This window comes from Streptomyces sp. NBC_01465, from assembly GCF_036227325.1.
GTDB lineage: Bacteria > Actinomycetota > Actinomycetes > Streptomycetales > Streptomycetaceae > Streptomyces.
Genome location: NZ_CP109467.1, coordinates 968,097 through 1,022,513, shown reverse-complemented (window position 1 = coordinate 1,022,513; position 54,417 = coordinate 968,097). Strand labels below are relative to the sequence as shown.

Genomic DNA, 54,417 nt, shown 5'->3' with positions numbered 1-54,417 from the left:
CGTTCCTCCGGGCACTGCCCGGCGTTCTCGACGCGGCCAACGGGGAAGAGCGATCTTGAGAATGAGGCGACGACGACGATGACCGAGGCGCAGGAGACCGAGCACAACGGCCCGTCCGTGCCCCAGACCCGCACGGCCCGCCACCGCCGGATCGTGGACATCCTCAACCGGCAGCCGGTCCGCTCCCAGAGCCAGCTCGCCAAGCTGCTCGCGGACGACGGGCTGAGCGTCACCCAGGCGACGCTCTCCCGCGACCTCGACGAGCTGGGCGCGGTCAAGATCCGCAACACGGGCGGCGAGCTGATCTACGCGGTGCCCAGCGAGGGCGGATACCGCACCCCGCAGGCGCCGCTCGGCGAGTCGGCGAAGGAGGAACGGATGCGCCGCCTCTCCTCGGAACTCCTGATCTCCGCCGAGGCCTCGGCCAATCTCGTCGTCCTGCGTACGCCGCCGGGCGCGGCCCAGTTCCTCGCCTCGGCGATCGACCAGGCCGAACTGCACGACATCCTCGGCACCATCGCCGGCGACGACACCCTGATGCTGATCAGCCGCGACCCGAGCGGCGGCCAGGCGCTCGCGGACCATCTGCTGCGCCTGGCCCAGAACGACCGCTAGGACCTACGCGAGACTCCCCGCCAGTCCGGGGTCGACGGCGTGCCGCAGCGGCACGCCGTCGACCAGGCGGCGGAGCTCGTCCAGGACCAGCTCGCCCATGCGTGCCCGCTCCCGCCCCATGGCCCCGGCCAGATGGGGCGTCAGGACGACGTTGGACAGCGTGAACCAGGGCGAGTTCGGGTCCGGCGGTTCGGGGTGCGTCACGTCGAGTACGGCGGTGAGGTCGGGGCGGCGGCGCAGGACACCGATCGCCGCCTCCTCGTCCACGAGCCCGCCGCGCGCGGTGTTGATCAGCGTCGCACCCTCCTTCAGCGCGGACAGCAGCTTCTCCCCGACCAGGCCTTCGGTCTCCGGCAGCAGAGGCGCGTGCAGGCTGACCACGTCGCACATCGCGAACAGCTCGTCCGTACCGACGAGTCGGAGCCCCAGGGCCTTCGCCGTGACGGCGTCCGTCATCGGGTCCGACGCCAGGACCTCGACGTCGAAACGGCGCAGATGCGACGCCACGAGCCGCCCGATGCTGCCGAGCCCCAACAGGCCGACCAGGGAGCCGTATCCGCCCGGGACCTGCGGATCGGCGGGGAAGCTCCGGTGCTCCCGGGCGTCGCGGCTGATGCGGTGGACCTGCTTCAGCCCGAGCAGGATCTGGCCCAGGGTGTACTCCGCGACCGGCACCGCGTTGGCCGCCGCGGCGGAGACGATGGGTATCTTCCTGGCCCAGAACTCCGGTGTGGTCAGCGGCCGTACGGAACCGCCCGCCACCAGCACCGCCCGCAGATCCGGTGCGTGCCCGAGCAGCCGCGCGTCGAGGCGCGGAGCGCCCCACCCGCTGAGCAGGACGTCCACGCCGGCCAACACCCCTGGATCCTTGGCCAGTTGAGTGCGCGTCAGGGGCGGCCCCTGCCACCGGGCGACACGCCCGATCTCCTCCAGCAGGGCGGCGGGATACACGTCGGCCCTGCGCTCCTCCTCCATCACGAGCAGTGCGGTCAGTGATGTTCGGTCAGTCGACATGGTCGGGACGATACGTCGGACCTGTTGAGGGCGTGGGGAGTTCGGTGAGAGCGGCGTACCGGACTTAGTCCCCAGATTTTACAAAGTCATCGGACTATTGACCCTCGTTTAACGCAGACGTTACCGTCCCCGGCAAGCGCTTTCCACAAGTGCGAACGCTGTTCATGCATCCGATCGGGAGTACGTCATGCAGAAGCAATGGTTGATCGGTGCCGGGATCCTCACGTCCGCCGTACTCCTGACGGGGTGTTCGTCAGGACCCGCCGGCACGCAGACGAAGCAGAACCCCGACGCACCGCTCGAGCTCTGGACCAGAACCACGCCGGGCGGACCCGGCGAGAAGGCAACGCTCAAGCTGGCGGCGGGATTCGAGAAGGCCACCGGCAAGAAGGTCAAGGTCACCGCGATCTTCGACGACTTCGAGACCAAGCTCCAGCAGCGTGCGGCCCAGAAGAACCTCCCCGACATCGTCCTCAACGACGTCTCCCAGCTCGGCACGCTGCACAGCCAGGGCCTGCTCCGCGAGATCGACCTCGACAAGATCAAGAACAGCAAGGACATAGCCGACAGCGGCCTCGCCTCCGGCAAGAGCGCCGACGGCAAGCAGTACGGACTGCCCTACTCCGCCCAGGCCAGCGCCCTGCTGATCCGCAAGGACTGGCGCGAGAAGCTCGGCCTGAAGGTCCCGCAGAACTGGGACGAATTCACCGCCATGGCCAAGGAGTTCACCACCAAGGACCCCGACGGCAACGGCAAGCAGGACACCGCCGGGCTCGCCGCCCCGCTCTCCACCAAGCGCGGCTACGCCTCCTGGTACTTCTCCAACTTCCTCTGGGCGGCGGGCGGCGACTTCATCACGGAGACCGGCGGCGGCAAGTACAAGCCGTCCATGGAGACCCCCGAGGCGACCAAGGCCGTCCAGTGGTTCCGCGACCTCGGCTGCAAGGACAAGGCCATCCAGCCCGGCGCCGTCACCATGGACACCCCGCCGACCAACGAGACGTTCGAGGCGGGCAAGGCCGGCATGTACGTGGTCGGCCCGTACCTCCTCCCGCGCTTCGACAAGTCGCTGGGCAAGGACAAGTACGAGGTCGTCCCCATGCCCAAGGGCCCCAAGGACGCCACCGTGCTCGCCGAGGGCGGATCGGTCTATCTGATGGCCGGCTCGGACAACCAGGCGGGCCAGGACGCCTTCGCCGACTACGCGGTCTCCGCCGAGGGCCAGAAGCTCGGCATGCAGGGCACCGAGGGCAACATCGTGCAGCTGCCGGTCAACAAGACCGTCGACATCACCAAGGAGCGCCCCGACGCGCGCTGGAAGACGTACGCCGACATCTACAGCACCTCGGGCCGCTACGCCCCGTCGATCCCCAACTGGACGCCCGTGCGCCAGGCGACGGCCGACACCGTCAACGCCCTGGTGGCCGACTGCGGGATCGACACCGCGTCCAAGCTGAAGGAGCTCGACTCCAAGCTCCAGGGCGTCCTCGAGGAGCAGGGGATCGCCGCGTCATGAGCGTCGACCAGGTACGGCCGTCCGCGAACGGTTCCGCCGTCGCGGGCGCCCGGCCCACCGCGGTGCCGGCGGCGAAGAGCCGGCCGCGGCGCAGCCGCAGGGCAGGACGCTGGTGGACGCCCTGGCTGTTCCTGGCCCCGGCGCTGCTCCTCTTCCTGTACTTCAAGTTCATCCCGATGTTCAACGCGATCACCATGTCGTTCCAGGAGGTTCAGCCCTACCTCGGCAACAAGTGGGTCGGCGCCGACAACTACAAGACGGTCCTGACCTCGGACGGCTTCCGCGAGGCCGCCTGGCACACCGTCGTGCTCGCCGTCGGACAGACCGCGGGCTGCCTCGTGCTCGGCCTCGCGCTCGCGCTGCTGATGGAGGGCCAGAGCCGCCGGCTCGGCTTCATCCGCTCGGCGGCCTTCCTCCCCGTCGTCGTACCGATCGCCGTCGTCGCCGAACTCTGGCGGATCATGTACCACCCCACCGGCGACGGAATGATCAACTCCCTGCTGGGGCTGTTCGGTTCGAGCCCCTCGGGGTTCATCAACGATCCGCACACCTCGATGGCCTCCATCATGGTCACCGGCATCTGGCGGGGCGCGCCCTACGACATGATGATCTTCCTCGCGGGTCTGGGGAGCGTCGACCGCGGTCTCTACGAGGCCGCCAAGGTCGACGGCGCGGGCCGCTTCCAGCGCATCCGCCACGTCACCGTGCCCGGACTGCGCTCCGTCTTCTCGATCCTCTTCATCCTCGCCGCCATCCGCGGACTGCGCGTCTTCACCGAGGTCTTCCTCCTCACCAACGGAGGCCCTGACGGCTCCACCGAAGTCGTCATGACGCTCATCTACAAGCTGGGTCTCGAACAGAACCGGCTCGGAGTCGGCGCGGCCGGCGCCGTCCTGCTGTTCCTCGCGACGCTCGTCCTGACCGTCTGCGTCCACCTGTTCCGACGGAGGGGTAACGAATGAGCGCGCCGACCGAGACCGCGCTGGGGCTCACCGAGAGCCGGAGCATCGGCGGCAGAGTGGTGAAGGCGGTCACGTACGCCCTCGTCCTGATCGTCTTCGCGGGCCCGCTGCTCGCCCTGCTCGTCAGCGCGTTCAACCACGTCAAGGACCCCACGCAGCTCAGCCTCATCCCCTCGGGTGCCACCCTGGACAACTTCAGGACCGCCTTCGACCAGGGCGTACTGAAGTACCTCCTCAACTCCTTCTTCGTCGTCGGCGGCGGGCTGCTCCTCCAGGTCGCCGTCTCGGTCCTCGCGGGCTACGCGCTGGCCAGGAAGAAGTTCCGCGGCATGACCGTCGTGATGGTCGCCATCCTCGCGACGCTGATGCTGCCCGAGGAGATCCTCGCCATCCCGCTCTCGCTGATCCTCGCCGACCTGCCGGTGGTCCACTTCAACCTCATCGGCACCCTCGCCGGGATGATCGTGCCGCTCGGCGCCTGGGCGTTCTCCATCCTCGTGATGACCGAGTTCATGAAGGACGTGCCGCGCGAACTCGAAGAGGCCGCCCGCATCGACGGCGCCGGTGACCTGCGGATCTTCGCCCAGATCATCCTTCCGATGTGCAAGCCGGCGCTCGGCGTCATCGGGGTCTTCGGCTTCACCATGATCTGGGACCAGTACCTGCTGCCCCTCCTGGTGGCCACCGACTCCTCCTCGTACACCCTGCCCCTCGCCCTGCGGACCCTGCGGATCGACCCCTCGGTCACCCCGGGCGTGGTGATGGCCGCATCGCTGCTCGCGCTGCTGCCCTCGGTGATCGTCTTCCTCTTCTTCCAGCGCTCGTTCGTCCAGGGCCTGACCTCCGGCGCGCTCAAGGGCTGACCGGCCTCCCACCAACACCCTTCAAGGAGCGGCACGTTGAGTGCGCGCAGCGACACCACCTGGTTCACCCACGACCGATTCGGCCTCTTCGTCCACTGGGGTCTGTACGCACTCCCGGCCCGCCACGAGTGGGTCAAGAACCGGGAGCGGCTGACCGACGAGCAGTACCAGGTCTACTTCGACCACTTCGACCCCGACCGCTACGACCCCGTCCAGTGGGCCAGGACCGCCAAGGCCACCGGAATGCGGTACGTCGTCCTCACCACCAAGCACCACGACGGCTTCTGCCTCTGGGACAGCGCCCTCACCGACTACAAGGTCACCAACACCCCGTACGGCCGCGATCTGCTCGGCCCGTTCGTCGACGCCTGCCGGGCCGAGGGCCTCAAGGTCGGCTTCTACTACTCGCTCATCGACTGGCACCACCCGTCCTTCCCCGTCGACGGCACGCACCCGCAGCGCGACGACGCCGCGTATCGCGAGGCGGCGGCGGACCGGGACATGGCCGAGTACCGGACGTATCTCCACGGCCAGGTAAGGGAGTTGCTCACCTCGTACGGGACGATCGACTACCTCTTCTTCGACTTCTCCTACACCGGCCACGAGGAGTACTGGGGCGGCAAGGGCGCCGACGACTGGGACGCACCCGGTCTGCTCGCCCTCGTACGGGAACTCCAGCCGGACATCCTGGTCAACGACCGGACCGGCATCCCCGGGGACTTCATCACCCCCGAGCAGTACCAGCCCTCGGGACCGATGACCGCGAACGGCCGCCCGGTGATCTGGGAGGCCTGCCAGACCCTGAACGGCAGTTGGGGCTACGACCGCGACAACGTCGACTTCAAGAGCGCCGACCTGCTGATCCGCATGCTCGTCGACGGCGTGTCCAAGGACGGCAACCTGCTCCTGAACGTGGGCCCCACCGGACGCGGCGACTTCGACCCGCGCGCCGTCGACACCCTCGCCGAGATCGGCCGGTGGATGGACCTGCACGAGAAGTCCGTACGCGGCTGCGGCCCCTCGGCGCACCAGCCGCCCGCCGACTGCCGCTACACCCAGCGCGGCGACCGCCTCTATCTGCACCTCTTCACCTGGCCGCTGCGCCACATCCACCTGCCCGGGCTCGCGGGGCGGGTGCGGTACGCGCAGCTCCTGGGCGACGCGTCGGAAATCGTACGCGTCGAGGTGGACCCGGATCAGCCCGCGCAGAACACCCGGATGGGCGGCCAGCCCGACGGCACGCTCACGCTCCAGCTGCCGGTACGCCGGCCCGAGACCCCTGTCCCCGTCATCGAGCTCTTCCTCAACTGACCCGTCCGCTCAGCACTGTGGAGGCATCATGCAACGACGTACGTTCCTCACCGCAAGCGCGCTCGGCATCACGGCCGTCGTCCTTCCCGTCGCCTCCGCGAGGGCGGCGACGACAGTCACCTCGCTGACCGCACTGCAGTCCGCGATCAACGCCGCGGTCCCCGGCACGGTGATCACCGTGGCCAACGGCACCTATGCCGTACCGGACGGCAAGCCCGTCACCATCACGGACAAGCACGGCACGGACGGCTCGGAGATCACGATCGTCGCGCAGTCGCGCGGCGGCGTCGTCCTCACCGGCAAGCAGAGCTTCGTCTTCAGCGGCTCCAGCTACGTCACCCTCTCCGGCTTCGCCTTCCGCCAGAGCACCACGCTCGACGTCCCGCCGGACTCCTCGCACATCCGCCTCACCCGCAACGACTTCCAGCTCGCCGACATCAGCGGACTCCACTGGGTCATGGTCCGGGGCGACTACAGCAAGATCGACCGCAACCACTTCCACAACAAGTCCCAGCTGGGGATCATGCTCGGGGTGGAGGGCGCGGACACGGACAAGATGGCCTACAAGGTCCTGATCTCCAAGAACTACTTCTCCGACCACTCCTTCACCGGCGACAACGGCGGCGAGCCGATCCGCCTCGGTGTGAGCCCGCGCGCGCTCTCGGACGCGGAGGCCACCGTCGAACTGAACCTCTTCGAGCGGTGCAACGGCGACCCGGAAGCCATCTCGGTCAAGTCCTCCGGCAACTTCGTCCGCCGCAACACGATCCGCGACAGCAAGGGCGGCATCGTCCTGCGCCACGGCAACGACACCACGGTCGACAGCAACTGGATCCTCGACGGCCAGGAGGGGATACGCATCTACGGAAACGACCACCTGATCGTCAACAACTACGTCTCCGGCCTCTCCGGTACGGCCCTGATCATCGGCAGCGGCACGGAGCGCGACCACTACGTCGGCGAGCCGTCGACGTCCCGTACCGGCAACGACGCCCCCGACCGCGTGACCGTGGTCCACAACACCCTGCTGGGCAACGCCAAGACCCTCGCGGGCGAGACCCAGCGCACCGAAGAGCCGCGCGACTGCACCATCGCCGACAACCTCCTCGTCGGCGACTCCGGCGATCTGGTGGCGATGGCGACGACGGTCCGCTTCACCTGGCAGAGCAACATGCTCTCCGGCGCGGCCGCCGACGGGAACATCCCCGCCGGCACCTACACCCGCACCGACCCGAAGCTGGTGACGGGCGCCGACGGCATCGCCCGGCTGTCGTCCGCCAGCCCGGCGATCGGCGCGGCCACGTTCGCGACGGACGCGGTCACGTACGACATCGAGGGCAACGCACGCGGCACGGCCAGGGACATCGGCTGCGACGAGTACACGACCGCGACCGCGCTCTACCGTCCGCTCACGACGGCGGACGTCGGCCCGAACGCGTCCTGACTCTCGCTCTTCCTGGCCCGGTACGACATGAAGGCGGCGACCAGCGCCCCCGACACGTTGTGCCAGACCGAGAAGATCGCCGCGGGCAGGGCGGCGAGCGGGCTGAAATGGGCGGTGGCGAGCGAGGCGGCCAGACCGGAGTTCTGCATCCCCACCTCGAACGCCATCGCCCGGCTCGCGGGCTTCCCGAGCCGGGCCGCCTTCCCGGCCCCGTAACCGAGCAGCAGGCCGAGGCCGTTGTGCAGGACGACGGCCAGCAGCACCATCGCCGCCGCCGACTTGATCGCCGCCGCGCTGCCCGCGACGACGATCACCACGATGACGGCGATGGCGACGGCCGACAGCCAGGGGAGCGCGCCGAGTACGCGGGCGATGTAGCGGCCCGCGAAGAACCGTACGGCCAGACCCGCCAGGACCGGCAGCAGCACGGTCTTGAGGATGTCGGTCACCATCGAGCCCGCGTCGACGGGGAGGTACTCGCCCGCCAGGAGCAGCGTCAGCGGGGGAGTGACCAGCGGGGCGAGGACGGTCGAGACGGTGGCCACCGAGACGGACAGGGCGACGTCGCCGCGCGCGAGATACGTGACGACATTGGACGCCGTGCCGCTGGGCGCGCAGCCCACCAGGATGACGCCGGCGGCCAGTTGGGGCGAGAGGTTCAGCGCGTGGGCGATGAGCCAGCCCAGGCCCGGCATGATCACGTAGTGGGCGACGAGGCCGAGGCCCACGGCCCAGGGGCGCTTCAGCACGCCCTGGAAATCGACCGCGGTCATGGTCAGTCCCATACAGAACATCACCACGCCGAGCAGGTAAGGAACGTTCGTCTTCCACCCCGCGAAAGCGTCGGGGAAAGCGAGACCCGCCGCGCCCGCGACGAGCACGAGGACCGGGAAGACGGTGACCGCGCGGCGGGCCGCGCGGTCGGTGGAAGCGGGGGCGGTACGGGGTATTGCCTGATCAGTCTGCACGGCGCGATGCAACGCCCTCACCGCACCGTGCCGCAACAGCGTCTCGTTATGTGGTCCCTACACCGACAGCTGGGCGGCCAGCGGATCGTCGCCGAGGAAGGCGATGAGCTGCGCCAGATCGGGTGCGGTGGCGGGGCCGCGCCGGGTCACCGCGTACGCCGCCGACGCATTGGCGCCGCGCGCCGCCGAGAGCGGGTCGAGACCCCGGCCGAGGAGCGCGAGGAACGCGCCGACGTGGGCGTCGCCCGCGCCGTTGCTGTCGACCGCGTCGACCGGGAACCCCGGGACGTGGACCGGGTCTTCGCCGGGGGCGGCCAGCCAGCAGCCGTCCTTGTCGGCGCGCAGCAGGATCCCCGCACCGGGGGACAGCCTCTCCCGCAGGGCGGCGACGGCCTGCGCGGGGTCGTCGCGCCCGGTCAGCAGCCGGCCCTCGCGGGCGTTGCAGCTCAGCCAGTCGGTACGGGCGAGGACCGGGTCCAGGAGCTCCGCGGGGATGTCGGCGACCAGCGGCGCGGGGTCGAAGCAGACCGTGAGGGAGGGCGGCAGCTGCGCGGCGAAGCGGGACAGGAGCGGGCCGTTGACCGGGGTGACCAGGCCGTAGCCGGAGAGCTGCACCATGTCGTCGGGCCTCAACTTGCCGGTCACCACGGCCAGTTCGGCCTCGGTGAGGTGGGCGTCGACTCCGAAGCTGGTCACGAAGGTCCGCTCGCCGCCCGCGTCCACCAGCGCCACGCAGAAGCTGGTGTCGCCGTCCTCGCGGACCGGCAGCATCGTCTCCACGCTCTCGGCCGCCAGGGAGGCGCGCACGAGATCGCCGTACGGACCGGTCCCGTGCAGCCCGGCGAAGACCGCCTCCGCGCCGAGCCTGCGCGCCGCGACGAGGGTGTTGAACCCGCCGCCCGCCGTGAGTTCGGTGCGGGTGCCGATGACGTCGCCGCCGCGCTCGGGGAGGGCCGGGACCTCGATGACGAGGTCGGCGATGACGTTTCCGGCGAGGACGAGTCGGGGGCTGGGGGAGTTGCTCATCGGACGGCTTCCTCGAGAGGGGCGGGGGAGGACGGGACGTCGGTGACGGAGGCACGGCGGCCGAGGACCGCGTACAGCAGCGCGCCGACGACGATGGCGATCGCCCAGCCGAGGCCGTTCTCGCCGAGCCAGGTGTCGGTGAGCGGGCCCTTGAACCAGACGTCGTCGGCGCTGGTCGCGGCGGAGGTGAAGAGCAGTCCGCAGACGATCGCGGCGACCCAGGCGGTGACCGCCGGGAGGTTGAAGCCGCCGGAGTACCAGTAACGACTGGTGCGGGTGGTGTCCATGAGGCCGGCCGGGTCGTACTCGCGGCCGCGCAGCATGTCCACTCCGATCACCCCGATCCAGGCGGAGATCGGGACGGCGAGGAGGGTGAGGAAGGTGGTGAAGGGGCCGTAGAAGTCACCGGCGATCAGCATGAAGTAGATGCCGCCGAGGAACATCACCACGACGTCGATGCAGACGGCCCAGGCGCGCGGGACCTTCAGCCCCAGCGTGATCATGGTGAGTCCGGCCGAGTACGTCGACAGGTGGTTCGACATCAGGAGTCCGCCGAACGCGGCGATGAGGTACGGGATCGCCATCCAGGACGGCAGCATCGCGTTGATGGCCGCGACCGGGTCGGAGGCGGTGGCGAGCGTCGGGTCGCCCGCGGTGAGCAGCGAGCCGAGCGAGATCAGCAGCACCAGGGGGATGCCCGCGCCGAACGCAGAGGCGGTGACGAGGCGGCCGCCGGGGATCGAGCGGGGCAGGTAACGGGCGTAGTCCGCACCGGCGTTGGCCCAGCCGATGCCCGTACCGGCGGCGATGAAACCGATGCCCCCGATGACGCCGCTGGTGGCGCCGGCCGGAGCGTCCAGGACCTTGGTCCAGTCGACGGTGGCGACGAGGAAGCCCATCACGATCAGGTTCAGCACGCCGAAGGCGACGGTGGCCCACTTGTTGATCCACATGATCGTGGCGTGGCCGAGGCCGCTGATGAGCAGGGTGCAGGCGATGAAGACGAGCAGACAGACAATGGTGAGGAAGTTGTTCTGGTCCACGCCGAAGGCGACGCCGAGCAGCGCGAGCAGGGCGTACGCGGCGGTCGTGGTGGTGATGGTCTCCCAGCCGACCCGGCTCAGCCAGGTGACCACGGTCGGGCCGACGTTGCCGCGCTGTCCGAAGGTCGCACGGGAGAGCGTGAGCGCGGGCGCCCCGCCCTTCTTGCCCGCCAGGCTGAGCGCCCCCACCAGCGCGAACGATCCGAAGGATCCGGCGACGGCGACCAGCGCCGCCTGCCAGATGTTCAGCCCGCGGAAGGCGACGAGGGAGGCGCCGAGCGGCAGCCCGAGGAGGGAGATGTTGGCGGCGAACCAGGTCCAGAACATCTGGCCCGCATGGCCGTGACGCTCGCTGTCGGGGACCGGCTCGATCCCTCGGGTTTCTACGGTGCCGACGCGATCGTTCGACGTTGAATCGGTCATGACGGAACCTCCTTGCACGGTGCGTGGGGACGGGGGGTGGTTCAGCGGAGGGCGAGCAACTGGGCGGTGACCGGCTCCAGTTCGAGGTGATTGACGGTGCGCAGGGTCTGCACGGCGTCGGCGGGGAGCGCTTCGAGGCCCCGTACGGAACCGGCGATCGCGCCCGCGACAGCCCCGATCGTGTCGCTGTCGCCGCCGAGATTGGCGGCCATCAGCGCACTGCGCCAGGGGTCCCCGCCGGTCAGCGCGAGCACCGCGAACGCGGCGGGCACCGACTCCTGGCTGGCGACGCTGGTGCCGATGAGCGCGACGATACGGTCGAGCGCCTCGGCCTCCTCCAGGCCGGCGACGAGCTCGCGGGCCCAGCCGATACGGGCCGAGATGGAGGCGCCCGCGATCCAGTGCCCGCGCCGGGACCCGGCCTCGGCGGCGGCGATCGCCGCGTCGAAGGTGTCGTCGAGGGTGCCGCCCGCGACCCCGGTGGAGACGGCGGCAGCGACGGCGGCGGCCCCGGCGATCCCGACGGTGGTGTCGTGCGTGACCTGGCAGGACTCCACGACCCGGTCGAGGAAGGCGTCCAGGTCGTCGGCGGCGAAGGCGATACCGACGGGGGTGACGCGCATGGCGGCCCCGTTGGTGGTGCCGTACTTCCCCGCCTCCTTGGGGTCGGTGCCGCGCGCGACCGCGTCGAGCGCGGCCTTGGTGGACGGGCCGAGGAGGTCGAAGGAGCCCTTGGCCTTCATCTCCTTCTCCCAGTCGAGGAGTTCACGCGCGAAGGCCGTCGGGTCGATGTGCCCGCCGCCCTCCGTGATGAGCCGCGCGACGATGACAGCCTGCTCGGTGTCGTCGGTGATCGACCCGGCGGGCATTCCGGCGCTGACGGGGTTGTCGGGGAGGGCTGCCTCGAAGCCGGTGAGGGTGCCGTAGACGCGTACGACGTCCTCGCGGGACATGATCTGCGTCGGCATGCCGAGCGCGTCGCCGAGGGCGAGTCCGTAGAAGGCGCCGAGCGCGCGGTCGAGCAGGCGGGGATCGGGGCTGGTCATACGAGGCCTCCTCGGCCGGTGGTGCGGACGTGCAACTGGAACCGGGACGGGTCGAGCAGGCTGGTGACCTGCTCGACGACGGAGCCGTCGGCGGCCCGGAAGACCTGGGACAGATGGAGGAAGGACTCGCCGGGGGAGCGGTGCAGGACGGCGGCGTCGCTCTCACTGATCCCGGCGACGGCGATGGTGGCCTCGCCGGTGTCGGCGACGCGTCCTGCGGCGATCAGCGCCTTGTTGAGGGAGCCGCCCTCAAGACCGCGGCCGGGGAGTCCGGCGAGCGGACCGACAGCGGGGACGCGACTGCGCTCCAGCGATACGCCGTCACCGCCGGCCAGTCGCCGAACACGGTCCAGGGCAATGAACTCAACGGATTCCAGGCCGAGTTCACGGGCCAGCGCAGGATCGTCGACGGTCTCGAAGCGGAGTATCCCGGTACTCAGCTCGGTGCCCTGCTCGGCGAGCGCCTGCGTCCAGCCGAGCCGGTTGTCCAGCGGAGTGCCGTCGAAGGTGACGAAGGAGCCGATGCCCGCGTGGGTGGCGATGAGCCCCTGCTCGCCGAGGACGTTCAGAGCTTGGCGCACGGTGGTGCGGCTGACCCCGAACCGCCCGGTGAGCGCATGCTCCCCGGGCAGCCGGCTGCCGTCGGAGTGGACCCCGGCCCGGATCTCGTCGGCGAGAACCTTGGCGATGCGATGGTGTTTGTGTACCTGTCCAGGCATGTCTAAAAGGTAAGCGGAGCTTCCCCTTCAGGTCCAGGGTTTTCAGCTGTGTATTTGCTCAGGGAGTGGGCGAGGGAGTGGGCGGCAGCGGAAGCGGCAGCCCCGGCAGCCCGTCGATGCTGGTCGCGATGTACTCCTTCTTCTGGAAGTACGCGTCCAGGTCCGCATCGTCCTTGCGTGCGAAGAAGTTGCCGTGCAGATCGCGGTCCTCGTCGTACGACATGAACGGCACGGCGTAGCCACAGGTGTCCCTGACCAGCTCGGCGGTGACCACGATGATCGCGCGCAGCCCGTTCTTGGAGGTGTCGATGTCCGGGAAGTGTCCGAGCAGCTCCGGGAAGCGCGGGTCGTCGCGGAAGACCGGCTCGCCCCGGCCGTGTACGCGCACGATGTTCGGCGGCCCGTCGAAGGCGCACCACATCAGGGTGATCCGCCCGTTCTCGCGCAGATGCGCCACGGTCTCCGCGTTGCTTCCCGCGAAGTCGAGGTAGGCCACGGTGAGCTCGTCGATGACGGCGAAGGATCCGCTGAGGCCCTTGGGCGAGAGGTTGACCGTGCCGTCGCCCGACAGGGGTGCGGTGGCGGTGAAGAAGATGTGCTGCGCCTCGATGAAGGTGCGCAGGCGGCCGTCTATTCGTTCATGCGTCTTTCCCATACGGGAGATTCTCCGCCCGTGCCGCCGTATGCGATCAGTCGTTTCGCCCTGTGGGACGGCATCGGCTTTGACGAAACATACGGAGGAGTGCATACTTATGCCATGCGTTGAATGCGCGCTGCCTCCCCGTTCCTCCGCGGCGGGGAGGCAGCCGCACATCCACCCTTCTGAGGAGCACGAGCTGTGAGCAGCAACACCGGTGACGTCCGGCTCTGGGGCGCCCGTTTCGCCGACGGACCCGCCGAGGCCCTGGCCAAGCTGTCCGCCTCCGTCCACTTCGACTGGCGGCTCGCCCCGTACGACATCGCCGGCTCCCGCGCCCACGCCCGTGTGCTCCACAAGGCGGACCTGCTCACCGCCGACGAACTGACCCGGATGCTCGCGGGCCTCGACCAGCTGGAGGCGGACGTCGCGGACGGCAGCTTCGTCGGCACCGTTGCCGACGAGGACGTCCACACCGCCCTGGAGCGCGGTCTCCTGGAGCGGCTCGGCCCCGACCTCGGCGGCAAGCTGCGGGCCGGCCGGTCGCGCAACGACCAGGTCGCGACGCTCTTCCGGATGTACCTGCGTGACCACGCCCGGATCATCGGCGGGCTGATCGCCGACCTCCAGGACGCACTCGTCGGCCTCGCCCAGGCCCACCAGGACGTCGCCATGCCGGGCCGCACCCACCTCCAGCACGCCCAGCCCGTCCTCTTCGCCCACCACATGCTGGCGCACGTCCAGCCCCTGGCCCGCGACGCGGAGCGGCTGCGGCAGTGGGACGAGCGGACGGCCGTATCGCCTTACGGATCAGGCGCGTTGGCCGGATCCTCGCTCGGCCTGGACCCGGAGGCGGTCGCCCGCGACCTCGGCTTCGAGCACGGCTCGGTGGGCAACTCCATCGACGGCACCGCCTCGCGCGACTTCGTCGCCGAGTTCAGCTTCATCACCGCGATGATCGGCATCAACATCTCCCGGATCGCGGAGGAGATCATCATCTGGAACACGAAGGAGTTCTCCTTCGTCACCCTGCACGACGCCTTCTCGACCGGCTCCTCGATCATGCCGCAGAAGAAGAACCCGGACATCGCGGAGCTGGCGCGCGGCAAGTCGGGACGGCTCATCGGCAACCTCACCGGCCTCATGGCGACGCTGAAGGCGCTCCCGCTCGCGTACAACCGCGACCTGCAGGAGGACAAGGAGCCGGTCTTCGACTCCTGCGACCAGCTCGAACTCCTGCTGCCCGCCTTCACCGGCATGATGGCCACCCTGACCGTCCACCGCGAGCGCATGGAGGAGCTGGCCCCGGCCGGCTTCTCGCTCGCCACCGACGTCGCCGAGTGGCTCGTCAAGCAGGGCGTCCCGTTCCGTGTCGCGCACGAGGTCGCCGGCGAGTGCGTCAAGGAGTGCGAGGCGCAGGGCATCGAGCTGGACCAGCTCACCGACGAGCAGTTCGCGAAGATCTCCGAGCACCTGACACCGCAGGTGCGTACGGTCCTCAACGTGCACGGCGCCCTCGCGTCGCGCAACGGCCGGGGCGGCACGGCCCCCTCGGCGGTCAGGACCCAACTGGTCGAGCTGAAGGCCAACTTGATCATTCAGCACGCCTGGGCGACCGCCAAGAGCAAGAAGAAGTAGCCCCTACGGACCGACACGAGGGGCCCGGACGCGACCGCGTCCGGGCCCCTCGGCCGTGGTGCGTCAGCTCCTGGCGCGCTTGCCGCCCTCGTAGTCGCCGAGGTCGAAGAGCAGCCCGAGTACGACGAACAGCCAGCCGATGCCGCTGACATGGGAAACCGGGCTCCAGGACAGCACGAACATCAGAGTCGTGAAAGGCAGGAAGACCAGTCCGATCAGCGGCGCGATCCAGCTGTCGAACGGCCGGGTCACCAGGTTGGTGAACAGCCAGAGGAAGAGCAGCGCCAGACGTGGCGCGAAAGCTCCGAGCACGGCGACAAAACACATGTGTCAGTCGTAGCACCGGACGGGGCATTCCGTGCGCGAAGGGAACGCGAAGGGAAACGGAACCGCCCCGGCCGGACCAGAGGTCCGACCGGGGCGGCACGGTGCGTCAAGCGGTCAGGCGAGCGTGGCGATCGCCTGGTTGAACGTGGCCGACGGGCGCATGACGGCCGCGGCGAGCGCGGGGTCCGGCTGGAAGTAGCCACCGATCTCGGCGGGCGAACCCTGCACCGCGATGAGCTCGGCGACGATCGTCTCCTCCTGCTCGGCCAGGGTCTTGGCCAGCGAGGCGAACGCCTCGGCGAGCGCCGCGTCGTCCGACTGCTGCGCCAGCTCCTGCGCCCAGTACAGGGACAGGTAGAAGTGGCTGCCGCGGTTGTCGATGCCACCGAGGCGGCGGCTCGGCGACTTGTCCTCGTTGAGGAACGTCGCGGTCGCCCGGTCCAGGGTGTCGGCGAGCACCTGGGCGCGCGCGTTGCCCGTGGTCTGCGCGAGGTGCTCGAAGCTCACCGCGAGCGCGAGGAACTCACCCAGGCTGTCCCAGCGCAGGTAGTTCTCCTTGACCAGCTGCTGGACGTGCTTCGGGGCGGAACCGCCGGCGCCCGTCTCAAAGAGACCGCCGCCGTTCATCAGCGGGACGACCGACAGCATCTTGGCGCTGGTGCCCAGCTCCAGGATCGGGAAGAGGTCGGTGAGGTAGTCACGCAGCACGTTGCCGGTGACGGAGATCGTGTCCTCGCCGCGGCGGATGCGCTCCAGCGAGAAGGCGGTCGCCTCGACGGGGGAGAGGATCTCGATCTGCAGACCCTCGGTGTCGTGCTCGGCGAGGTACGTCTTGACCTTCGCGATCAGCGTCGCGTCGTGCGCGCGGCTCTCGTCCAGCCAGAACACGGCCGGGACGCCGGTGGCGCGGGCGCGCGTGACGGCGAGCTTGACCCAGTCCTGGATCGGGAGGTCCTTGGTCTGGCACATGCGGAAGATGTCACCGGCGCCGACCGTCTGCTCGAGAACGACGTTGCCGCCGCCGTCGACGACCCGCACCGTACCGGTGGTGGGGATCTCGAAGGTCTTGTCGTGGCTGCCGTACTCCTCGGCCTTCTGCGCCATCAGACCGACGTTCGGGACCGAGCCCATGGTCGACGGGTCGAAGGCGCCGTGGGCGCGGCAGTCGTCGATGACGACCTGGTACACGCCGGAGTAGCTGGAGTCCGGGAGGACGGCCAGGGTGTCGGCCTCGCCGCCGTCCGGGCCCCACATGTGGCCCGAGGTGCGGATCATGGCCGGCATGGAGGCGTCGACGATGACGTCGGACGGGACGTGCAGGTTGGTGATGCCCTTGTCGGAGTCGACCATCGCCAGGGCGGGGCCCTCGGCGAGCTCGGCCTCGAAGGAGGCCTTGATCGCGGCGCCCTCGGGCAGCGAGTCGATCCCCTTGAGGATGCCGCCGAGACCGTCGTTGGGGGTGAGACCGGCCGCGGCCAGGGTCTCGCCGTGCGCGGCGAAGGTCTTCGGGAAGAAGGCGCGGACCACGTGGCCGAAGATGATCGGGTCGGAGACCTTCATCATCGTGGCCTTGAGGTGGACGGAGAAGAGCACGTCCTCCTCCTTGGCGCGGGCGATCTGAGCGGTGAGGAACTCGCGCAGCGCGGCGACGCGCAGCACGGAGGCGTCGACGACCTCGTCGGCGAGGACGGGTACGGACTCGCGCAGCACGGTGGTCGTGCCGTCGTCACCGACCAGCTCGATGCGGAGCGAACCGGCGTCGGCGATCACCGCGGACTTCTCGGTGGAGCGGAAGTCGTTCTCGCCCATGGTCGCGACATTGGTCTTGGAATCGGCCGTCCAGGCGCCCATGCGGTGCGGGTGCGTCTTGGCGTAGTTCTTGACCGAGGCGGGGGCGCGGCGGTCGGAGTTGCCCTCGCGCAGGACCGGGTTGACGGCGCTGCCCTTGACCTTGTCGTAACGGGCGCGGACGTCCTTGTCCTCGTCGGACTTCGGGTCCTCGGGGTAGTCCGGCAGCGCGTAGCCCTGTGCCTGGAGCTCGGCGATCGCGGCCTTCAGCTGCGGGACCGACGCCGAGATGTTCGGAAGCTTGATGATGTTGGCGCCGGGCGTCTTGGCCAGCTCGCCGAGCTCGGCGAGGGCGTCCTCGATGCGCTGGCTCTCCTGGAGACGCTCCGGGAAGCTGGAGATGATGCGCCCCGCCAGGGAGATGTCACGGCTCTCGACGGTGACACCGGCCGTCGAGGCGTAGGCCTCGACCACGGGCAGGAACGAGTACGTGGCCAGGGCCGGGGCCTCGTCGGTGTGCGTATAGATGATGGTCGAGTCAGTCACCGGGTGCTCCGCTCCAGGTCTGCAACATTGCTTGACATCAAGATATCTCCTGCGCGCCCCGGCCAGCACAGGGCCCTGCCCACTCGGCCAGCGCATCGAAGTCCGCCCGGGTCAGTCCGATGCCCTCGTTGATCCGCAGGAGCAGGGTGTCGGCGGGGTGGTGCCGGGCGACCCAGGCGCGGTCCCGGTCGGTGATGTCGTCGTCGATCCAGGCGAAGGGGCGGCCGGCCGCGTACTCGAGGATGTACTGCGTCTTCCAGAAGGTGCCCTCCGGAGCGCGCCCGTGCATCTGCGGCCAGTCGATGAACGGCAGCTCGGGCAGGCCGAGATGCGGCCCGATCCACTCGTTGGCCTCGCCCTTCCAGGTCGTCGCCCAGACCAGTTCGTAGCGCTCGGCGAGCGCGAGCAGCTCCGCCCCGTGGCCGTGGTTGAGCCAGACCCGCAGCGGCCGGGCGCCCGTCCAGCCCACCGGGCTCATCCGGTGCGTGGAGTAGCCCTCCGGTCTTCGCTCGCGCTGCGCCGCGTACGGATTGAGCGGGCCGTCGACGTCGATCAGCAGCAGGGGCTTCGTCATCCGCACAGGATCGCCTGCACGCGGCCAGAGCGGCGGTGAATTATTGCGTGAGACATCAGTGTCTCATTCGGGCTATGGTTGTCTCATGACAGTCGACCGGGACCAGGTGCTCCGCGCCGCAGCCGTCCTCCTCACCCGCAAGGCGACGTCCACCATGGACGAGGTCGCCAGGGCCGCGGGGATCGGCCGCGCCACCCTGCACCGGCACTTCGCCGGGCGCGAAGCCCTGGTCAGGGCCCTGGAGAATCTGGGGATCCAGGAGTTCGAGTCCGCCCTCGATGCCGCCCGGCTCGACGAAGGCCCCGCGGGCGACGCCCTGCGGAGGCTCATCGGCGAGGTGGAGCCCGTCGCCGGACTCCTCGCCTTCCTCGTCACCGAGAACCAGCTCTTCGAGGGCGAGGCGATAAACGACGGCTGGGCCCGGCTCGACGCCCGCGTCGCCGCCCTCTTCCGGCGCGGCCAGGAGCAGGGCGAGTTCCGGATCGATCTGACCCCCGCCTGGCTGACCGAGGCGCTGTACGGGCTGATCGGCAGCTGCGCCTGGGCCGTGCAGGACGGCCGGGTCGCCCCCAAGGACTTCCAGTACATGATCGCCGAGTTGTTGCTCGGCGGCGCACGACGGAGCGTGGAGCAATGACCAGCACAGACCAGCGGGCCACCGACACGGGGGCGGTCCGCAGCCCCGGCCGCTGGCTGGCCCTCGCCGTTCTCGTCCTCGCCGTGCTGCTGGTGGCCGTCGACGCCACCGTGCTCGGACTCGCGACGCCGTTCCTCAGCGAGGACCTCAAGCCGTCCGGCACCCAGCTGCTCTGGATCGGCGACGTCTACTCGTTCGTCATCGCGGGCCTGCTCGTCTCCATGGGCAGCCTCGGCGACCGGATCGGCCGCAAGAAGCTGCTGCTGGTCGGCGCCGTCGCGTTCGGCGCGGTCTCCGTACTCAACGCGTACGCCTCCAGCCCCGAGATGATGATCGCGGCCCGGGCGCTGCTCGGTGTCGCGGGCGCGACCCTGATGCCCTCCACCCTCGCGCTGATCCGCAACATCTTCCACGACCCCAAGGAGCGCAGCCTCGCCGTCGGCATCTGGGGTGCGGCCGCCTCCGCGGGCGCCGCGGTCGGCCCGGTCGTCGGCGGATTCCTGCTGGAGAACTTCTGGTGGGGCTCGGTCTTCCTCATCAACCTCCCCGTGATGGCCGTGCTGGTCCTCGTCGGCATCAAGCTGCTCCCGGAGTCGCGCGACCCGAACCCGGGCCCGTGGGACCTGATCAGCGTGGTGCTCTCCCTGGTCGGCATGGTGGCTGTCGTGTACGCCGTCAAGGAGGCGGCGGTCGAAGGCTTCCGCTGGGACATCGCGGCGTCGGCGGTCGTCGGCATCGCCGCCCTGCTCTGGTTCGTCAGGCGCCAGCTCACGCTGAAGTCGCCGCTGCTCGACATGCGGCTCTTCCACCACCGCGGGTTCTCCGGTGCCGTACTGGCCGATCTGCTGACCATCCTCGGCCTCTCCGGCCTGGTCTTCTTCCTCTCGCAGTTCCTCCAACTGGTGCAGATGCGCTCACCGCTGGAGGCGGGCCTGATCGAACTGCCCGCCGCTGTCGGTGCGGTGGGAGCGGGGCTGCTGGCCGGCCGTATCGCCCGTAGAGCATCCGTGCGCAGCGCGGTTTCCGGCGGACTCGCCGCGGTCGGCGTCGCGCTCGCCGCCTGTATGGCGATCGGCGCCTCGACCGGAGTCGTGGCCCTGGGCGTCGCGCTCTTCCTCGGCGGCCTGGGTGCGGGGCTCGCCTTCACTGTGACCGCCGACGTGATCCTCTCCAGCGTGCCGAAGGAGCAGGCGGGCGCGGCCTCCGCGGTCTCCGAGACGGCGTACGAACTGGGTGCCGCCCTCGGCATCGCCCTGCTCGGCTCGGTGGTGACCGGCATCTACCGGGGCTTCACCGTGCCGGCCGGAGTCCCCGCCGGTGCGGCGGACGCGGCCCGCGACTCGCTCGGCGGGGCGGTCGAGTCGGCGGGACAACTCCCCTCCGAACAGGGCTCGGCGCTCCTCTCCTCCGCCCAGGGGGCCTTCACCGACGGCTTCCAGACGGCGGCCGGGGTGGGCGCACTGGTGCTCTTCGCCACGGCGGTCGCGGCCTGGTTCCTGCTGCGGGGCCAGAAGCTCGAATCGTAGACCGCAAATAACGTGATCCTGCGGTACGAGTAAGGGCCGCACCCCGCCCGGGGTGCGGCCCTCATCTCAATTCCCTTGGCCTCAGGCGGCCTTGGCCTCAGGCGGCCTTGGCCTTGGTGGCGTACATGTCGACGTACTCCTGGCCGGAGAGCCGCATGACCTCGGCCATCACCGAGTCCGTCACCGCGCGCAGGACATAACGGTCGCGGTCCATGCCCTCGTAGCGCGAGAACTCCATCGGCTCGCCGAATCGGACCGTGACCTTGCCGGGGCGCGGGACACCGGCGCCGCCCGGCTGGATCTTGTCCGTACCGATCATCGCGAACGGCACGACCGGGGCGCCCGTCATCAGGGTCAGGCGCGCGATGCCGGTGCGGCCGCGGTAGAGGCGGCCGTCGGGGGAGCGGGTGCCCTCCGGGTAGATCGAGAAGATCTTGCCGTCGTCGAGCACCTGGCGGCCGGTCATCAGCGCCGCGACACCGCCGCGGCCGCCGTCGCGGTCGACCGGGATCATGCCGACGCCGGTGAAGAACCAGGCCATCAGCCGGCCCTTGAGCCCCTTGCCCGTGACGTACTCGTCCTTGCCGATGAAGAAGACCTGGCGGTCCAGGCAGATCGGCATGATCATCGAGTCGATGAAGGTGAGATGGTTGCCCGCGAGGATCACCGGACCCGTCCCCGGAATGTTCTCGGCACCCTCCACGCGCGGGCGGAACATCAGGCGCATGACCGGTCCGAGCACTGCCTTGATGAGCGCGAGACGGGACAACGGGTCCTCCGGGGTCGTGGGCTGTGCCGTGGATGCGGGGCGAAGTCTGTGCAGGTGAGGACGATACTCGCGCGTCCTGTCTGATCGCACATCGGGTTCACCCAGTGGATACGCAGAGTTGACGTGCGTGACCGTTGTGTTCAGCCGCGTGAACCCACGTGTGAACCCACGTGTCATCCGTATCCCCTTCGAACCGCTGCAGTGACCAGGGTCACAGCGAACGCATGTCCCGTAAGCGCGTCATAAGATCTCGTCGATCGGCCAGGGGGGTCGGATCTTTCAGGGCCTCAAGGGGGCGACACCGTGGGTGTCATCGTGGGTGCAGTTGTCGTGGTGCTGGTCGTCGTGGCCGTGTGGTGGGTCGTACGGACCTACAACCGGCTCGTCCGGCTCCGGAACCAGACGCAGGCTTCGTGGGCGCAGATCGATGTGCAGCTGAAGCGACGGCATGAGCTGATACCGAACCTCGTCGAGAGCGCGCGCGGGTACGCCGCGCACGAGCGCACCACCTTCGAGGCGGTCACCGCCGCGCGCGGGGCGGCCGTGAGCGGCGATCTCGGAGTGACGGACAAGGCGGCCGCAGAGGACGCGCTCACCGCGACGCTGGGCAAGCTCTTCGCGCTCGGCGAGAGCTACCCGGAGCTCAAGGCCGACCACCACTTCAGCACGGTGCAGGCCGAGTTGAGGTCGGCGGAGGACAAGATCGCGTACGCGCGGCAGTTCTACAACAGCGCCGTGCAGAGCTACCACACCGCCCTGGAGAGCTTCCCGGGGAACGTCGTGTCGGGAATGGGCGGCGCGCACAGCCGCCGGGAGTACTTCGAGGCCGCCGGCGTGCCGCAGGACGCCCCCCAGGTGAGATTCGCGTGAAGCTCACCGAACAGCTCTACTGGGGCGGCGCCGCCCTGATCGTCCTCTGGCTCGTCGCCTTCGGACTGTCACTGGTCGCCACCCGCAACGGCACGGTCACGCCGGGGCCCGCGACCCAGGAGTTCGGGGACGACCCCGAATCGCCGGCCGTGGTCAGCCTGCTCGGCAACGACTGGCGAGGCGTGGAGAACGCCGCGGCGGCCACCCTGCTGGACCTCGCGGCCCGAGGCTTCGTCGAGCTGCGGCAGCCCGGCGACGACCCGGTCCGCAGCAGCGTCCACCTCACCGACGCAGGCCGTACGGCATCGGATCTGACGCCGTACGAGAAGCGGGTACTGGACCGCGTCATCAGCCGTGCGGCGAACGGCGGCGCACCCATCGGGGCGATCGCCTTCCGCGACGACGAACGCGCCGCCTCCTGGAACACGGCGCTGCGCCGCGAGATCGTCGCCGAGGCCCGGCTGCGCGGCCTGTCCCGGTACCGGTTCGCGCCGCTGCTCGGCAGCGCGCTGCTGGTCGGCGCCTTCGTGCCGGGTTCGCTGTTCACCGTGGCCGCGGTCATGGGCGGGCACGGCATCCGCGGCGCGATCGTCGTCGGCGTGCTCCCGGGGGCCGCACTGGCCTTCCTGCTCGGCAAGGCGCTGGGCGAGCGGGCGACACCCAAGGGCCTCGAACGCGCGGGGCACTGGGCCGGACTGCGCTCCTGGCTCACCGCGCACGAGGACTTCGCGCAGCTGCCGCCCGCGTCCGTGACGGTCTGGGACCGCTACCTCGCGTACGGAACCGCACTGGGCGTCACCACCCTCACCGGCCGCCTCCTCGGCTTCGACTCCGGCGACCGGCGACGGGTCTGGTCCTCGTACGGAGGCACTTGGCGCTCCGTACGGATCCGCTACCCGCGCCTGCGCCCCGGCTTCGGCTGCTCCACGCGCCGCCTGCTGCAACTGACGGCCGCGGCGGGCGTGGTCGCGGCGGCACTCTGCGCCTTCGCGATACTGCGGCAGCCCGACTGGGCGATGGCGGTCGACAAGGGCACCTGGCGCAGGCCGGGACTGGTGCTGAGCGCCGGCTGGGCGGGCAGCGTGCTGCTCGGCCTCCTGGTGGCCGGAAAGTTCAACCGCTGGACGCTGTTCGCGACGTTCCTGTCGATGATGCCCGGCAACTTCGTCAGCGGAACCCACGGCTGGTTCCACGACGCGGCGGCCCAAGAGGGCCCCATTCCGGCCGAGTTGGCGGCCATCGCGGCCTTCGCCGCACTGGCGGCGTACTTCCTGGCACTCGCCGTCCTGGAGCGCCGGGAGCCCGCCACGATCACCGGCGAGGTCCTGCGCATGGAGTCGCGCAAGGGCAAGCAGGCGGCCCGCTTCCTGGCCCTGGACGAGGGAACGACGGCGCTCACCACGGCCTGGGCCCTGCCGGCGGCGTCACGCGCGATCGCGACGGGCGCCCAGGTCCGCCTGAGGGTCTCGCGCGGCACGCGCACGATCCGCTCGGCGGAACTGGTGAGGGCAGCGCTGCCGGAGGGCGACGGCCTGAGAGCCCCCAAGCAGCAGGCTTCGTAAGGGAGCACAAGGGTCAGTCACGGGTGCGGCGGCGCAGCCCGTGGGTGATGGCCCGTTGGGACAGAGGGCCGAGTCCTTCGAGGGCCTGAGCGAGGACCGCGAGCTGTTCGAGCGAGTCCAAGGCGCGGGCGGCACCCTCGGGGTCGACGCCCTCGTACAGTTCGATGCCGACGAAGGAGGCGGCCGCGGCACGGGCCAGCCCGGCGGGGTCGGCGAAGGCGGCCAGGGGGGTCGCGGCGAGCAGCCGGATCAGGACGGTCTCCAGCTCCTCGATCCACAGCGCGAGCCCGGCGGAGGTCGCGGCCGCGAGGGCGGGGGCGGTCTGTCCGGCGGCCAGCAGCTGGCCGAGGACGGCCACCTGGCCGGCGGCCCGTTCCTCGGCGTGCATCGTACGGGCGAAGGCCAGGAGTTCCGTGACGGAGTCGAGGGCGGCGAGGCGCACGCGGTAGCGGGAGACGCGCTGTTCGGCGCCGTGCACGCAGGCAGCGGCGAGGAGTTCGTCGACGGAGCCGAAGTGGTAGAAGACCAGCGCCTGGTTGACTCCGGCAGTGGTCGCGATCGAGCGGGCCGAGGTCTTGGCGATGCCCTGCTCGACCAGGGTCTGCAGGGCTCCTTCGAGGAGTTTGAGGCGCGTGGCCCCGCCGGACGCGCTCACGCGCGGGCCTCCTCGCGGACGGGGCGCAGCCCGGCGCGGAGTCCGCTCCCGCCCGCGTTGACGTACTCGGCGGTGAAGGAGCCCTCGTAGCCGAAGAGGAAGCCGAAGCGCCGGTTGGTCACCCGCACCCGGATCTGGAAGCTGCCGGTGCTCTCGTCGAACGACTCGCGGACCTCGGCCTCGCCTGCGATCAGGGAGGGGACGTGCACGTCCACGGGGCCCTCGCGGAAGCGGTGCTCGCCGGAGCGGATGAGGAGCGAGCCGTCGGGCTCGGCGCTCATGTGGAGGTCGCTGGCGAGGTGTTGGTGGGTGCCGAGGTAGTCGAGGACGCAGTCGCGCTCGGGGCTGAAGACCATGGTGGCGTCGAAGCGGTGGGGGCCGTCGGGCAGTTGGAAGGTCCGTACGAAGGTGACGGTCTCGCGGCCGAAGGAGTCCACGTAGGGGAAGTTCTCGATGACGAAGGGCACGTCATGGCCCTCGCGCGGGACGAGGATGTTGCGCATGCCGCCGAGCCGGAGGAACGGCTTGACGTAAGGGGCGCCGTGGCGGATGCGCTCCATCGTCCCGCGCCCGACGCACGCTTCGCCGCTGTCGAGCCCGACGGAGAACCGCCGCCGGATCTCGGGGTGCAGGCGGCCGAAGTCGGCGCCCATGTGGGTCTGGAAGATCGAGGTCACGAGGGCTCCAGGGTGGCAAGCAGGCGAGGGGCACGGACGCGCCCTGGCGGGGTGCGTCGGCAGCGGCGTGCGGAGGGGGTGCCGGGCAGCGGGGGCAGCAGGGCGGCGAGGACGGCGGTGCCGGCCGCGAGGGCGAGCGGGGCGACGGGAGCGGCGAGCAGGACGGCCAGGACCAGGGCCAGACGCAGGGTGCATTCCCCGAGGGCGCGCGTGAGGGCGGCGCGCGGGTGGGTCCCGCGTTCGCACCACAGTCGCAGCCGGTCGAAGGACCAGGCGGTGGCCCAGCCCATGAGCGGCCGGAAAACCAGCCGGTCGGCGAGGGCCCCGAAGCGACCCCAGCGCGGGCGGTAGTCGTAGCCGGTCAGGAAACGGATCCCGGCGGGGCCGGGGACGTAGCGCCAGTAGCCGCTGCCCTTGGCGAGCAGCGAGAGCGGGTGGTCCGAGGCGAAGCGCAGCGCCGAGACGCGCGTGCCGTCGGACCGCTGCCGCTCGCCCGCGCTGACTCCGGTGCCGGCGATCCACAGGAGGGGCAGCAGCCGGGTCGCGTAGCGGAAGCGCTGCGGCTCCCCCTCGGTGCGGGGCAGGTAGGAGATCGAGGTGAACCTCAGGTCCCAGGACTGGTGCAGCGCCGGGTTCTGGGTCCGCTCCCAGAGGACGTCCATATCGGCGTCGATCACGGTCTCCACGTACAGACCCATGGCCGCAAGCCCCCTCCTTCTCACGGTTTTGAGCGTTTGCTCAAACTGCAAGCTAGCCCATTTTGAGCGAACGCTCAAGAAGATCGACGGGCGTCGATTGGACACCTGCGCGCACCACGCCGTTGTGTCCACGCTCTCCCGTTCGTAAGCCCCGGCTGCCTACCATCGGGCACTTCGCTTTGACAGGTGCGGGACATCACACAGGGAGCTTTCATGACTCAGGGCGCGGAGAAGAGCCCCGGCCGGCGGACCGTACTGGGAGCGGCTGTGCTGTCCACAGCCGCGTTCGGGCTGCCCGCCGTGGCGAGAGCCGACGAGCGCAGCGGGGGACACGGGGCCTCGTACAAGGAGCTGCCCGTGCCGACCGTCATCGGGCACCGCGGGACCGCCGGTTACCGGCCCGAGCACACCTTCGGCTCGTACCAGCTCGCCCTCGAACTCGGCGCGCACCTCATCGAGCAGGACCTCGTGCCGACCAAGGACGGGCATCTCGTCTGCCGGCACGAGAACGACATCACGGCGACCACCAACGTCTCGGACCACCCCGAGTTCGCCGCGCGCAAGACCACCAAGACCGTCGACGGCGTCGCGATCACGGGCTGGTTCACCGAGGACTTCACGCTTGCAGAGCTCAAGACGCTGCGCGCCAAGGAGCGCATCCCGGGCAACCGGCAGCGCAACACGCTCTACGACGGCCGCTGGTCCATCCCCACCTTCGAGGAGGTGCTGCGCTGGGCCGAGAAGGAAGGGCGCAAGCGCGGCAAGCCGGTCTGGCTGTACGTCGAGACCAAGCACCCCACCTACTTCCGCGGGATCGGCCTCGGCCTGGAGGAGCGGGTCGTCAAGCTGCTCCGCAAGTACGGGCGCGACCACCGCAATTCCCCGCTGATCCTCCAGTCCTTCGAGCCCACCTCCATCCAGCGCCTCTCCCGGCTCGTCTCGACGCCCGGCGTCGTGCTGCTCTCCGGCGCCGGCACCCGCCCCTGGGACTTCGTCGCGTCGGGCGACCTGCGTACGGTCGACGACCTCGTCACGCCCGCCGGGCTCAAGTGGATCGCCTCGTACGCCCAGGGCATCGGCCCCACCCTCGACCTGATCATCCCCAAGGACGCGTCGGGCAAGCTCACCCAGCCGACCACGCTCGTGCGCGACGCCCATGCGCAGGGGCTGATCCTCCACCCGTACACGATGCGCAACGAGAACTCCTTCCTGCCCGCCGAGTACCGCAAGGGGACCGACCCCAACGCCTACGGCGACGCGTTCGGCGCCTTCCAGCGGTACTTCGAGACCGGCATCGACGGGGTCTTCTCCGACAACGCGGACACCGCCCTCCTCGCCGCGGCGGACTTCAACCGCCGCTGACCCCGTACGGGTGAGATGCGGCCCCCGCGGAAACCGCCGCCCGCGGCCGCCGCGTCCCGCCCGGCATGAACCTCGTAGAAGAACTGACTCCGCTTCTCGCCGCAGAGGCCGCCGCCGAAGCCTCCGCCGCTGGTATCGACCCCGCCGACCTCGAACAGGCCGTCTGGGTACGGCTCCTGGAGCAGACCCCGGCGGAGCCCAGGCGCTGGGTGCGCTCCGCCGTACGGGCCGAGGCGCGGCGGGCCCGGCGCCTGGCGCGGCGTGAACTCCCGTACGCCGTCGAGCCGTCCGAGTCCGCCGAGACCCGCCCCGAGCACCACGCCCTCACTGCGGAACAGCGCCGAGAGGTGCGCGCGGCGGTCACCAGGACGCCCGGCCGCTGCCCCGAACTGCTCGCCGCGATGCTCTCCCCGGACGACCCCACCTACCGGGAGATCGCAGGGGAGTTGGGAATGTCACAGGGGAGTCTTGGTCCGGTTCGTTCCCGTTGCCTGGGATGCCTGCGCAGAATGCTGGCGGCGGAGGTTGCAGCTCCCGGAGTCAGGGGAAGGGAGCGTTAGACAACCGGCGGAACAGGTGAGCGGGAGGCATGCACACATGGGCATGAGCGTGACCATCCATGCGGCAACTGCGCAGGACGCCGAACAGATTCTGAAGCTCCAGTACCTGTGCTATCAGAGCGAGGCCGAACTCTACGGCGACTACTCCATCGAGCCCCTCACCCAGACCCTCGAGGCCCTGGGGGCCGAACTGGCCGACGGGTACGCGCTGGTGGCGCGCCTCGGCGACGAGGTGGTGGCATCCGTACGCGGCACGGTCGATGCCGGCGGCACGGCCAGGATCGGCAAGCTGATCGTCCACCCGCGCATGCAGCGCCACGGCCTCGGCGGCAGGCTGCTCGACGCCATAGAGGCCCATTTCGTCGCGGAGCCGGCAGCCAAGCGCTTCCAGCTCTTCACCGGCCACCGCAGCGAGCACAACCTGCGGCTCTACCGGAGCCACGGTTACGTCCAGATCTCCGCGCGCCAGGCGAGCCCGGCCCTCACGGTCGTGACCCTGGAGAAGGAGGCCGAGGCGGGGGCGTACGCAACGAGCGCGTAGCGCCTAGCGCTTGGCCTTCCGCAGCCACAACATGCCGAGCACCGGCAGGATCACCGGGATGAACAGATAGCCCATCCCGTAGTCCGACCACACCGTCGCGTCCGGGAACGCGGACGGGTCGGCCAGCGTCCAGGTGCCGACGACGAGGACGAAGACCAGCTCGGCGGCGCAGCACACCAGCGCCGCCCTGCGGGCCTTCTCGCCGCCCCGCACCAGGGAGTACGTGATGAATCCGTACACCACGGCCGCGACGGCGGACAGCGTGTAGGCGAGCGGCGCCTTGCCGAAGTCCATGATCATCTGGACGATCGAGCGGGACGCGGCGGCGACGGTGAAGACGCCGTAGAACCAGACCAGGACCCGTCCGGGCCCGGTGCCCAGCTGGTACGCCGGCTTCTCCTCAGCTGCGGTCATCGTCAGCCTCCCCAGATGTCGTAGAGCCGTACTTCGAGCACTGCAAGCACCACGGCCCCGGCCGAGACCGTCACCGAACCCCACCGGGTCCGCTCGGACAGCGACAGCACCCCGGCGGCGGGGACGGCCGCGAACGCGCCGATCAGATACGCGACGAAGACCGCCGTGCCCTGCTCCGGCCGCTCCCCGCGCCCCAGCTGCACGAAGCCGATCACCATCTGCACCAGGGCGAGGACCGAGACGACGGCCATGCCGATGAAGTGCCAGTCCTTGGTGGGCTGGTCCCGGTAGGCGGCATGACCGCACCAGGCGGCGAGTACGAGCGCGGCGGCTGCGACCGCGAACGTGAGGGCGTCAAGCATGACGTCGAGGGTATTACGCGGCGAAAGGCCCGATGCGCGCGGCCCCGGCCCCGCACGTAGGGTCGACGACCATGAAGATCTACGCCGATGCCCTCCTGTTCGACAACGACGGAACCCTCGTCTCCTCCCTGGAGTCGGTGAACCGCTGCTGGACGCGGTGGGCGCAGGAGTACGGCGTCACGGCGGCGGACTTCGCCGCGATCGAACTGCACGGCCGCCCCGCCGCCGAGATCGTCGCCGACCTGCTGCCCGCGGAGACCGTGCCCGGCGCCCTGGCCCGGATCGAACAGCTGGAGGTCGAGGACGTACGCGGGGGAGTCGAGCTCCTCCCCGGCACGGCGGCCCTCCTCGCCTCACTGCCCCCGCACCGCTGGGCCGTCGTCACCTCGGCCGGCCGCCGTCTTGCGGAGGCCCGGCTCGCCGAAGTCGGCATCACCCCCAAGGTGACGATCGCCGCCGACGACATCACCCGCGGCAAGCCCGACCCCGAGCCGTACCTCCTCGGCGCCGCTCGCCTGGGCGTCGATCCGGCGCGCTGCGTGGTCTTCGAGGACGCCCCCGCAGGACTCCAGGCGGGGCGCGCGGCCGGGATGAAGACCGTGGCCTTGGCCACAACGCACGACCGCTCGGAGCTGGTCGCCGACGTCGTCCTCACCGATCTCTCCGAGGTATCGGTGCAGGTCGTGGCAGGTGGACTGGAGATCACGACGGCCGGCTGACGTGAGACGAGGGCGTCCGCTATTCGGACATCCTCCCTGGCCCCGTACTCATGTCTGGTTTACTTGCCTGCATGACCACGACGAGCAGCCGCACCCTTGCGACCGAGGCGATGATGACGCCCGGTGCTCGTTGTATGTGTCGAATGTGCGACTTCTGAGGGTCCCCGCCTGAGTCCCGCGCCCCGAAGCGAGACCAAGAGCCTGCCCCGCGCACGAATTGCCTCCAGGTACTTCAGGTAGCCACTGCTGTGGCCGTGCTGCGCTTCCAGACGAATGCCCCGTGCCCGGCGGACATCGCGCCGCGCACTCGACAGTGACGGATTTTCTGTGATCACCACCACCGGCCTGACGAAGGTCTATGCCTCGCGCGGCCGAGAGGTCACCGCCCTGGACGGCGTCGACCTTCATGTCCGAGAGGGCGAGGTGTACGGCGTCATCGGCCAGAGCGGCGCCGGCAAGTCCTCGCTGATCCGCTGCATCAACCTCCTCGAGCGCCCCACCACGGGCACGGTGACCGTCGACGGCGTCGACCTCACCGCGCTGGCGGGACGGGGCCCGCGCGCGGGCAAGGAACTGCGCGCGGCACGCACCCGTATCGGCATGGTCTTCCAGCACTTCAACCTGCTGTCCTCGCGCACGGTGCAGGACAACATCGAGCTGCCGCTGGAGATCCTCGGCGTCACGGGTCGCGACCGCACCCGCAAGGCACTCGAACTCCTCGACCTGGTCGGCCTCGCCGACAAGGCGAAGTCCTACCCGGCGCAGCTCTCCGGCGGTCAGAAGCAGCGCGTCGGCATCGCCCGCGCACTCGCAGGCGACCCGAAGGTGCTGCTCTCCGACGAGGCGACGAGCGCCCTCGACCCCGAGACCACCCGCTCGATCCTCCAGCTGCTGCGCGACCTCAACCAGCAGCTCGGACTGACGGTTCTGCTCATCACGCACGAGATGGACGTCGTCAAGACGGTCTGCGACTCGGCCGCGCTCATGCAGAGCGGCCGGATCGTCGAGTCCGGCACGGTCAGCGAGATCCTCGCGACGCCCGGCTCCGAGCTCGCCCGCACGCTCTTCCCGGTCGGCGGCGAACCGTCCGGCGCCGACCGCACCGTCGTCGACGTCACCTTCCACGGTGAGGCCGCGACGCAGCCGGTGATCTCGCAGCTCTCCCGTACGTACAACATCGACATCTCCATCCTGGGCGCCGCGATGGACACCGTCGCCGGCAAGCAGATCGGCCGGATGCGGATCGAACTGCCCGGCCGCTTCGAGGAGAACGTCGTACCGATCGGATTCCTGCGCGAGCAGGGGCTCCAGGTCGAAGTGGCGGGCGAAGACGCGCCCGTCCTGGTGAAGGAAGGTGCCAAGTGACCTGGTCCGAGATGCAGCCGCTGCTGTCCCAGGGGTGTTGGGACACCCTCTACATGGTCGGCTGGTCGGCACTCATAGCCGTAGTTGTCGGTACGCCGCTGGGCGTGCTCCTCGTCCTGACCGACCGCGGTGGACTGCTGCAGAACACCCCGGTCAACAAGGTCGTGGGCTTCGTCGTCAACGTCGCGCGCTCCTTCCCCTTCCTGATCCTGCTCGTGGCGCTGATCCCCTTCACGCGCATGGTCGTCGGCACCAGCCTGGGCGCGGAAGCGATGATCGTGCCGCTCTCCATCGGCGCGATCCCGTTCTTCGCCCGCCTCGTGGAGACCGCCGTGCGCGAGGTCGACCACGGACTGGTCGAAGCCGTGCAGTCGATGGGCGGCTCCACCTGGACCGTCGTACGCAAGGCGCTGCTGCCGCAGTCCCTGCCGTCGCTCGTCTCCGGCATCACCACCACGATCATCGCCCTCATCGGCTACTCGGCCATGGCGGGCACGGTCGGCGGCGGCGGTCTCGGCGCGCTCGCGATCAGCTACGGATACCAGCGCTTCGAGACGGACTTCATGCTCGTCACGGTCGCCCTCCTGGTGGTCCTCGTGGTCCTGGTCCAGCTCATCGGCGACCTGATCGTGAGCGCACTGGCCAAGCGCGGCACCGGTCGCGCCGAGACGCGCCTGCTCGGCCGTCTGCGGCTCCGTACCGCCTGAGACTTTCTCTCCCCTGAGCCCGGACCCTTTGCCGGGCGGATCCATCCCGCACCATCCGCAAGAAAGGCACTCTTCGTGCGTACTTCTGTCAAGTTCTCCGCCACCGCCGTGGCCGTCGCCGCCCTCTCCATCGGTCTGACCGCCTGCGGCTCGGACTCCGGCAAGGCCGGCTCGTCCCCGGACGACGCCCTGGTCGTGGGCGCCAGCCCCACCCCGCACGCCGACATCCTCAAGTTCGTCAAGGACAACCTGGCTGCCAAGGCCGGTCTCAAGCTGGAGATCAAGGAGTACACGGACTACGTGACTCCGAACACCGCCCTCGAGGACGGTGACATCGGCGCCAACTACTTCCAGACCGCCGCGTACCTCAAGGACTTCAACGCCAAGAACGGCACGCACATCGTGGGCGTCGAGAACGTCCACGTCGAGCCGATGGGCCTGTACTCCAAGAAGGACACCAAGGCCTCGGAGCTGAAGAGCGGCGACACCATCGCCATCCCCAACGATGCCGTCAACGAGGGCCGCGCACTCCAGCTGCTCGCTGCCAACGACATCATCACGCTCAAGGACGGCGCGGGTTCCACCGCCACCGTGTCCGACATCAAGGACGCCAAGGGCCTGAAGTTCAAGGAGATCGAGGCGGCGCAGACCCCCCGCTCCCTGGACGACGTCACCGCCGCGGTCATCAACGGCAACTACGCTCTGGAAGCGAAGTTCAAGCCGTCGAAGGACGCCCTGGTCCTGGAGTCGGGCACCAACAACCCCAACGCCAACTTCCTCGCCGTCAAGAAGGGCAACGAGGACGACCCGCGCGTGAAGAAGCTCGAGAAGCTGCTCAACTCCGACGAGGTGAAGCAGTACATCGAGAAGACGTACGCCGACGGCTCGGTCATCCCCTCCTTCGGCGCCGTCAAGTCCTGACCCCCGCAAGGCCCTTGAGGACGAAGGCCCCGTACACCCCGAACACGGGTGTGCGGGGCCTTCCCCGTACCCACCCGCCCATGCACATCACCGGTCCCATGCTGCATGCTGTGCCTTTACGACGCGACGGTCCCTGCCCCATGGAGCAGCACATGACGAGCACCTTCCCGGACATCTCCATCAGTACGGACCGGCTCGTGCTGCGCCCGTTCGAGGAGGCGGACATCCCGTCGCTGACCGACATGATGAACGACGAGATGGTCACCGCCTGGACCTCGGCCCCGCACCCGTACCGCCAGATCGACGGCGAACGCTGGGTCCGCCGCATCGCCCCCGCCGAGCGCACCGCGGGCCGCGGCATCGTCCTGGCCGTCACCGAGTTCCTCACCCAGCGCCTGGTCGGCACCGTCCACCTCCGCGCCACCAACTGGCGCACCCTGGCCACCGAGGTCCGTTACGTCACCGCCCCCTGGGCACGCGGCGAGGGGTACGCGACCGAATCGGTCCTCGCCGTCGCCCAGTGGCTCTTCCGCGACCAGAAGTTCGAACGCATCGAACTCCGCACCCCCGCCGACAACACCGCGTCCCAGCAGGTCGCCCAGAAGATCGGCTGCATCAGCGAGGGCGTGCTCCGGAACGCCTGGATAGCGCGTACGCGCACCGAGAACGGCACCGACGGCGGCTGGACCGACATCCGCACCGACCTCATCGTCTGGAGCCTGCTCCCCGAGGACCTCGAAGGCGTCCCCGACCTGATGGCCGACGCCAACGGATACGGGACCTTCACCGACTGGAACTGATGCCATGAGCGGTCCCCGGCCGTAACAGGTACTCTCACGGTGCTCTTTCCCCCCGCCCCACCTGCGACGACTCCAGGAGACTGACGAAGATGGCCGACCGCGTCACGGTGATCGGCTGGGACGGTTCGCCGCTCACCGACGCCGCCAGGTCCGCCCTCTCCGCCGCCACCCTGGTGGCCGGGGCCGCACACCATCTGGCGCTCCCCGAGGTGCCGCCCAGTGCCGAAAGGATCCGTCTGGGCAGCGTGGACCTCGCCGCCCGCCGGATCGCCGGACACCGCGGCAGCGCGGTCGTCCTCGCCGACGGCGACCCCGGATTCCACGGTGTCGTACGCACCCTGCGCGCCCCCGAACACGGCCTGGAGGTCGAGGTCGTCCCCGCGGTCTCGTCGGTCGCCGCCGCCTTCGCCCGCGCCGGAATGCCCTGGGACGACGCGGAAGTCGTCGTCGCGCACCCGCGCACCCTGCGCCGTGCCGTCAACGTCTGCCGCGCCCACGCCAAGGTCGCCGTCCTCACCTCGCCCGGTGCGGGCCCCGCCGAACTCGCCCTCCTCCTCGAAGGCGTCCACCGCACCTTCGTGATCTGCGAGGAGCTCGGCACCGAGCGCGAACAGGTCACCGTCCTCACCTCCGACAAGGCCGCCGACCACGCCTGGCGCGACCCCAACGTGGTCATCGTCATCGGCGGTACGGGGCTGCGCGACACCCCTGCGGTACGCGGCTGGGCGCTGCCCGAGGCGGAGTACGGGGAGAACCTCGGCGAGGGCGAGTCGGCCGGCCTGCGCGCGGCCCAACTGGCCCGGCTCGGCCCGCGTACCGGCGACCTCGTCTGGGACATCGGCTGCGGCAGCGGAGCCCTGGCCGTCGAGGCGGCCCGCTTCGGAGCGGCCGTCATCGCCGTCGACGCCGACTCGGGCAACTGCGCGCGGACCGAGGCCGCCGCCCGGCGCTTCGGCGTACAACTGCAGGCCGTTCAGGGTCGGGCGCCGCACGTCCTGGAGCGGCTGCCCGAGCCCGACGTGGTCCGGATCGGCGGCGGGGGCGTGGCAGTTGTCACAGCTTGTGCCGACCGAAGGCCCGAGCGAATCGTGACGCACGCCGCCACGCGCGACGAGGCAGAGGCCCTCGGAGCGGCCCTCGCGGAGGGGGGATACACCGTCGAATGCGCCCTGTTGCAATCCGTCGACCTGGACACACGCGCCTGGACGGAGCGCGAGCGCTCGGTTGTTTTCCTGGTGTCCGGGCGTCGAGACGGTTCCTCCCCCTGACCCTGCCCCAGTACGGCGCGGGGTAGGCTGGCCGACTGTTGTACCGCGGCTGGGCGTTCGGCATTTCGTAGGCCAATGTCCTGAAAAGGGCCACCTCTTGGGGCCCCGGTGTGGTACGGCGGGACCGAAAGAGCGCTAGTCGATGGGCGAGGGGTACGCATGACTGACACCGGCCAGATCCCGGGCGAGGGACAGCCGGAGAACGCAGGCATGGTGGAGCAGCCGGGCATCCCCGCCCCCGGTGCTTACACCTTCCTCGACCCCTCCGAGAACACCGCCGAAGACGACGATCTGCTGCTGATGCCCGCATCGGCGGGCGCCTGGAGCGATCCTCAGCCCGTCCCCGCCGCGGCACCGGTACCCGAGTACGCCGCGCACGAGGCGGGCGGCCGGGACTCCGGCTCCGTGGACCTGAGCGACGTACGCGCCCAGTTCGACGCTCCTGCCCCGGCGACCACCTCGGCCCCGACGCCTCCGCCGGCCCGCAGGCCGCTGCACATGGGCCCGCCGATGCCCGACGCGTCCGCCGGTGTGGTGCGCTCGCTGGCCGATCGCGGTCCGACCGCGACGCCGGCCAATCCGGTGCCCGTACGGAACCCGGGACCGCCGACCACGGGCCCCGAGTACTTCGACATCCCCGTCGACGATGCGCCCGGCCTGCCGGGCCCGCAGCTCGGCGAGATCCCGCCGCAGGCCGCCTGGACGCCCGAGCCCCAGCCGGTCCTGGCGCAGGTTCAGGCCCAGGTTCAGGCCCAGGTCCAGACGCCGCCGCAGTTCTCCGTGGACGCCGTGGCCCCTGCCGCACCAGCAGAAACGGTCGTTCCCGAACCGGTCGCTGTCGTGCAGCAGGTGGAGACCCCCGCCGAGCAGCCCGCGCCTCTCGCGCCTCCGGCACCTGCTCCTCAGGTCCCGGCTCCGGCAACACCGGCGGCCCCCGTGGCCGCCGAGTCCGCCCCGGCGGAGACTCCCGCGCCGTTCGTGATGGAGCCCGTGCAGCAGCAGCCGCAGTTGCAGCCCCAGGGCCTGCCCCAGGTTCAGGCCTCGGGCCAGTTCGTGGCGGTCGAGGGCTCCCTCCCGTCCACCCCGCACCTCGCCCCGACGCCGGTGGCCGTCATGACGGTGCCGCAGCCCGAGCCTGTACAAGCGCCCGAGCCCGTACAGGCGCCCGAGCCCGGGCCCGAGCCCGTACCGGAACCGGCCGTCGAGCAGCCGGTCGCTCCGGTGGCGCAGGCCCCCGTGGCGGAGCCCGAGCCCGCTCCCGAGCCGGTCGTGGCGGCCGCACCCGCCGAGGCACCCGCGCCGGAGCCCGACCCGGCCCAGGCCCAGGCCCCGGCGTCCGAGTCGGCGGCGACCGTACCGGCGCCCCGCGACGGCGGCCCCGCGGCCCAACTCCCGGCCACCGAGGAGCCGGAGACCCTTCCGGTGACCGAGCCCGAGTCCGTACCGGCCGACCAGGTCGCAGAACCGCTGACGGCCGAAGAGAGCGAGAACGGGAGCGAGAACGAGTCCGCTCCCGCCCCCGGCTACGACGACGCCGAGCGCGAAGCCGTCCTGCGCGTGATGCGCGAACGCCGCGACATCCGCAACGGATTCCGCAGCGACCCCATCCCGCACGAGGTGCTGCTCCGCGTCCTCGAAGCGGCCCACACCGCCCCGAGCGTCGGCCACTCCCAGCCCTGGGACTTCGTCGTCATCCGCTCCGCCGAGACCCGGCGCACCATGCACGAACTGGCCCAGCGCCAGCGCGACGCCTACGCCAAGTCCCTTCCCAAGGGCCGGGCCAAGCAGTTCAAGGAACTGAAGATCGAGGCCATCCTCGACACACCGGTCAACATCGTCGTCACCGCCGACCCCACCCGCGGCGGCCGCCACACCCTCGGCCGGCACACCCAGCCGCAGATGGCCCCGTACTCCTCGGCACTCGCCGTCGAGAACCTCTGGCTCGCCGCGCGCGCCGAAGGCCTCGGCGTCGGCTGGGTCAGCTTCTTCGACGAGCGCGAGATGGTCCGCTCCCTCGGCCTCCCCGAGCACCTCGAGGTCGTCGCCTACCTGTGTGTCGGGTACGTCGACGAGTTCCCCGAGGAGCCGGAGCTGATGCAGGCGGGCTGGTCCAAGCGCCGCCCGCTCTCCTGGGTCGTGCACGAGGAGACGTACGGCCGCCGTGCACTCCCCGGCGAGGAGCCGCACGACCTCGTACAGGAGACGATCTCCAACATCCGCCCGCTGGACGCCAAGGCGCTCGGCGAGGCGTGGGAGCGCCAGAAGCGGATGACCAAGCCGGCCGGTGCGCTCGGCATGCTGGAGATCATCTCCGCGCAGCTCTCCGGTCTCTCCCGGATGTGCCCGCCGCCGATCCCGGAGCCCGCGGCCGTCGCGATCTTCGCGGGCGACCACGGGGTGCACGCCCAGGGCGTCACGGCCTGGCCCCAGGAAGTGACCTCCCAGATGGTCGCCAACTTCCTCGGCGGGGGAGCGGTCTGCAACGCCTTCGCCAACCAGGTCGGCGCCGAGGTCTGCGTCATCGACGTGGGCGTCGCGGGCGAACTCCCGGCCACCCCGGGCCTGCTGCCCCGCAAGGTCCGCCCCGGCACCGCCGACTTCACGACCGGCCCGGCGCTGACCCGCGACGAGGTCCTCTCGGCGATCCAGGTCGGCATCGAGACCGCCCGCGACCTGGTCGCAGCCGGCAACAAGGCGCTGCTCACCGGCGAGATGGGCATCGCCAACACCACCGCGTCGGCAGCCCTGATCTGTGTTTACACCGGCCAGGACCCGACGGAGGTCACCGGACGCGGCACCGGCATCAACGACGAGATGCACGCCCGCAAGGTGGACGTGGTCCGCCGCGCCCTGGAGCTCCACAAGCCGGACCCGGCGGACCCGATCGGCGTCCTCTCCGCGGTCGGAGGCCTGGAGCACGCGGCTCTGGTCGGCTTCATCCTCGGCGGGGCCTCCCTGCGTACGCCGGTGATCCTGGACGGTGTGAGCACCGGAGCAGCGGCCCTGGTCGCCCGCGCGATCGCCCCGGAGTCACTCGCGGCATGCATCGCGGGCCACCGCAGCGCGGAGCCCGGCCACGTAGCAGCGCTCAACAAGCTGGGCCTGCGCCCCCTGGTCGACCTGGACCTCCGCCTCGGCGAGGGCACGGGCGCACTGCTCGCCCTCCCGGTGGTCCAGAGCGCGGCAAGGGCGATGCACGAGGTGGCGACGTTCGACTCGGCAGGCGTAACGGAGAAGTAGCGCTGATCGGGCTGATTTTCAGCCCGTCCGGCGTTTGAGGACATCTTTTCGCGGGGTCCGGGGCAGCGCCCCGGCTTCGGGAAGGGGCGGGTTGGGGGAGGTCCTCACACCCCAGGCCCGCCCGCCCGGAGGCCACCGAAACACCCCCGCCCCCCGCCCCCCGTAAAGTGGGCCCGCACCCCCTCCCACCAGCGCACACGCACCCCGCACGAGGAGCCGCCGCCATGTCCGACGACCACTTCGCCTACCCCGTCGGACTCCGCCTCTCCGGCCGGCGCACCGTCGTCATCGGCGGCGGCCAGGTCGCCCAGCGCCGCCTCCCCGCCCTCATCGCGGCCGGCGCGGACATCGTCCTGATCTCCCCCTCCGCGACCCCCTCCGTCGAAGCGATGGCGGACGCGGGCGAGATCCGCTGGGAGAAGCGCACGTACCGCGAAGGCGACCTCGCCGACGCCTGGTACGCCCTGATCGCCACCGCGGACACCGAGGCGAACAACGCCGCGTCCGCCGAGGCCGAGCGCACCCGCACCTGGTGCGTCCGCAGCGACAACGCCGAGGCGGCCACCGCCTGGACCCCGGCAACGGGCCGCAGCGAAGGCGTCACGGTCGCCGTCCTCACCGGCCGCGACCCCCGCCGCTCGGCGGCAGTACGGGACGCGGTGGTCGAGGGCCTCCGCGACGGCACCCTCACCGCCCCCCAGCACCGCAACCGCACCCCCGGCGTCGCCCTCGTCGGCGGCGGCCCCGGCGACCCCGACCTGATCACCGTGCGCGGGCGCCGCCTCCTCGCCGAGGCCGATGTCGTCATCGCCGACCGTCTCGGCCCGCGCGACCTGCTCGACGAACTCCCGCCGCACGTCGAGGTGATCGACGCCGCGAAGATCCCGTACGGCCGCTACATGGCCCAAGAGGCGATCAACAACGCCCTCATCGAGCACGCCAAGGCGGGCAAGGCCGTCGTCCGCCTCAAGGGCGGCGACCCCTTCGTCTTCGGCCGCGGCATGGAGGAGGCCGAGGCGCTCGCCGCCGAGGGCATCCCCTGCACGGTGGTCCCCGGCATCTCCAGCTCGATCTCCGTCCCCGGCGCGGCAGGCATCCCGGTCACCCACCGGGGCGTGGCCCACGAGTTCACGGTGGTCAGCGGCCATGTGGCCCCTGACGACGCCCGCTCGCTCGTCGACTGGCAGGCCCTCGCCAAGCTCCGTGGCACCCTGGTCATCCTCATGGGCGTGGACAAGATCGGCGCGATCGCCCAGACCCTGATCACCCACGGAAAGTCCCCGGACACCCCCGTCGCCCTGGTCCAGGAGGGCACCACGGCGGCCCAGCGCCGGGTGGACGCGACCCTGGCGACGGTCGCCGACAAGGCCAAGTCCGAGGACGTACGCCCCCCGGCCGTGATCGTGATCGGCCCGGTCGTGAACGTCGGCACACCGGCCACCGCACGTACCCCGCAGTAACCGATCAAGCTCCCCACATTGGCACCACACCCAGGACAAGGCAGTATCACCCTGTGGCTGATCTCATCACTGTCGATGACCCCGACGACCCGCGCCTGCGCGACTACACGGGCCTGACCGACGTAGAACTCCGGCGCAAGCGCGAGCCTGCCGAGGGCCTGTTCATCGCCGAGGGCGAAAAGGTCATCAGACGCGCCAAGGACGCCGGTTACGAGATGCGCTCGATGCTGCTCTCCGCCAAGTGGGTCGACGTCATGCGCGACGTCATCGACGAACTCCCCGCGCCGGTCTACGCCGTGAGCCCCGAGCTCGCCGAGCGCGTCACGGGCTACCACGTGCACCGCGGCGCCCTCGCCTCCATGCAGCGCAAGCCGCTCCCCACCTCGGACGAGCTGCTCCGTACGGCCCGCCGGATCGTCGTCATGGAGTCGGTCAACGACCACACCAACATCGGCGCGATCTTCCGCAGTGCGGCAGCCCTCGGCATGGACGCGGTGCTGCTCTCCCCGGACTGCGCGGACCCGCTCTACCGCCGCTCGGTGAAGGTCTCGATGGGCGCGGTCTTCTCGGTGCCGTACGCACGCCTGGAGTCATGGCCCCGCGGCCTGGAGACGGTACGGGAGGCGGGCTTCAAGCTCCTCGCCCTCACCCCGGACGAGAAGGCCTCGGACATCGACGACGCCGCCCCGCACCGCCTGGACCGCGTCGCACTGATGCTCGGCGCGGAGGGCGACGGCCTGTCCACACAGGCCCTGGTCGCAGCCGACGAATGGGTACGCATCCCGATGGCGCACGGCGTCGACTCGCTCAACGTAGGAGCGGCCGCCGCGGTGGCGTTCTACGCGGTCGCGACGGGCCGCCCCACTTCCTGAGCCCGCGTCGTCACAGCTTCTGCGCGGCGGCGATCCCCAGCAGCACGATCAGCGTCACCACGACGAAGACGATCAGGCGCTGCCGCAGCATCCGCGGACTGGGCCCGGGACGCCGCCCCGAAGCCGTCGGACGGGTCGTCCCCGGACGGCTGCCGGCGGGCCGCGCACCGGTGCGCGAAGTATCGCGCGGGGCCGGCGGCCGGGCCCCGTTGCGGGGCGAGGACGGCCGCGGCGCCTGAGTCTGAGGCGTCTGCGGGCGGGCCCCGGAGTTCCCGTTGGTACGTCGCTGAGCCTGCTGGTGCGGCTCCGTGTAGCGCTCGGTGAGCCGCCCCGTCGGGCGGTCGAGCTGTGACTCGCGGCGCTGTATGGGCGGCCGGGACTCGGAGAGCCCCTGGGCCTCGCGTGCCGCGATCTCCTTGAGCCGCATGGAGAGTTGAAGCGTGCTGGGCCGGTCCTCGGGGTCCTTGGCGAGACAGGCCCGCACCAGCGGCGCGAGCGCGTCGTGGACCTCGTACAGATGAGGCTCCTCGTGCACCACGCGGTAGAGCATGACCTCTGAACTGCCGTGCCCGAAGGGCGAGTCGGCGGTCGCGGCGTACGCCAGGGTCGCGCCCAGCGCGAAGACGTCCGTCGCCGGGGTGACGGCGGCGCCGCGCACCTGCTCGGGAGCGAGGAATCCGGGCGAGCCCACGGCCGTACCGACATGCGTGAGCGTGCTGGCACCGGTGGCCCAGGCAATGCCGAAGTCGATGATCCGCGGACCCTTGGGGGACAGCAGGATGTTCGACGGCTTCAGATCGCGGTGGACGACACCCGCCTCGTGCACCGCCACGAGCCCCTCCGAGAGCGCGGCCCCGATCGAGGCCACCTCGGCGGCCGACAGCGGTCCCTCGTCGTTGACCTTGTCGTGCAGCGAGGGCCCGGGCACGTACTGCGTGGCGAACCAGGGCCGGTCGGCCTCGAGATCCGCCGCCACCAGCCGTGCCGTGCACCCACCGCGGATCCGCCGGGCGGCCGAAACCTCCCGTGCGAACCGCGACCTGAACTCCTGGTCCTCGGCGAGGTCGGGCCGGATCACCTTCAGAGCCACCCGCTGCCCGCGCCGATCGGAGCCGAGGTACACGACCCCCATACCGCCCGCGCCCAGTCGTCGGTGAAGCCTGAACGAGCCGACGACACGCGGATCCTCGCGCCGGAGCCGCATCATCGCCATGTCCATCCCCGCTGCCCGGTCCGTCTGACGAGGCACAGCTTACGTACCCGTGGCCCGGTGTGCTCATAGGCCGCGCCCTCGCGGCCCGACCGATTGTCAGTGCCGGGTGGGAAACTTGAAGAGTGGTCAGGAGGCCGGGGAACCAAGGCCCCTTGACCCGTGCGAGAACTCAAAAGTCCGTCGCAGAAGGGGGATTGGGTCGATGAAGGGTGACCGCGTGGAGATAGTCGTGGACGCGGGAGACACGACACGGACGTACGAAGTGGTGGCCAGCAGGGCGGGACGCCGGGTGGAGACGGCGGTCCGCAGAGGGGTGGTGGAAGTGAGCGAAGTCACGCGCAGCGGCTCGGTGGTGCGCACGGCACGCTTCATGGCCACCCGGGTACTGGCCCTGGTGGAGCAGCCGGTCCCCAGGGAGGACTCCTCCGAGCTGGAGGCACGTCCCCTCAGGGAAGACCCCAAGTCCTAGCGCCTGCTCTCCACCCTGGGGAGTACGTCGCAAGACCCCGGCTCATCCTCCTGGAGGCCCGGGAATCGGTACGAGGGCATGACGCCGGGGCCGCCCGGCGCGCCTAGATTTGAAGTCAAGCGGCGGGTGCAGCACTCGTCCCCCGAGGTCAGACACCCGCCGCTTGCCCATTCGACAGGAGAGGGACCATGGCCGACACGGCATCGCGGACGATGATCCGCACGCAGGGACGCAAGGCATACGCCGCGTTCGGCACCCGCCGTGCCGGCACCCGCCACCCGTTGGTGGCGGCCGTCATGGTACTTCCCCTGGCGGTGCTGCTCCTCTTCGTCTTCGGCGGCTGGGAAGCAGTGTCCACACAGGCGTCGTCCGTGGGCGTGATGCTCGGGCGCTGAGCGGCGCCCAGGATCCGGGAGAGCGGCCCGGGTCAGGGACATCCGACCAACAACCCCGTGGGGACGGGGGTGCGGCGGACGGCAGCGTTTGTCCGGTCAGCTGGGGAGCTGACCGGACAAACGCTTTTTCGTGCGGCCCCCGCGCGACTTCTTGACGCGGCCCTCGCACCGCACTGTTTCTTCGTGCGGCCCTCGCACCGCTCGGCGCTGGGGCGCCTCACGGGCTTCGTCCCGCTGCGCCGGACTCCGTCCGGCGGCGGCCCGATCCGCCCGCGCCCTGCGGGCTCTGCCCGCCGCCTGGTCGTTCCTCGTTCCGTAGGAGGGGCTCCGCGGCCAACCCCCGCTGTCCCGGCCGGGGCTGCCGCGTAGGCTCCCGCAGGGGACCGTGCCGAAGCCGGGGGAGACCGTGACCGAATCCGCTGTCGTGCGCGCGCTGCACAGCGCCGCCGAGTCCGGTGCGCATCCCGCCGGCCCCTGCAACGGGTGCGGCACCACGACGTCTGTCCTGGCGGACCGCCCGGACGGCGCCGTCGTACGGCACGGTGACGCCGTCGCCAAGGCGCACGCCCCGGACACCGATCCCGCCGCCCTCGAAGCCCGCGTGGCCGTCGCCGCCCACCCCCTCCTCGCCGGCATCCTGCTGCCCCCGCTGGCCCCCGCCGCCCCCGCGGCCCGCCCCGTCACCACCTGGCCCTACGGCGCCCCCGTCGACCCGGCAGACCCCGACGCCGCCCCCTGGGAAGAGGCCGCGGCCCTCCTGGCCCGCCTCCACACCGTCGAGCAGGCGGCCCTGCCCCGGCTGCCCCCGATGCGCGGCCCCGCCAAGGCCGCCCGGGCCCTGGCCCGTATGCAGGCCGCCGCCCCCGACCCGTCCGCCACCGAGCCCGTCCTTCGCGCCTGGCGGGCCCTCCCCGCCTGGGCCCGCGACGAGGCCCCGGCGCCCGGGCCCTCGTACCTCTGCCACGGCGATCTCCATCTCGGACAGCTCGTCAGACACCCCGCCCCCACCGGGCCCTGGCTGCTCATCGACATCGACGACCTCGGCCTCGGCGACCCCGCCTGGGACCTGGCCCGCCCCGCCGCCTGGTACGCCGCAGGGCTGCTCCCGCCGGAGACCTGGACCCGTTTCCTGGCCGCCTACCGCGCCGCACACGGCCCCGCGGTTCCCCCCGACGGCGACCCCTGGCCCCGACTCGACGTCCCCGCCCGCGCCCTCACCGTGCAGACCGCCGCCCTCGCCCTCGCCAAGTCGACCGCCGAGCGGCGCGAACTCGACGAGGCGGAGCGGGCGATGCTCGACTCCTGTGCCCGAATTGCCGCCCTCCCGCCCGAGTTGGCGAGCGATCCGTCATCGTAGGGTGAGCAGGTCACGTACCGACGGCGAGGAGTTGAGCCGAGCATGCAGTGTCCCAAGTGCCATGCACCGATGCACACGTACAACCGCAATGGCGTCCAGATCGAGCAGTGCAGTGGCTGCCGGGGGATATTCCTGGACTACGGGGAGCTCGAGTCGCTGACCCGCCTCGAGTCGCAGTGGGGCGGCCAGCAGGCGCCGCCCCCGCCGCCCGCCCCGCAGGCCTACCCGTCCGCCCCGGCCCCCGCGTGGGGAGCCCCGCAGCACGGCGGCGGCCACTACGGGGGTCACCACGGCGGCCACCACCGCAACAAGGGCTTCGGCCACATGCTGTTCTCCTCCTGACCGGAGGGACAACGACGAAGCCCCGGCCGTCTGTGACGGCCGGGGCTTCGGTGGATCAAGTGCGCGATACTGGGATTGAACCAGTGACCTCTTCCGTGTCAGGGAAGCGCTCTCCCGCTGAGCTAATCGCGCGGGCGACCTGCGAAAACTATCAGGCTTTGAGTTGTACTGCGTGCGCGATACTGGGATTGAACCAGTGACCTCTTCCGTGTCAGGGAAGCGCTCTCCCGCTGAGCTAATCGCGCGGGACGATCCATGCGGACCGGTACTGCGGTACTGCATCCTACTGCGTGCGCGATACTGGGATTGAACCAGTGACCTCTTCCGTGTCAGGGAAGCGCTCTCCCGCTGAGCTAATCGCGCAAAGAGGTGGAGACGGGATTTGAACCCGTGTAGACGGCTTTGCAGGCCGTTGCCTCGCCTCTCGGCCACTCCACCAGGAGTGAATACGGGGGTTCGGGAAGATCCCCCACATCGAGCGGACGACGAGACTCGAACTCGCGACATCCACCTTGGCAAGGTGGTGCTCTACCAACTGAGCTACGTCCGCTTGTCGTTTCCGTTTCGCTTGCGCGTCCCGGCGACGTGTTGAACTCTAGCGGATTCCGGGGCCAGTACAAAAACGCGTTTGTGCAGCGTGCTGCGGTGCGTTCACTCCGGAGCGGCCGCTCGGCGCCCGTCCTAGACTCTCGCCTGTGCACGACCTCGCTCCTTTGGCCCGCTTCGGCGGCCGTGTCGCCTGTGACCTGCGTGATGTCACCAGCGACCCCACAGCTCTCGACTCCTCAGGTTTCTGGACCGTCGCCGCGGACTTCGAGGGGCGGCTCGTCTGTGCCCGCTTCGGGGACGTCCGTACGGAACCCGTTCCGGCCCCCGTGCAAGGACAGTGGCGCGGGCCCGCGGCCGGAGACTGGACGTCCTCCCTGGACCGGGACGCCTACATCGCGGGCGTACGGGCGATCCGCGCCCACATCGCGGCCGGCGAGGTCTACCAGGCCAACCTCTGCCGCGTCATGACCGCGCCGCTCCCCGACCCGGACCGCGCCGACGTCGACGCGCTGACCGCGCTGCTGGCCAGGGGCAACCCGGCCCCGTACGCGGGAACGATCCGCCTCCCCGCCCACGGCGTGGAGATAGCGACGGCGTCCCCCGAGCTCTTCCTGCGCCGCGAGGGCCGGACCATCGAGTCCGGACCGATCAAGGGCACCGGGCGGACCGCCGAGGACCTGCTCGAAAAGGATCACGCGGAGAACGTGATGATCGTGGACCTCGTCCGCAACGACCTGGGCCGCGTCTGCGCCACCGGATCCGTCACCGTCCCGGCACTCTGCGCGATCGAGCCCCACCCGGGTCTCGTCCACCTCGTCTCGACCGTGCGCGGGGAGCTCGCCGAGAAGGCTGGCTGGCCGGAGATCCTCGCCGCCGCCTTCCCGCCCGGCTCGGTGACCGGAGCGCCCAAGTCCAGCGCGCTGCGGATCATCGAAGCGCTGGAGACCGCGCCGCGCGGCCCCTACTGCGGGGCGATCGGCTGGGTCGACGCCGACCGGGGCACGGCGGAGCTGGCCGTCGGGATCCGTACCTTCTGGATCGACCGCACCGAGGAGCGCGGACCCGTCCTCCGCTTCGGTACGGGCGCGGGCATCACCTGGGGCTCGGACCCCGTGCGGGAGTGGGAGGAGACCGAGCTGAAGGCCTCCAGACTGCTGGCTGTAGCGTCGGGCGCGTACGAAGCGAGTGGGAGGACCACGGCATGAAGATCTGGGTCAATGGCGGGCTGCACGACGCGGCCGATGCGACGGTCTCCGTCCTCGACCACGGGATGACCGTCGGCGACGGCATCTTCGAGACGGTCAAGGCGACCGAGGGGCGGATCTTCGCCCTCACCCGCCACCTCGACCGGCTGACCCGCTCGGCCCGGGGCCTCGGTCTGCCCGACCCGGACCTGGACGAGGTGCGCCGCGCCTGCACCGCGGTCCTCGACGCCAACCCCATGCCCCTGGGCCGCCTGCGCATCACCTACACCGGCGGCCTCTCCCCGCTCGGCTCCGACCGCGGCGACGCGGGCTCGACCCTGGTCGTCGCGGTGGGCGAGACCTCGCGTCGGCCCGACACCACCGCGGTGATCACCGTCCCGTGGACGCGCAACGAGCGCAGCGCTCTGGCGGGGCTGAAGACGACGTCGTACGCGGAGAACGTCGTCGCGCTCGCCAAGGCACATGAACAGGGCGCGTCCGAGGCGCTGTTCGGGAACACGGTGGGCCGGCTCTGCGAAGGCACGGGCTCCAATGTCTTCGTCGTACTCGACGGAGTGCTCCACACCCCGCCGCTCGCATCCGGCTGTCTGGCCGGGATCACCCGCGCCCTGGCCGTCGAATGGGCCGGCGCCCAGGAGACCGATCTGCCGCTGGACGCACTCGACCGTGCCGAGGAGATCTTCCTGACCTCGACCCTGCGCGACGTCCAGGCGGTCGTACGCGTCGACGGCCGGCAGCTGGGGCAGGAGCCGGGCCCGGTGACCGCCAAGGCCATGCGGATCTGGGACGAGCGCGCCGCGGACGACCTGGATCCGTAGAGCTGGGAAAACGGGATGCCGCCTGGTTTTCGGCCGGGTACAACTCCCATGATGACCACTACCCTGCGGCCGACCGGGCCGCTTCAGCAGGGCGCCGACGGCACGAAGTCGCGTCAGTACGAAGTGTGCGTGAACAGCCGCCCCGTCGGGGCCGTGAAACTCTCCACCGACGGGGATTTCGGCCCCACTTGGGCCCGCATCAGCGGACTTCGGATCAGCGAGCCGGACCGCAGGCGCGGTCGCGGCACGGTCGCCGCGCTCGCGGCCGAGGAGGTGCTGCGCGGCTGGGGGTGCGGGCAGGTGCGGATCACGGTGCCCGACCGCGCCGAGGCCGCCCTCCGGATGGCTGCCGCCCTCGGTTACACGGAGCGCAACCGCGCGATGCTCAAGCAGCTCCCGGAACAGCCGCCCGCCCTGCCGGAGGGGACGGAGGTCCGGGGAATGACCGAGGACGAGTTCCTGGCCTGGAAGGTGGAGGACCTCGTCAGTTACGCGCAGACCTGGATGGACCGGGGCGTGGCGGAGCCGCAGGCCAGAGCCAAGGCCGAGGCCGACCACCGCAGATTCCTGCCGGACGGCCTGGCCACCGCCGGGGTCTCCATCAAGGTGCTGGTCAGCGAAGGCGAGGCGGTCGGGCACGTCTGGTCGGGTGCGTCCCCGGACCGCACGGGCCACTTCGTCTACGACGTCGTGGTCGACGAGCAGCACCGTGGCCGCGGCCACGGCCGCACGCTGATGCTGATCGCCGAGCACGAGGCGCTGGCCGCAGGGACGAACCGCCTGGGCCTGAACGTCTTCGCGGGCAACACCCCGGCGATCCGTCTCTACGAGTCGCTCGGCTACGAGACCGCCTCACGCCACCTCACCAAGCAGCTCCTCTAGGGGGTGTCCGGCGGATCATGCCGCGGTCGCGCCGGTCTGGCACGCACATCTGCGGCGTTGTCGTCGGTCAACAACGCTCCGCGTTGCTTCCCTCCTCCGCCTTGCAGCTGCGCTCGGCATCCGAAGGATGAATCTAAGAGCCGAGACGGAGCGAAGCGCAGTGCACCAGACCACCGCTCACCCGCAGTGAAAGGCTCAACGCCCAGCAAGGGCGACCTGATCCGCCGGACACCCCCTAGCCGAGCAGCCGATCGGCGATCTCCTCGATCCGCTCCCGCAGACCGTCCTGGCTCTTGCCGCCGTCCAGACGCTCCCCGTCGATGACGTACGTCGGAGTGCCGGTGACACCGATCGCCTTGCCCTCCGCCTGGTCGGCGTCGACGATCAGCAGATGCCGGCCGTCGATCAGCGCGGTGTCGAACTCCTCGGCGTCCAGGCCCAGTTCGCCCGCGATCTCCAGCAGCAGCGGTTCGCCCTGCGCGCCGAGCTCCTCGGTGCGCGCGAGGACGGCTTCCACGTACGGCCAGCCCTGCCCCTGCTCGAACGCCTCTTCCGCGGCCTGTGCGGCCGCGTAGGCGTGCTTGTGCTTCTCCAGGGGGAAGTGGCGCAGCCGCAGCTCCAGGCGGTCGCCGTAGCGGGCACGCAGGGCGCGGACGTCGTCGAGGGCGCTGTGGCAGTCGGGGCACTGCAGCTCGCACCAGACGTCGAGGACGACGGGGCGGGCGGGGGAGTCGGGGGTGGAGTCGCTCATGGGGCCAGTCTCCCAGTACCGGGGGACGATGCCCCACCGGGACCTGAGGAGGATCGTTTCCCGGAGATGACCCTGAGGTCCTGCCGGATCGTGGCCCCTGCGTGGCGGTCAGGTGCAGGATGGAGTGAAAGACCCCATGGCTGGAGGAGACCGGATGATTGCCGAGACCGTCGCTTCCGCCGTGTCCGCGGCAGGGCTGGGCATCGCCGCGATCACGGCGTACCGCAAGCGCTTCCTGTCGGCGACGCGCATCGCCGCCTACTCCCTCGTCCCCGTCGGCCTGGTGATGACCGGCGTCGTCGGCTGGGTGTCCGACATCGTGTTCAAGCCGTCGGTCTGGCTGGGCTTCGGCGTGCTCGGGGTCGCCTGGCTGCTCTTCGCGACGACCAGGGCCGTCGAGCGCCGGGGCGGCGGTACGCGCAAGGAGCGCAAGGCCGCCGAGGCGGCGCAGCGCCAAGCGGTGGCCCCGGCGGCGTCCGCACCCTCGCTCGGTGCCGCCACGCGGCCGGCGGCGCAGCCCGCGCCCAGGGCGAAGGCGGCCGCACCGGCCGACGACTTCGACGACATCGAGGCCATCCTCAAAAAGCACGGCATCTAGCGGCGGCGACCGGGCCGGGGGATCAGGCTCCCCAGCCCGCCTGGGTCCCGCCCACGCGCTCCGCGGCGATGCGCTCCTGCCGCCCGGAGGCCAGATAGGCGGCGAACGGGTCGGGGTGCAGCCCGCCCTCCTCCCGGATCTCGGCGAGCAGCGGCCGCACATCGGTGTTGTATGCATCCATCAGCACGGCGTTCGCGGCGAGTACGTCGCCGGAGCGCTGGGCCGCGGCGAGTGCGGCGGCGTCGACGAGCAGCGCCTTGGCGGTCGCCTCCTGGACGTTCATCACGGACCGGATGACCGCAGGGACCTTGGCCTCGATGTTGTGGCACTGGTCGAGCATGAAGTTGACGCCCGACTCCGGGGCGAGCCCGCCGTTCTGCACCACCTCGTGCATGATCCGGAACAGCTGGAAGGGGTCCGCGGCCCCGACCATCAGGTCGTCGTCGGCGTAGAACCGCGAGTTGAAGTCGAAGGCGCCGAGCCGCTTCGCGCGCAGCAGCAGCGCGACGATGAACTCGATGTTGGTGCCCGGGGCGTGGTGCCCGGTGTCCACGACCACCTGGGCCTTCTCGCCGAGCGTCAGACAGTGGGCGTAGGCGGTGCCCCAGTCCGGGACGTCGGTCGTGTAGAAGGCGGGCTCGAACAGCTTGTACTCCAGGAGCATCCGCTGGTCGTCGCCGAGCCGCGCGTACACCGTCGCGAGGGCCTCGGCGAGCCGGTCCTGGCGGGCCACCACGTCGTCCTGGCCCGGGTAGTTGGTGCCGTCGGAGAACCACAGCTTCAGATCGGCGGACCCCGTGGCATCCATGATGTCGACGCAGTCCAGCAGATGGGCCACCGCCTTGCGGCGCACCTCGGGATCGGGGTGCGTCACCGAACCCAGCTTGTAGTCGTCGTCCTGGAAGACGTTGGAGTTGATCGAGCCGAGGGTCAGCCCGCGTTCCTTGGCGTACGCGGCCAGCGCGGCGTAGTCGTCGACCCGGTCCCACGGAATGTGCAGGGAGACCCGCGGCGCCACCCCGGTGAACGCGTGCACCTGTGCGGCGTCGTCGAGCTTCTCGAAGGGGTCGCGCGGCACACCGGCCTGGGCGAACACCTTGAAGCGGGTGCCGGAGTTCCCGTAGCCCCAGGACGGCGTCTCGATCGTCTGCGTGGCCAGAGCGGCCTTCACGGCCCGGAGGTCAGACATGGACAGCCCCTTGGTGAACAGTCATGAATCGATTCATTCCGCGGTGAAGCTAGCCCCGCCGCCGGGCCCCGTCAACCCTTGACGCACCGCCGGGGACGATCTAGCTTCGCCTCGCCTGAAACAGTTCACCGAGCGAGAGGCCGGAAGTGCAACGCATCTGCTTCGTCCTGAGGGTCCGCCCCGACCGGCTCGACGAGTACCGGCTGCGCCACCGTGACGTCTGGCCGGAAATGCGCGAAGCCCTCTCGGCCACCGGCTGGGGCAACTACTCACTGTTCCTGCGCGAGGACGGGCTCCTCGTCGGATATCTGGAGACCGAGGACTTCGATCGCGCCCGCGCGGCGATGGACGCCACCGATGTCAACGCCCGCTGGCAGGCGGAGATGGGGGAGTTCTTCGAGGCGCTCGACGGCAGCGCCCCCGACGCGGCGATGCAGCCGCTGAGTGAGGTCTTCCACCTCGCCTGAGCGCCGGCGACCGTACGATGGGCCGACGTCCGACGGCCGCGCCGGACCCGTGACTCAGGTGGGACAAGGTGGCAGGAATCAAGGACGTGGCCCGCCGGGCGGGCGTCTCGGTCGGCACGGTCTCGAATGTCATCAACAGACCGGGCTCCGTCTCGCCCGAGACCCGCGGCAAGGTCCAGGCCGCGATCGACGAACTCGGCTACGTGCGCAGCGAGTCGGCCCGCCAGCTGCGGGCCGGCAGCAGCCGCATCGTGGCGCTGCTCGTGCTCGACATGGGCAACCCCTTCTTCGTCGACGTCGCCCGCGGCGCCGAGCGCGCGGCCCGCAAGGCCGGGCTCGGCGTGATGGTCTGCAACAGCGACCAGAACCCCGCCGAGGAGGCCGACTACCTCGCGCTCTTCGCCGAACAGCGGGTGGCCGGCGTCCTCGTCACCCCCGCCGACCCCACAGGCCGCAGCCTGGAGGCCTTCGGGCGGCACTCCATCCCGTTCGTCCTGGTGGACCGGGTGGCCTCGGGAGCGGCCTCCTGCGCGGTCTCGGTCGACGACGTCCAGGGCGGCACCCTGGCCGTACGCCACCTGGTCGCCGCGGGCCACGAGTCGATCGCGTACGTCAGCGGCCCGCCCGAGCTGCGGCAGATCCAGGACCGCCGCCAGGGCGCCCTCGCGGCCCTCGCCGAGGCGGGGCTGCCGGCCGACGCGCTGGTCGAGATCGTCACCCACCGCCTCGACGTCGCGGCGGGCCGGGACGCGGGCGCGCGCCTCGTCGGCCTGGTGCCCCGCCCGACCGCCGTGTTCTGCGCCAACGACCTGCTGGCGCTCGGCGTCCTGCAGTCGCTCTACGCGGCCGGCGTGAAGGTCCCCGAGGACATGGCCATCGTCGGTTACGACGACATCGAATTCGCCGCCGCGGCCGCCGTGCCGCTGACCTCGGTGCGCCAGCCCGCCGCGCTCATGGGGCGCATGGCCGCGGAACTCCTGCTCGAGGAGTCGGGCCACATCGGCGACGGCGAGCACCTGCACCGCAACGTGCTGCTCCAGCCCGAACTCGTCGTACGCGCATCGAGCGTTCTGCCCCGCTGACCCGCACGCACGTCCGGACACCCACGGGATCCGGCGAACTCCCGCGATTTCCAGGCGTGTTGGCAGCGCGAACCCCGCAGCCTGCGTCATCATCACCCCGAGATGCTCGACACATCGCGGGACGACGTCACCGCCCCCACCGCACCCCTGGCCGCCGCCCCCGACGATCCGGTCCCCGAGCCGCGCGGCTGCCTCTACGCTCTCTCCCAGCCACCCCTGATGATCTTCCTCGGGGTGGTCGGGGGCCTGATCCTGACGGCAGCCCTGCACGATCTCTTCATGCTGTGACCGTCAGTCGGTCGCGGCCTTGCGACGGGCCCGGTACGCCGCCACGTGGAGGCGGTTGCCGCAGGTACGGCTGGAGCAGTACCGGCGCGAACGATTGCGCGAGAGGTCGACGAAGGCGTGCCCGCAGTCCGGCGCCTCGCACCGCCGCAGCCGCTCCTGCTCGCCCGCCACGACGAAGTAGGCCAGCGCCATCCCGCCGTCGGCGGCCAGGTGGTCCGCCATCGAGGCGCCGGGTGCGAAGTAGTGCACATGCCAGTCGTAGCCGTCGTGGTCGGTGAGCTGGGGGGTCGTGCCGGCGGCCGCGACCAGCCGGTTGACCAGCTCGGCGGCCTCCTGCGGCCGGTCGGCCGCGAACACCCCCGCGAACTGCTCCCGTACCTCGCGCACGGCCTTCAGGTCCTGCTCCCCGAGGTCGCCGACACCGCTGAGGTCGTGGCGCTCCGCGAAGCCGTACAGCGATTCGAGGTCCAAGAGGCTGTCCGGCTCGTCGCTCAGCGGTGCGGTGTTCACCAGACCGACCACTGCGTCGAGGGCAATGCGGGTGTCGTGGGGGATCAGCACGATTCGCTCCCTGGGCTGCAACGGGCGTCTACCCGCCCGGATGCTGGCCGACTCTAGCGGCTCGCCCCGACAGCGCACCGGCGCCGTCCGCACGGTGGGTTCCGTGGGACGGCGCCGGTGTCTGCCGTATGTGGTTGTCTGCGCGGTGCCGTCGCCCCGAGTCGGACGGCACCGAACATCTCGCGCTCTGGCTCAGTTCTCGGCCAGGATGTGCGAGAGCTCCGTGTCGAGATCGAAGTGACGGTGTTCGGTGCCCGGTGGCACGGCGGCGTCGGTCCGCTTCAGGAACGACTCCAGAGCCCGTGCCGGGGCTTCGAGAAGGGCTTCTCCCTCCGGGGAGCTCAGGGCGATGCAGACAACGCCCTGACCGTGGCTACGGGACGGCCAGACTCGGACGTCTCCGGTGCCGGTGGGCCGGTGCAGGCCCTCGGCGAGGAGATCGCGGGCGAAAACCCACTCGACAGTCTCCTCGGCTCCGGTGTGGAAGGTGGCGTGCACGGCATACGGATCGGCCGTGTCATACCGCAGGCCCGCGGGTACAGGCAGTGATGACTCGCTCGACACAACGAGGCGCAGGTGCAGCTCGCAGCTGACCGTGGTGTTCATAAGCGCCAGGGCCTTTCGCTCAGTGTGCGCTCGGGGATTCGCACGTCGGCGAAATCGACATGCCACCTACAGTGCCGTTGTAAACCCCTCTGACCGGTTTGTGTGTCTTCGGGCCACTCGTACGGCGGAGTATCACTTTGTGCAATGCGTCCATTCCAGTGACACGCGCGGGTCCGGTAGGTTGGGCCACATGAATGCGGAGAGTGACGAGCGGAAATCGGCCGCCGTACCGGCGCCCCGAGACCCCGCCACGGGGGACGTGACCGAGGCGGCGCCGGAGCTCGGCTCCAAGGCGCCCCAGTTCATCAAGGCGTCCAGGGCCCTGCACCTGAGCTGGCAGGTGGGCGTTTTCGTCGTGGGCCTCGCGGTCGTGGTCGCGGGCATCATCATGCTGCCGTTGCCGGGCCCGGGATGGCTGGTGATCTTCGGCGGGATGGCGATCTGGGCGACCGAGTTCGTCTGGGCGCAGCTGGTGCTGCGGTGGACGAAGCGGAAGGTCACCGAGGCAGCCCAGAAGGCCCTCGATCCCAAGGTGCGCAGGCGGAACATCACCCTGACCGTGATCGGTCTGGTGATCGTCGCGGTGCTGGTCGGGATCTATGTCTGGAAGTTCGGCATCGTGATGCCGTGGAAGATCAACGAGTGACCGGGGAGTGGTCCGGGGGACCCGTGGGCATGCGGTAATGTTTGCGGTGTGCCCGGGCGATTAGCTCAGTGGGAGAGCGCTTCGTTCACACCGAAGAGGTCACTGGTTCGAACCCAGTATCGCCCACCACCCGGACCGACGGCCCGGAGGCTTCCAAGCCTCCGGGCCGTCGGTGTTTCCGCTCCGTTATCGAAACGTTTCGATGAGATCCGTTCCAGCCATTGACGTGCCAGCCGACGCTCTCTAGCTTTTCCCGGCAAGCGCTTTCCTAAAACGATTCAATGTGCACGTGGAGGTCGGACTGTGGGTACCACTGAAGGTGTTGACCGGCGCAGCCTGCTCAAGGTGGCGGGGGCCTCGGTGGCCACGCTCGGTCTGGCGGCCGCGGGCTGCGGGAGCGGAAGCGGTTCGGGGGACGGGCCGGTCACCATCAGGTACGCGTGGTGGGGCGCCGACGACCGGGCGAAGAAGATCAACCAGACGATCGCGCTCTTCGAGAAGAAGTTCCCCAAGATCAAGATCAAGACGGACTTCCAGCCGTACGCGGACTTCTG

Annotated in this window: 58 protein-coding genes and 6 tRNA genes (2 of these 64 running past the window's edge); 38 read left to right on the top strand and 26 right to left on the bottom strand. The window is 70.4% G+C overall.

The genetic code is table 11. From position 1 onward, the window contains the following. Together OG707_RS04565 and OG707_RS04560 are read left to right on the top strand one after the other, a co-directional pair. Positions 1-59, top strand: partial view of an acetylornithine transaminase gene (locus OG707_RS04565; RefSeq protein ID WP_329114589.1) — the 3' end only. It extends 1,132 nt beyond the left edge of the window; the window shows 59 of its 1,191 coding nt (coding positions 1,133-1,191); the start codon falls outside the window, past its left edge; it ends in the stop codon at positions 57-59. Positions 60-78: 19 nt separating this feature from the next. Then, a complete protein-coding gene (locus OG707_RS04560) occupies positions 79-615 on the top strand; it encodes an arginine repressor (RefSeq protein ID WP_329114587.1) in 537 nt (178 codons plus the stop codon). A 3-nt stretch (positions 616-618) separates the two neighbouring features. On the opposite strand, the gene OG707_RS04555 is transcribed toward OG707_RS04560, so the two are convergent. Further along, entirely contained in the window at positions 619-1,629 is a 1,011-nt protein-coding gene (locus tag OG707_RS04555) for a hydroxyacid dehydrogenase (protein ID WP_329114585.1), read from the bottom strand. A 187-nt stretch (positions 1,630-1,816) separates the two neighbouring features. Here OG707_RS04555 and OG707_RS04550 point away from each other — a divergent pair, with 187 nt between their 5' ends. From OG707_RS04550 to OG707_RS04530, 5 genes are read left to right on the top strand one after another with little or no spacing between them, the layout of a single operon-like run. Continuing rightward, positions 1,817-3,145, top strand: a complete 1,329-nt coding sequence (locus tag OG707_RS04550; protein ID WP_329114583.1) for an ABC transporter substrate-binding protein — start codon at positions 1,817-1,819, stop codon at positions 3,143-3,145. After that, positions 3,142-4,107 carry a carbohydrate ABC transporter permease gene (locus OG707_RS04545; protein ID WP_329114581.1) on the top strand — a complete coding sequence of 322 codons (966 nt, stop codon included), beginning with the start codon at positions 3,142-3,144 and terminating at the stop codon, positions 4,105-4,107. Before OG707_RS04550 ends, OG707_RS04545 begins: the two co-directional genes overlap by 4 nt. Next, entirely contained in the window at positions 4,104-4,970 is an 867-nt protein-coding gene (locus OG707_RS04540) for a carbohydrate ABC transporter permease (protein ID WP_329114578.1), read from the top strand. Before OG707_RS04545 ends, OG707_RS04540 begins: the two co-directional genes overlap by 4 nt. A gap of 36 nt (positions 4,971-5,006) precedes the next feature. After that, entirely contained in the window at positions 5,007-6,281 is a 1,275-nt protein-coding gene (locus tag OG707_RS04535; protein ID WP_329114576.1) for an alpha-L-fucosidase, read from the top strand. A 28-nt stretch (positions 6,282-6,309) separates the two neighbouring features. Then, positions 6,310-7,725: a polysaccharide lyase 6 family protein gene (locus OG707_RS04530; RefSeq protein WP_329114574.1), complete on the top strand. Its 1,416-nt coding sequence runs from the start codon at positions 6,310-6,312 to the stop codon at positions 7,723-7,725. Here the strand turns inward: OG707_RS04530 and OG707_RS04525 are convergent. Genes OG707_RS04525 through OG707_RS04500 form a run of 6 tightly spaced genes read right to left on the bottom strand, consistent with a single transcriptional unit; the run spans position 7,680 to position 13,605 of the window. Next, complete coding sequence (locus OG707_RS04525) at positions 7,680-8,693, bottom strand: bile acid:sodium symporter family protein (protein ID WP_329114572.1); 1,014 nt, start codon at positions 8,691-8,693, stop codon at positions 7,680-7,682. The two genes, OG707_RS04530 and OG707_RS04525, sit on opposite strands and share 46 nt — an antisense overlap. 57 nt (positions 8,694-8,750) lie before the next feature. Next, complete coding sequence (locus tag OG707_RS04520; RefSeq protein ID WP_329114570.1) at positions 8,751-9,719, bottom strand: PfkB family carbohydrate kinase; 969 nt, start codon at positions 9,717-9,719, stop codon at positions 8,751-8,753. After that, positions 9,716-11,185, bottom strand: a complete 1,470-nt coding sequence (locus OG707_RS04515) for a purine-cytosine permease family protein (RefSeq protein ID WP_329114568.1) — start codon at positions 11,183-11,185, stop codon at positions 9,716-9,718. The genes OG707_RS04520 and OG707_RS04515 overlap by 4 nt, the downstream gene beginning before the upstream one ends. A gap of 41 nt (positions 11,186-11,226) precedes the next feature. Beyond that, positions 11,227-12,231, bottom strand: a complete 1,005-nt coding sequence (locus OG707_RS04510) for an ADP-ribosylglycohydrolase family protein (protein WP_329114566.1) — start codon at positions 12,229-12,231, stop codon at positions 11,227-11,229. After that, positions 12,228-12,950: a GntR family transcriptional regulator gene (locus tag OG707_RS04505; RefSeq protein WP_329114564.1), complete on the bottom strand. Its 723-nt coding sequence runs from the start codon at positions 12,948-12,950 to the stop codon at positions 12,228-12,230. Before OG707_RS04505 ends, OG707_RS04510 begins: the two co-directional genes overlap by 4 nt. A 58-nt stretch (positions 12,951-13,008) precedes the next feature. Beyond that, positions 13,009-13,605: a pyridoxamine 5'-phosphate oxidase family protein gene (locus OG707_RS04500; RefSeq protein WP_329114562.1), complete on the bottom strand. Its 597-nt coding sequence runs from the start codon at positions 13,603-13,605 to the stop codon at positions 13,009-13,011. Between the two features lie 183 nt (positions 13,606-13,788). Here OG707_RS04500 and argH point away from each other — a divergent pair, with 183 nt between their 5' ends. After that, on the top strand, positions 13,789-15,225 hold the full coding sequence (gene argH / locus OG707_RS04495) for an argininosuccinate lyase (RefSeq protein ID WP_329114560.1): 1,437 nt from the start codon (positions 13,789-13,791) through the stop codon (positions 15,223-15,225). Positions 15,226-15,288: 63 nt separating this feature from the next. Here the strand turns inward: argH and OG707_RS04490 are convergent, their stop codons facing one another. The 3 genes from OG707_RS04490 to OG707_RS04480 all read right to left on the bottom strand — a co-directional run bounded on the left by OG707_RS04490 (position 15,289) and on the right by OG707_RS04480 (position 18,460). Then, positions 15,289-15,552, bottom strand: a complete 264-nt coding sequence (locus OG707_RS04490; RefSeq protein WP_329114558.1) for a hypothetical protein — start codon at positions 15,550-15,552, stop codon at positions 15,289-15,291. A 114-nt stretch (positions 15,553-15,666) separates the two neighbouring features. Beyond that, positions 15,667-17,886 (bottom strand): NADP-dependent isocitrate dehydrogenase, encoded by a 2,220-nt coding sequence (locus OG707_RS04485; RefSeq protein ID WP_329114555.1) that lies wholly within the window; start codon positions 17,884-17,886, stop codon positions 15,667-15,669. Positions 17,887-17,923: 37 nt separating this feature from the next. Beyond that, complete coding sequence (locus OG707_RS04480; protein ID WP_329114553.1) at positions 17,924-18,460, bottom strand: HAD domain-containing protein; 537 nt, start codon at positions 18,458-18,460, stop codon at positions 17,924-17,926. 85 nt (positions 18,461-18,545) lie between these two features. Here OG707_RS04480 and OG707_RS04475 point away from each other — a divergent pair, with 85 nt between their 5' ends. Both OG707_RS04475 and OG707_RS04470 read left to right on the top strand, forming a co-directional pair. Further along, positions 18,546-19,097, top strand: a complete 552-nt coding sequence (locus OG707_RS04475) for a TetR/AcrR family transcriptional regulator (protein ID WP_329114551.1) — start codon at positions 18,546-18,548, stop codon at positions 19,095-19,097. Further along, positions 19,094-20,623, top strand: coding sequence for an MFS transporter (locus OG707_RS04470; RefSeq protein WP_329114550.1), 1,530 nt, complete (start codon positions 19,094-19,096; stop codon positions 20,621-20,623). Before OG707_RS04475 ends, OG707_RS04470 begins: the two co-directional genes overlap by 4 nt. A gap of 97 nt (positions 20,624-20,720) precedes the next feature. On the opposite strand, the gene OG707_RS04465 is transcribed toward OG707_RS04470, so the two are convergent. Beyond that, positions 20,721-21,392, bottom strand: a complete 672-nt coding sequence (locus OG707_RS04465) for a lysophospholipid acyltransferase family protein (RefSeq protein ID WP_329114547.1) — start codon at positions 21,390-21,392, stop codon at positions 20,721-20,723. Between the two features lie 303 nt (positions 21,393-21,695). Here OG707_RS04465 and OG707_RS04460 point away from each other — a divergent pair, with 303 nt between their 5' ends. Further along, positions 21,696-22,262: a LemA family protein gene (locus OG707_RS04460; protein ID WP_329114545.1), complete on the top strand. Its 567-nt coding sequence runs from the start codon at positions 21,696-21,698 to the stop codon at positions 22,260-22,262. Beyond that, the gene (locus OG707_RS04455) at positions 22,259-23,824 is read left to right on the top strand and encodes a DUF2207 family protein (RefSeq protein WP_329114543.1); all 1,566 of its coding nucleotides are present in this window, start codon (positions 22,259-22,261) and stop codon (positions 23,822-23,824) included. The genes OG707_RS04460 and OG707_RS04455 overlap by 4 nt, the downstream gene beginning before the upstream one ends. A gap of 13 nt (positions 23,825-23,837) precedes the next feature. Here the strand turns inward: OG707_RS04455 and OG707_RS04450 are convergent, their stop codons facing one another. The 3 genes from OG707_RS04450 to OG707_RS04440 are packed head-to-tail and all read right to left on the bottom strand — an operon-like array spanning position 23,838 to position 25,854. Continuing rightward, the gene (locus tag OG707_RS04450) at positions 23,838-24,479 is read right to left on the bottom strand and encodes a helix-turn-helix domain-containing protein (RefSeq protein ID WP_329114542.1); all 642 of its coding nucleotides are present in this window, start codon (positions 24,477-24,479) and stop codon (positions 23,838-23,840) included. Beyond that, positions 24,476-25,156 (bottom strand): DUF4166 domain-containing protein, encoded by a 681-nt coding sequence (locus tag OG707_RS04445; protein ID WP_329114540.1) that lies wholly within the window; start codon positions 25,154-25,156, stop codon positions 24,476-24,478. Before OG707_RS04445 ends, OG707_RS04450 begins: the two co-directional genes overlap by 4 nt. Beyond that, the gene (locus OG707_RS04440) at positions 25,153-25,854 is read right to left on the bottom strand and encodes a hypothetical protein (RefSeq protein WP_329114538.1); all 702 of its coding nucleotides are present in this window, start codon (positions 25,852-25,854) and stop codon (positions 25,153-25,155) included. Before OG707_RS04440 ends, OG707_RS04445 begins: the two co-directional genes overlap by 4 nt. 213 nt (positions 25,855-26,067) lie before the next feature. On the opposite strand from OG707_RS04440, the gene OG707_RS04435 reads away from it, so the two are divergent. From OG707_RS04435 to OG707_RS04425, 3 genes are all read left to right on the top strand, one after another. Next, a complete protein-coding gene (locus tag OG707_RS04435; protein WP_329114536.1) occupies positions 26,068-27,216 on the top strand; it encodes a glycerophosphodiester phosphodiesterase in 1,149 nt (382 codons plus the stop codon). Positions 27,217-27,281: 65 nt separating this feature from the next. After that, a complete protein-coding gene (locus OG707_RS04430) occupies positions 27,282-27,776 on the top strand; it encodes a sigma-70 family RNA polymerase sigma factor (protein WP_329114534.1) in 495 nt (164 codons plus the stop codon). A 37-nt stretch (positions 27,777-27,813) separates the two neighbouring features. Continuing rightward, positions 27,814-28,317: a GNAT family N-acetyltransferase gene (locus OG707_RS04425; protein WP_329114532.1), complete on the top strand. Its 504-nt coding sequence runs from the start codon at positions 27,814-27,816 to the stop codon at positions 28,315-28,317. Positions 28,318-28,320: 3 nt separating this feature from the next. Here the strand turns inward: OG707_RS04425 and OG707_RS04420 are convergent, their stop codons facing one another. Both OG707_RS04420 and OG707_RS04415 read right to left on the bottom strand, forming a co-directional pair. Beyond that, complete coding sequence (locus OG707_RS04420; RefSeq protein WP_329114530.1) at positions 28,321-28,731, bottom strand: hypothetical protein; 411 nt, start codon at positions 28,729-28,731, stop codon at positions 28,321-28,323. A gap of 2 nt (positions 28,732-28,733) precedes the next feature. After that, complete coding sequence (locus OG707_RS04415) at positions 28,734-29,093, bottom strand: hypothetical protein (RefSeq protein ID WP_329114528.1); 360 nt, start codon at positions 29,091-29,093, stop codon at positions 28,734-28,736. Positions 29,094-29,164: 71 nt separating this feature from the next. Between OG707_RS04415 and OG707_RS04410 the strand changes: the two genes are divergently transcribed. The 9 genes from OG707_RS04410 (at position 29,165) to OG707_RS04370 (ending at position 40,445) form a co-directional block, all read left to right on the top strand. Continuing rightward, entirely contained in the window at positions 29,165-29,812 is a 648-nt protein-coding gene (locus OG707_RS04410; protein ID WP_329114526.1) for an HAD family hydrolase, read from the top strand. A gap of 327 nt (positions 29,813-30,139) precedes the next feature. Next, entirely contained in the window at positions 30,140-31,177 is a 1,038-nt protein-coding gene (locus tag OG707_RS04405; protein ID WP_329114524.1) for a methionine ABC transporter ATP-binding protein, read from the top strand. Beyond that, positions 31,174-31,884: a methionine ABC transporter permease gene (locus OG707_RS04400; protein ID WP_329114522.1), complete on the top strand. Its 711-nt coding sequence runs from the start codon at positions 31,174-31,176 to the stop codon at positions 31,882-31,884. The genes OG707_RS04405 and OG707_RS04400 overlap by 4 nt, the downstream gene beginning before the upstream one ends. 75 nt (positions 31,885-31,959) lie before the next feature. Continuing rightward, positions 31,960-32,805 (top strand): MetQ/NlpA family ABC transporter substrate-binding protein, encoded by an 846-nt coding sequence (locus tag OG707_RS04395; protein WP_329114520.1) that lies wholly within the window; start codon positions 31,960-31,962, stop codon positions 32,803-32,805. A 152-nt stretch (positions 32,806-32,957) separates the two neighbouring features. Beyond that, complete coding sequence (locus tag OG707_RS04390) at positions 32,958-33,605, top strand: GNAT family N-acetyltransferase (RefSeq protein ID WP_329114518.1); 648 nt, start codon at positions 32,958-32,960, stop codon at positions 33,603-33,605. A gap of 89 nt (positions 33,606-33,694) precedes the next feature. Beyond that, a complete protein-coding gene (gene cbiE / locus OG707_RS04385) occupies positions 33,695-34,873 on the top strand; it encodes a precorrin-6y C5,15-methyltransferase (decarboxylating) subunit CbiE (protein ID WP_329114515.1) in 1,179 nt (392 codons plus the stop codon). A 159-nt stretch (positions 34,874-35,032) separates the two neighbouring features. Then, the gene (gene cobT, locus OG707_RS04380) at positions 35,033-38,113 is read left to right on the top strand and encodes a nicotinate-nucleotide--dimethylbenzimidazole phosphoribosyltransferase (protein ID WP_329114513.1); all 3,081 of its coding nucleotides are present in this window, start codon (positions 35,033-35,035) and stop codon (positions 38,111-38,113) included. A 224-nt stretch (positions 38,114-38,337) separates the two neighbouring features. Beyond that, the gene (gene cobA, locus OG707_RS04375; RefSeq protein ID WP_329114511.1) at positions 38,338-39,573 is read left to right on the top strand and encodes a uroporphyrinogen-III C-methyltransferase; all 1,236 of its coding nucleotides are present in this window, start codon (positions 38,338-38,340) and stop codon (positions 39,571-39,573) included. Between the two features lie 53 nt (positions 39,574-39,626). Next, complete coding sequence (locus OG707_RS04370; protein WP_329114509.1) at positions 39,627-40,445, top strand: TrmH family RNA methyltransferase; 819 nt, start codon at positions 39,627-39,629, stop codon at positions 40,443-40,445. 10 nt (positions 40,446-40,455) lie between these two features. On the opposite strand, the gene OG707_RS04365 is transcribed toward OG707_RS04370, so the two are convergent. After that, positions 40,456-41,658 (bottom strand): protein kinase domain-containing protein, encoded by a 1,203-nt coding sequence (locus tag OG707_RS04365; RefSeq protein WP_329127610.1) that lies wholly within the window; start codon positions 41,656-41,658, stop codon positions 40,456-40,458. Positions 41,659-41,860: 202 nt separating this feature from the next. Between OG707_RS04365 and OG707_RS04360 the strand changes: the two genes are divergently transcribed. From OG707_RS04360 to OG707_RS04345, 4 genes are all read left to right on the top strand, one after another. Beyond that, the gene (locus OG707_RS04360; RefSeq protein ID WP_329114506.1) at positions 41,861-42,127 is read left to right on the top strand and encodes a hypothetical protein; all 267 of its coding nucleotides are present in this window, start codon (positions 41,861-41,863) and stop codon (positions 42,125-42,127) included. Between the two features lie 188 nt (positions 42,128-42,315). Continuing rightward, positions 42,316-42,522: a hypothetical protein gene (locus OG707_RS04355; RefSeq protein ID WP_329114504.1), complete on the top strand. Its 207-nt coding sequence runs from the start codon at positions 42,316-42,318 to the stop codon at positions 42,520-42,522. A 406-nt stretch (positions 42,523-42,928) separates the two neighbouring features. Then, entirely contained in the window at positions 42,929-43,879 is a 951-nt protein-coding gene (locus tag OG707_RS04350) for a phosphotransferase family protein (protein ID WP_329114502.1), read from the top strand. 42 nt (positions 43,880-43,921) lie between these two features. Further along, positions 43,922-44,221 carry a TFIIB-type zinc ribbon-containing protein gene (locus OG707_RS04345; protein ID WP_329114500.1) on the top strand — a complete coding sequence of 100 codons (300 nt, stop codon included), beginning with the start codon at positions 43,922-43,924 and terminating at the stop codon, positions 44,219-44,221. Positions 44,222-44,281: 60 nt separating this feature from the next. Here OG707_RS04345 and OG707_RS04340 read toward each other — a convergent pair. The 5 genes from OG707_RS04340 to OG707_RS04320 all read right to left on the bottom strand — a co-directional run bounded on the left by OG707_RS04340 (position 44,282) and on the right by OG707_RS04320 (position 44,771). After that, positions 44,282-44,353 (bottom strand) — tRNA-Val (locus OG707_RS04340). Between the two features lie 41 nt (positions 44,354-44,394). Next, positions 44,395-44,466 (bottom strand) — tRNA-Val (locus tag OG707_RS04335). Between the two features lie 46 nt (positions 44,467-44,512). After that, positions 44,513-44,584: transfer RNA gene (locus tag OG707_RS04330), tRNA-Val, on the bottom strand. Positions 44,585-44,588: 4 nt separating this feature from the next. Beyond that, positions 44,589-44,659, bottom strand: a tRNA-Cys gene (locus OG707_RS04325). Positions 44,660-44,698: 39 nt separating this feature from the next. After that, a tRNA-Gly gene (locus OG707_RS04320) sits at positions 44,699-44,771 on the bottom strand. A gap of 145 nt (positions 44,772-44,916) precedes the next feature. Between OG707_RS04320 and OG707_RS04315 the strand changes: the two genes are divergently transcribed. Genes OG707_RS04315 through OG707_RS04305 form a run of 3 tightly spaced genes read left to right on the top strand, consistent with a single transcriptional unit; the run spans position 44,917 to position 47,675 of the window. Then, positions 44,917-45,975: a chorismate-binding protein gene (locus OG707_RS04315; protein WP_329114497.1), complete on the top strand. Its 1,059-nt coding sequence runs from the start codon at positions 44,917-44,919 to the stop codon at positions 45,973-45,975. Then, entirely contained in the window at positions 45,972-46,793 is an 822-nt protein-coding gene (locus OG707_RS04310) for an aminotransferase class IV (RefSeq protein WP_329114495.1), read from the top strand. Before OG707_RS04315 ends, OG707_RS04310 begins: the two co-directional genes overlap by 4 nt. Before the next feature lie 51 nt (positions 46,794-46,844). Then, on the top strand, positions 46,845-47,675 hold the full coding sequence (locus tag OG707_RS04305; RefSeq protein WP_329127608.1) for a GNAT family N-acetyltransferase: 831 nt from the start codon (positions 46,845-46,847) through the stop codon (positions 47,673-47,675). Between the two features lie 235 nt (positions 47,676-47,910). Here OG707_RS04305 and OG707_RS04300 read toward each other — a convergent pair whose 3' ends face one another. Next, positions 47,911-48,426, bottom strand: a complete 516-nt coding sequence (locus tag OG707_RS04300; RefSeq protein ID WP_329114493.1) for a DsbA family protein — start codon at positions 48,424-48,426, stop codon at positions 47,911-47,913. A gap of 154 nt (positions 48,427-48,580) precedes the next feature. On the opposite strand from OG707_RS04300, the gene OG707_RS04295 reads away from it, so the two are divergent. Then, complete coding sequence (locus OG707_RS04295; protein WP_329114491.1) at positions 48,581-49,024, top strand: hypothetical protein; 444 nt, start codon at positions 48,581-48,583, stop codon at positions 49,022-49,024. A 22-nt stretch (positions 49,025-49,046) separates the two neighbouring features. Here OG707_RS04295 and rhaI read toward each other — a convergent pair whose 3' ends face one another. Further along, on the bottom strand, positions 49,047-50,213 hold the full coding sequence (gene rhaI, locus OG707_RS04290) for an L-rhamnose isomerase (RefSeq protein WP_329114489.1): 1,167 nt from the start codon (positions 50,211-50,213) through the stop codon (positions 49,047-49,049). 146 nt (positions 50,214-50,359) lie between these two features. On the opposite strand from rhaI, the gene OG707_RS04285 reads away from it, so the two are divergent. From OG707_RS04285 to OG707_RS04275, 3 genes are all read left to right on the top strand, one after another. Continuing rightward, entirely contained in the window at positions 50,360-50,680 is a 321-nt protein-coding gene (locus OG707_RS04285; protein WP_329114487.1) for an L-rhamnose mutarotase, read from the top strand. Positions 50,681-50,748: 68 nt separating this feature from the next. Continuing rightward, the gene (locus OG707_RS04280; protein ID WP_329114485.1) at positions 50,749-51,762 is read left to right on the top strand and encodes a LacI family DNA-binding transcriptional regulator; all 1,014 of its coding nucleotides are present in this window, start codon (positions 50,749-50,751) and stop codon (positions 51,760-51,762) included. Positions 51,763-51,864: 102 nt separating this feature from the next. Beyond that, positions 51,865-52,050: a hypothetical protein gene (locus tag OG707_RS04275; RefSeq protein ID WP_329114483.1), complete on the top strand. Its 186-nt coding sequence runs from the start codon at positions 51,865-51,867 to the stop codon at positions 52,048-52,050. A gap of 3 nt (positions 52,051-52,053) precedes the next feature. Here OG707_RS04275 and OG707_RS04270 read toward each other — a convergent pair whose 3' ends face one another. Together OG707_RS04270 and OG707_RS04265 are read right to left on the bottom strand one after the other, a co-directional pair. Further along, complete coding sequence (locus tag OG707_RS04270; protein ID WP_329114481.1) at positions 52,054-52,611, bottom strand: CGNR zinc finger domain-containing protein; 558 nt, start codon at positions 52,609-52,611, stop codon at positions 52,054-52,056. A 192-nt stretch (positions 52,612-52,803) separates the two neighbouring features. Continuing rightward, complete coding sequence (locus OG707_RS04265) at positions 52,804-53,217, bottom strand: SsgA family sporulation/cell division regulator (protein ID WP_003987206.1); 414 nt, start codon at positions 53,215-53,217, stop codon at positions 52,804-52,806. Between the two features lie 190 nt (positions 53,218-53,407). Between OG707_RS04265 and OG707_RS04260 the strand changes: the two genes are divergently transcribed. The 3 genes from OG707_RS04260 to OG707_RS04250 all read left to right on the top strand — a co-directional run. Then, positions 53,408-53,863: a TIGR02611 family protein gene (locus tag OG707_RS04260; protein ID WP_329114479.1), complete on the top strand. Its 456-nt coding sequence runs from the start codon at positions 53,408-53,410 to the stop codon at positions 53,861-53,863. A gap of 54 nt (positions 53,864-53,917) precedes the next feature. Continuing rightward, positions 53,918-53,992: transfer RNA gene (locus OG707_RS04255), tRNA-Val, on the top strand. 174 nt (positions 53,993-54,166) lie between these two features. Further along, positions 54,167-54,417 carry the beginning of an ABC transporter substrate-binding protein gene (locus tag OG707_RS04250; protein ID WP_329114477.1) on the top strand. The gene runs 1,033 nt beyond the window's last position, so the window shows 251 of its 1,284 coding nt (coding positions 1-251); it begins with the start codon at positions 54,167-54,169; its stop codon lies off the right edge, out of view.

What these genes read in the sequence shown, in the direction of transcription:
- OG707_RS04360 (WP_329114506.1), top strand. Translation starts at nt 41,861, where the DNA reads ATGAAGGGTGACCGCGTGGAGATAGTCGTGGACGCGGGAGACACGACA.
- OG707_RS04355 (WP_329114504.1), top strand. Translation starts at nt 42,316, where the DNA reads ATGGCCGACACGGCATCGCGGACGATGATCCGCACGCAGGGACGCAAG.
- cobT (WP_329114513.1), top strand. Translation starts at nt 35,033, where the DNA reads ATGACTGACACCGGCCAGATCCCGGGCGAGGGACAGCCGGAGAACGCA.
- OG707_RS04490 (WP_329114558.1), bottom strand. Translation starts at nt 15,552, where the DNA reads ATGTGTTTTGTCGCCGTGCTCGGAGCTTTCGCGCCACGTCTGGCGCTG.
- OG707_RS04275 (WP_329114483.1), top strand. Translation starts at nt 51,865, where the DNA reads ATGCTCGACACATCGCGGGACGACGTCACCGCCCCCACCGCACCCCTG.
- OG707_RS04540 (WP_329114578.1), top strand. Translation starts at nt 4,104, where the DNA reads ATGAGCGCGCCGACCGAGACCGCGCTGGGGCTCACCGAGAGCCGGAGC.
- OG707_RS04390 (WP_329114518.1), top strand. Translation starts at nt 32,958, where the DNA reads ATGACGAGCACCTTCCCGGACATCTCCATCAGTACGGACCGGCTCGTG.
- OG707_RS04510 (WP_329114566.1), bottom strand. Translation starts at nt 12,231, where the DNA reads ATGACCAGCCCCGATCCCCGCCTGCTCGACCGCGCGCTCGGCGCCTTC.
- OG707_RS04365 (WP_329127610.1), bottom strand. Translation starts at nt 41,658, where the DNA reads ATGGCGATGATGCGGCTCCGGCGCGAGGATCCGCGTGTCGTCGGCTCG.
- OG707_RS04410 (WP_329114526.1), top strand. Translation starts at nt 29,165, where the DNA reads ATGAAGATCTACGCCGATGCCCTCCTGTTCGACAACGACGGAACCCTC.
- OG707_RS04520 (WP_329114570.1), bottom strand. Translation starts at nt 9,719, where the DNA reads ATGAGCAACTCCCCCAGCCCCCGACTCGTCCTCGCCGGAAACGTCATC.
- OG707_RS04545 (WP_329114581.1), top strand. Translation starts at nt 3,142, where the DNA reads ATGAGCGTCGACCAGGTACGGCCGTCCGCGAACGGTTCCGCCGTCGCG.
- OG707_RS04300 (WP_329114493.1), bottom strand. Translation starts at nt 48,426, where the DNA reads ATGAGCGACTCCACCCCCGACTCCCCCGCCCGCCCCGTCGTCCTCGAC.
- OG707_RS04555 (WP_329114585.1), bottom strand. Translation starts at nt 1,629, where the DNA reads ATGTCGACTGACCGAACATCACTGACCGCACTGCTCGTGATGGAGGAG.
- OG707_RS04310 (WP_329114495.1), top strand. Translation starts at nt 45,972, where the DNA reads ATGAAGATCTGGGTCAATGGCGGGCTGCACGACGCGGCCGATGCGACG.
- OG707_RS04560 (WP_329114587.1), top strand. Translation starts at nt 79, where the DNA reads ATGACCGAGGCGCAGGAGACCGAGCACAACGGCCCGTCCGTGCCCCAG.
- OG707_RS04500 (WP_329114562.1), bottom strand. Translation starts at nt 13,605, where the DNA reads ATGGGAAAGACGCATGAACGAATAGACGGCCGCCTGCGCACCTTCATC.
- OG707_RS04440 (WP_329114538.1), bottom strand. Translation starts at nt 25,854, where the DNA reads ATGGGTCTGTACGTGGAGACCGTGATCGACGCCGATATGGACGTCCTC.
- OG707_RS04475 (WP_329114551.1), top strand. Translation starts at nt 18,546, where the DNA reads ATGACAGTCGACCGGGACCAGGTGCTCCGCGCCGCAGCCGTCCTCCTC.
- OG707_RS04420 (WP_329114530.1), bottom strand. Translation starts at nt 28,731, where the DNA reads ATGACCGCAGCTGAGGAGAAGCCGGCGTACCAGCTGGGCACCGGGCCC.
- OG707_RS04430 (WP_329114534.1), top strand. Translation starts at nt 27,282, where the DNA reads ATGAACCTCGTAGAAGAACTGACTCCGCTTCTCGCCGCAGAGGCCGCC.
- OG707_RS04295 (WP_329114491.1), top strand. Translation starts at nt 48,581, where the DNA reads ATGATTGCCGAGACCGTCGCTTCCGCCGTGTCCGCGGCAGGGCTGGGC.
- cbiE (WP_329114515.1), top strand. Translation starts at nt 33,695, where the DNA reads ATGGCCGACCGCGTCACGGTGATCGGCTGGGACGGTTCGCCGCTCACC.
- OG707_RS04345 (WP_329114500.1), top strand. Translation starts at nt 43,922, where the DNA reads ATGCAGTGTCCCAAGTGCCATGCACCGATGCACACGTACAACCGCAAT.
- OG707_RS04515 (WP_329114568.1), bottom strand. Translation starts at nt 11,185, where the DNA reads ATGACCGATTCAACGTCGAACGATCGCGTCGGCACCGTAGAAACCCGA.
- OG707_RS04435 (WP_329114536.1), top strand. Translation starts at nt 26,068, where the DNA reads ATGACTCAGGGCGCGGAGAAGAGCCCCGGCCGGCGGACCGTACTGGGA.
- OG707_RS04260 (WP_329114479.1), top strand. Translation starts at nt 53,408, where the DNA reads ATGAATGCGGAGAGTGACGAGCGGAAATCGGCCGCCGTACCGGCGCCC.
- OG707_RS04470 (WP_329114550.1), top strand. Translation starts at nt 19,094, where the DNA reads ATGACCAGCACAGACCAGCGGGCCACCGACACGGGGGCGGTCCGCAGC.
- OG707_RS04505 (WP_329114564.1), bottom strand. Translation starts at nt 12,950, where the DNA reads ATGCCTGGACAGGTACACAAACACCATCGCATCGCCAAGGTTCTCGCC.
- OG707_RS04480 (WP_329114553.1), bottom strand. Translation starts at nt 18,460, where the DNA reads ATGACGAAGCCCCTGCTGCTGATCGACGTCGACGGCCCGCTCAATCCG.
- OG707_RS04425 (WP_329114532.1), top strand. Translation starts at nt 27,814, where the DNA reads ATGGGCATGAGCGTGACCATCCATGCGGCAACTGCGCAGGACGCCGAA.
- rhaI (WP_329114489.1), bottom strand. Translation starts at nt 50,213, where the DNA reads ATGTCTGACCTCCGGGCCGTGAAGGCCGCTCTGGCCACGCAGACGATC.
- OG707_RS04265 (WP_003987206.1), bottom strand. Translation starts at nt 53,217, where the DNA reads ATGAACACCACGGTCAGCTGCGAGCTGCACCTGCGCCTCGTTGTGTCG.
- OG707_RS04530 (WP_329114574.1), top strand. Translation starts at nt 6,310, where the DNA reads ATGCAACGACGTACGTTCCTCACCGCAAGCGCGCTCGGCATCACGGCC.
- OG707_RS04415 (WP_329114528.1), bottom strand. Translation starts at nt 29,093, where the DNA reads ATGCTTGACGCCCTCACGTTCGCGGTCGCAGCCGCCGCGCTCGTACTC.
- OG707_RS04550 (WP_329114583.1), top strand. Translation starts at nt 1,817, where the DNA reads ATGCAGAAGCAATGGTTGATCGGTGCCGGGATCCTCACGTCCGCCGTA.
- cobA (WP_329114511.1), top strand. Translation starts at nt 38,338, where the DNA reads ATGTCCGACGACCACTTCGCCTACCCCGTCGGACTCCGCCTCTCCGGC.
- OG707_RS04305 (WP_329127608.1), top strand. Translation starts at nt 46,845, where the DNA reads ATGACCACTACCCTGCGGCCGACCGGGCCGCTTCAGCAGGGCGCCGAC.